The 49,248-nt window shown below is 41.9% G+C and carries 55 protein-coding genes, 9 tRNA genes, 1 rRNA gene and 1 other annotated feature (1 of these 66 cut by a window edge); of the genes, 9 read left to right on the plus strand and 56 right to left on the minus strand.

Annotation, left to right across the window (positions count from 1 at the left end):
* Positions 1-44 carry the start of a DUF3165 family protein gene (locus tag QM968_RS03765; RefSeq protein WP_009732392.1) on the minus strand. Its footprint begins 205 nt before the window's first position, so only the first 44 of its 249 coding nucleotides appear in the window; its start codon is at positions 42-44; the stop codon falls past the left edge of the window.
* Positions 45-67: 23 nt separating this feature from the next.
* On the minus strand, positions 68-1,915 hold the full coding sequence (gene typA / locus QM968_RS03770) for a translational GTPase TypA (protein ID WP_414382365.1): 1,848 nt from the start codon (positions 1,913-1,915) through the stop codon (positions 68-70).
* 178 nt (positions 1,916-2,093) lie between these two features.
* Between typA and QM968_RS03775 the strand changes: the two genes are divergently transcribed.
* Positions 2,094-2,819 carry a 16S rRNA pseudouridine(516) synthase gene (locus QM968_RS03775; RefSeq protein ID WP_414382368.1) on the plus strand — a complete coding sequence of 242 codons (726 nt, stop codon included), beginning with the start codon at positions 2,094-2,096 and terminating at the stop codon, positions 2,817-2,819.
* 182 nt (positions 2,820-3,001) lie between these two features.
* Here the strand turns inward: QM968_RS03775 and QM968_RS03780 are convergent, their stop codons facing one another.
* Together QM968_RS03780 and QM968_RS03785 are read right to left on the minus strand one after the other, a co-directional pair.
* A complete protein-coding gene (locus QM968_RS03780; protein ID WP_009732389.1) occupies positions 3,002-3,385 on the minus strand; it encodes a rhodanese-like domain-containing protein in 384 nt (127 codons plus the stop codon).
* Positions 3,385-3,603: a YqgQ family protein gene (locus QM968_RS03785; RefSeq protein WP_037614205.1), complete on the minus strand. Its 219-nt coding sequence runs from the start codon at positions 3,601-3,603 to the stop codon at positions 3,385-3,387. Before QM968_RS03785 ends, QM968_RS03780 begins: the two co-directional genes overlap by 1 nt.
* 87 nt (positions 3,604-3,690) lie before the next feature.
* On the opposite strand from QM968_RS03785, the gene QM968_RS03790 reads away from it, so the two are divergent.
* Positions 3,691-4,347: a prepilin peptidase gene (locus tag QM968_RS03790; RefSeq protein ID WP_414382374.1), complete on the plus strand. Its 657-nt coding sequence runs from the start codon at positions 3,691-3,693 to the stop codon at positions 4,345-4,347.
* A 10-nt stretch (positions 4,348-4,357) separates the two neighbouring features.
* On the opposite strand, the gene trpB is transcribed toward QM968_RS03790, so the two are convergent.
* The 14 genes from trpB to asnA all read right to left on the minus strand — a co-directional run bounded on the left by trpB (position 4,358) and on the right by asnA (position 16,952).
* Positions 4,358-5,545, minus strand: a complete 1,188-nt coding sequence (trpB, locus tag QM968_RS03795) for a tryptophan synthase subunit beta (protein WP_009732386.1) — start codon at positions 5,543-5,545, stop codon at positions 4,358-4,360.
* Positions 5,546-5,669: 124 nt separating this feature from the next.
* Positions 5,670-5,905, minus strand: a binding site (T-box leader).
* A 67-nt stretch (positions 5,906-5,972) separates the two neighbouring features.
* On the minus strand, positions 5,973-6,500 hold the full coding sequence (locus tag QM968_RS03800) for a VanZ family protein (protein WP_414382377.1): 528 nt from the start codon (positions 6,498-6,500) through the stop codon (positions 5,973-5,975).
* Positions 6,487-7,575: a 23S rRNA (adenine(2503)-C(2))-methyltransferase RlmN gene (rlmN, locus tag QM968_RS03805; RefSeq protein WP_009732384.1), complete on the minus strand. Its 1,089-nt coding sequence runs from the start codon at positions 7,573-7,575 to the stop codon at positions 6,487-6,489. Before rlmN ends, QM968_RS03800 begins: the two co-directional genes overlap by 14 nt.
* 6 nt (positions 7,576-7,581) lie before the next feature.
* Complete coding sequence (locus QM968_RS03810; protein WP_414382380.1) at positions 7,582-8,157, minus strand: YutD family protein; 576 nt, start codon at positions 8,155-8,157, stop codon at positions 7,582-7,584.
* A gap of 147 nt (positions 8,158-8,304) precedes the next feature.
* On the minus strand, positions 8,305-10,017 hold the full coding sequence (locus QM968_RS03815; protein WP_414382382.1) for a cache domain-containing sensor histidine kinase: 1,713 nt from the start codon (positions 10,015-10,017) through the stop codon (positions 8,305-8,307).
* Positions 10,014-10,748 (minus strand): response regulator transcription factor, encoded by a 735-nt coding sequence (locus QM968_RS03820; protein WP_414382385.1) that lies wholly within the window; start codon positions 10,746-10,748, stop codon positions 10,014-10,016. The genes QM968_RS03815 and QM968_RS03820 overlap by 4 nt, the downstream gene beginning before the upstream one ends.
* Before the next feature lie 58 nt (positions 10,749-10,806).
* Positions 10,807-11,928 carry a peptide-methionine (R)-S-oxide reductase MsrB gene (msrB, locus tag QM968_RS03825; protein WP_009732380.1) on the minus strand — a complete coding sequence of 374 codons (1,122 nt, stop codon included), beginning with the start codon at positions 11,926-11,928 and terminating at the stop codon, positions 10,807-10,809.
* An 11-nt stretch (positions 11,929-11,939) separates the two neighbouring features.
* Positions 11,940-12,500, minus strand: coding sequence for a redoxin family protein (locus QM968_RS03830; RefSeq protein ID WP_414382479.1), 561 nt, complete (start codon positions 12,498-12,500; stop codon positions 11,940-11,942).
* Between the two features lie 56 nt (positions 12,501-12,556).
* Positions 12,557-12,880: a hypothetical protein gene (locus tag QM968_RS03835; RefSeq protein WP_414382389.1), complete on the minus strand. Its 324-nt coding sequence runs from the start codon at positions 12,878-12,880 to the stop codon at positions 12,557-12,559.
* A gap of 26 nt (positions 12,881-12,906) precedes the next feature.
* On the minus strand, positions 12,907-13,617 hold the full coding sequence (gene ccdA2 / locus QM968_RS03840; protein ID WP_414382391.1) for a thiol-disulfide oxidoreductase-associated membrane protein CcdA2: 711 nt from the start codon (positions 13,615-13,617) through the stop codon (positions 12,907-12,909).
* A 162-nt stretch (positions 13,618-13,779) separates the two neighbouring features.
* Positions 13,780-14,862, minus strand: coding sequence for a SepM family pheromone-processing serine protease (locus QM968_RS03845; RefSeq protein WP_156671493.1), 1,083 nt, complete (start codon positions 14,860-14,862; stop codon positions 13,780-13,782).
* The gene (gene coaD / locus QM968_RS03850) at positions 14,846-15,334 is read right to left on the minus strand and encodes a pantetheine-phosphate adenylyltransferase (protein ID WP_414382394.1); all 489 of its coding nucleotides are present in this window, start codon (positions 15,332-15,334) and stop codon (positions 14,846-14,848) included. The genes QM968_RS03845 and coaD overlap by 17 nt, the downstream gene beginning before the upstream one ends.
* Entirely contained in the window at positions 15,324-15,863 is a 540-nt protein-coding gene (gene rsmD, locus QM968_RS03855) for a 16S rRNA (guanine(966)-N(2))-methyltransferase RsmD (RefSeq protein ID WP_414382396.1), read from the minus strand. The genes coaD and rsmD overlap by 11 nt, the downstream gene beginning before the upstream one ends.
* A gap of 96 nt (positions 15,864-15,959) precedes the next feature.
* A complete protein-coding gene (gene asnA, locus QM968_RS03860) occupies positions 15,960-16,952 on the minus strand; it encodes an aspartate--ammonia ligase (RefSeq protein ID WP_414382398.1) in 993 nt (330 codons plus the stop codon).
* Between the two features lie 160 nt (positions 16,953-17,112).
* On the opposite strand from asnA, the gene QM968_RS03865 reads away from it, so the two are divergent.
* The 4 genes from QM968_RS03865 to QM968_RS03880 are packed head-to-tail and all read left to right on the plus strand — an operon-like array spanning position 17,113 to position 19,856.
* Positions 17,113-17,790 (plus strand): helix-turn-helix domain-containing protein, encoded by a 678-nt coding sequence (locus QM968_RS03865; protein ID WP_414382401.1) that lies wholly within the window; start codon positions 17,113-17,115, stop codon positions 17,788-17,790.
* 2 nt (positions 17,791-17,792) lie between these two features.
* Positions 17,793-19,205 carry a Y-family DNA polymerase gene (locus QM968_RS03870; RefSeq protein ID WP_414382404.1) on the plus strand — a complete coding sequence of 471 codons (1,413 nt, stop codon included), beginning with the start codon at positions 17,793-17,795 and terminating at the stop codon, positions 19,203-19,205.
* Positions 19,202-19,573 carry a hypothetical protein gene (locus tag QM968_RS03875; RefSeq protein WP_414382406.1) on the plus strand — a complete coding sequence of 124 codons (372 nt, stop codon included), beginning with the start codon at positions 19,202-19,204 and terminating at the stop codon, positions 19,571-19,573. The genes QM968_RS03870 and QM968_RS03875 overlap by 4 nt, the downstream gene beginning before the upstream one ends.
* Complete coding sequence (locus QM968_RS03880; RefSeq protein ID WP_049514180.1) at positions 19,554-19,856, plus strand: DUF5960 family protein; 303 nt, start codon at positions 19,554-19,556, stop codon at positions 19,854-19,856. Before QM968_RS03875 ends, QM968_RS03880 begins: the two co-directional genes overlap by 20 nt.
* A gap of 51 nt (positions 19,857-19,907) precedes the next feature.
* On the opposite strand, the gene QM968_RS03885 is transcribed toward QM968_RS03880, so the two are convergent.
* The 18 genes from QM968_RS03885 to QM968_RS03970 all read right to left on the minus strand — a co-directional run bounded on the left by QM968_RS03885 (position 19,908) and on the right by QM968_RS03970 (position 37,156).
* Positions 19,908-20,624 (minus strand): YebC/PmpR family DNA-binding transcriptional regulator, encoded by a 717-nt coding sequence (locus QM968_RS03885; protein WP_049514178.1) that lies wholly within the window; start codon positions 20,622-20,624, stop codon positions 19,908-19,910.
* Positions 20,625-20,723: 99 nt separating this feature from the next.
* Positions 20,724-23,693: a type I restriction endonuclease subunit R gene (locus tag QM968_RS03890; protein WP_414382409.1), complete on the minus strand. Its 2,970-nt coding sequence runs from the start codon at positions 23,691-23,693 to the stop codon at positions 20,724-20,726.
* Between the two features lie 88 nt (positions 23,694-23,781).
* The gene (locus QM968_RS03895) at positions 23,782-24,336 is read right to left on the minus strand and encodes a hypothetical protein (protein ID WP_371611112.1); all 555 of its coding nucleotides are present in this window, start codon (positions 24,334-24,336) and stop codon (positions 23,782-23,784) included.
* A complete protein-coding gene (locus QM968_RS03900; RefSeq protein WP_414382411.1) occupies positions 24,333-25,301 on the minus strand; it encodes a DUF6731 family protein in 969 nt (322 codons plus the stop codon). Before QM968_RS03900 ends, QM968_RS03895 begins: the two co-directional genes overlap by 4 nt.
* Before the next feature lie 3 nt (positions 25,302-25,304).
* A complete protein-coding gene (locus QM968_RS03905; protein WP_371611110.1) occupies positions 25,305-26,591 on the minus strand; it encodes a restriction endonuclease subunit S in 1,287 nt (428 codons plus the stop codon).
* A complete protein-coding gene (locus tag QM968_RS03910) occupies positions 26,584-28,692 on the minus strand; it encodes a type I restriction-modification system subunit M (protein ID WP_414382415.1) in 2,109 nt (702 codons plus the stop codon). The genes QM968_RS03905 and QM968_RS03910 overlap by 8 nt, the downstream gene beginning before the upstream one ends.
* Before the next feature lie 120 nt (positions 28,693-28,812).
* The gene (locus tag QM968_RS03915) at positions 28,813-29,067 is read right to left on the minus strand and encodes a Txe/YoeB family addiction module toxin (protein WP_049486093.1); all 255 of its coding nucleotides are present in this window, start codon (positions 29,065-29,067) and stop codon (positions 28,813-28,815) included.
* Between the two features lie 3 nt (positions 29,068-29,070).
* On the minus strand, positions 29,071-29,325 hold the full coding sequence (locus QM968_RS03920; RefSeq protein ID WP_003014291.1) for a type II toxin-antitoxin system Phd/YefM family antitoxin: 255 nt from the start codon (positions 29,323-29,325) through the stop codon (positions 29,071-29,073).
* A gap of 379 nt (positions 29,326-29,704) precedes the next feature.
* Positions 29,705-30,799, minus strand: a complete 1,095-nt coding sequence (locus QM968_RS03925; RefSeq protein WP_414382418.1) for a nucleotidyltransferase — start codon at positions 30,797-30,799, stop codon at positions 29,705-29,707.
* Between the two features lie 6 nt (positions 30,800-30,805).
* On the minus strand, positions 30,806-31,546 hold the full coding sequence (locus QM968_RS03930; protein WP_414382421.1) for a class I SAM-dependent DNA methyltransferase: 741 nt from the start codon (positions 31,544-31,546) through the stop codon (positions 30,806-30,808).
* A gap of 445 nt (positions 31,547-31,991) precedes the next feature.
* A complete protein-coding gene (rsfS, locus tag QM968_RS03935) occupies positions 31,992-32,345 on the minus strand; it encodes a ribosome silencing factor (protein ID WP_414382424.1) in 354 nt (117 codons plus the stop codon).
* Positions 32,342-32,860, minus strand: a complete 519-nt coding sequence (locus QM968_RS03940) for a cysteine hydrolase family protein (RefSeq protein WP_414382427.1) — start codon at positions 32,858-32,860, stop codon at positions 32,342-32,344. The genes rsfS and QM968_RS03940 overlap by 4 nt, the downstream gene beginning before the upstream one ends.
* Positions 32,861-33,457 (minus strand): bis(5'-nucleosyl)-tetraphosphatase (symmetrical) YqeK, encoded by a 597-nt coding sequence (gene yqeK / locus QM968_RS03945; protein ID WP_414382430.1) that lies wholly within the window; start codon positions 33,455-33,457, stop codon positions 32,861-32,863.
* On the minus strand, positions 33,457-34,086 hold the full coding sequence (locus QM968_RS03950; RefSeq protein WP_049491277.1) for a nicotinate-nucleotide adenylyltransferase: 630 nt from the start codon (positions 34,084-34,086) through the stop codon (positions 33,457-33,459). The genes yqeK and QM968_RS03950 overlap by 1 nt, the downstream gene beginning before the upstream one ends.
* A 21-nt stretch (positions 34,087-34,107) precedes the next feature.
* On the minus strand, positions 34,108-34,419 hold the full coding sequence (gene yhbY, locus QM968_RS03955) for a ribosome assembly RNA-binding protein YhbY (protein WP_006595720.1): 312 nt from the start codon (positions 34,417-34,419) through the stop codon (positions 34,108-34,110).
* Positions 34,420-34,644: 225 nt separating this feature from the next.
* The gene (yqeH, locus tag QM968_RS03960) at positions 34,645-35,751 is read right to left on the minus strand and encodes a ribosome biogenesis GTPase YqeH (RefSeq protein ID WP_414325018.1); all 1,107 of its coding nucleotides are present in this window, start codon (positions 35,749-35,751) and stop codon (positions 34,645-34,647) included.
* A 2-nt stretch (positions 35,752-35,753) separates the two neighbouring features.
* Positions 35,754-36,281: a YqeG family HAD IIIA-type phosphatase gene (locus QM968_RS03965; protein ID WP_118095844.1), complete on the minus strand. Its 528-nt coding sequence runs from the start codon at positions 36,279-36,281 to the stop codon at positions 35,754-35,756.
* A 197-nt stretch (positions 36,282-36,478) separates the two neighbouring features.
* The gene (locus tag QM968_RS03970) at positions 36,479-37,156 is read right to left on the minus strand and encodes a hypothetical protein (protein ID WP_414382433.1); all 678 of its coding nucleotides are present in this window, start codon (positions 37,154-37,156) and stop codon (positions 36,479-36,481) included.
* A 139-nt stretch (positions 37,157-37,295) separates the two neighbouring features.
* On the opposite strand from QM968_RS03970, the gene QM968_RS03975 reads away from it, so the two are divergent.
* Positions 37,296-37,910, plus strand: a complete 615-nt coding sequence (locus tag QM968_RS03975; RefSeq protein WP_414382436.1) for a TVP38/TMEM64 family protein — start codon at positions 37,296-37,298, stop codon at positions 37,908-37,910.
* 152 nt (positions 37,911-38,062) lie between these two features.
* Here QM968_RS03975 and QM968_RS03980 read toward each other — a convergent pair whose 3' ends face one another.
* The 10 genes from QM968_RS03980 to rlmD form a co-directional block, all read right to left on the minus strand.
* Positions 38,063-38,818, minus strand: coding sequence for a DUF3883 domain-containing protein (locus QM968_RS03980; protein ID WP_414382439.1), 756 nt, complete (start codon positions 38,816-38,818; stop codon positions 38,063-38,065).
* Between the two features lie 70 nt (positions 38,819-38,888).
* A complete protein-coding gene (locus tag QM968_RS03985; RefSeq protein WP_414382441.1) occupies positions 38,889-41,540 on the minus strand; it encodes a valine--tRNA ligase in 2,652 nt (883 codons plus the stop codon).
* Between the two features lie 13 nt (positions 41,541-41,553).
* Positions 41,554-41,733, minus strand: coding sequence for a hypothetical protein (locus tag QM968_RS03990; protein WP_061563651.1), 180 nt, complete (start codon positions 41,731-41,733; stop codon positions 41,554-41,556).
* A gap of 1 nt (position 41,734) precedes the next feature.
* Positions 41,735-42,100, minus strand: a complete 366-nt coding sequence (locus tag QM968_RS03995; protein WP_061563650.1) for a hypothetical protein — start codon at positions 42,098-42,100, stop codon at positions 41,735-41,737.
* A 63-nt stretch (positions 42,101-42,163) separates the two neighbouring features.
* A complete protein-coding gene (locus tag QM968_RS04000) occupies positions 42,164-42,724 on the minus strand; it encodes a GNAT family N-acetyltransferase (RefSeq protein ID WP_414382443.1) in 561 nt (186 codons plus the stop codon).
* Positions 42,725-42,981: 257 nt separating this feature from the next.
* A complete protein-coding gene (locus tag QM968_RS04005) occupies positions 42,982-43,329 on the minus strand; it encodes a helix-hairpin-helix domain-containing protein (protein ID WP_414382446.1) in 348 nt (115 codons plus the stop codon).
* Between the two features lie 180 nt (positions 43,330-43,509).
* Entirely contained in the window at positions 43,510-43,764 is a 255-nt protein-coding gene (locus tag QM968_RS04010; RefSeq protein WP_013903179.1) for a DUF1912 family protein, read from the minus strand.
* Positions 43,765-43,766: 2 nt separating this feature from the next.
* Positions 43,767-45,113, minus strand: coding sequence for a DUF438 domain-containing protein (locus QM968_RS04015; RefSeq protein ID WP_414382448.1), 1,347 nt, complete (start codon positions 45,111-45,113; stop codon positions 43,767-43,769).
* Entirely contained in the window at positions 45,113-45,346 is a 234-nt protein-coding gene (locus tag QM968_RS04020) for a DUF1858 domain-containing protein (RefSeq protein WP_003005810.1), read from the minus strand. Before QM968_RS04020 ends, QM968_RS04015 begins: the two co-directional genes overlap by 1 nt.
* Before the next feature lie 32 nt (positions 45,347-45,378).
* Positions 45,379-46,731 (minus strand): 23S rRNA (uracil(1939)-C(5))-methyltransferase RlmD, encoded by a 1,353-nt coding sequence (gene rlmD, locus QM968_RS04025; RefSeq protein ID WP_414382450.1) that lies wholly within the window; start codon positions 46,729-46,731, stop codon positions 45,379-45,381.
* A 37-nt stretch (positions 46,732-46,768) separates the two neighbouring features.
* Here rlmD and recX point away from each other — a divergent pair, with 37 nt between their 5' ends.
* Both recX and QM968_RS04035 read left to right on the plus strand, forming a co-directional pair.
* On the plus strand, positions 46,769-47,551 hold the full coding sequence (gene recX / locus QM968_RS04030; protein ID WP_414382452.1) for a recombination regulator RecX: 783 nt from the start codon (positions 46,769-46,771) through the stop codon (positions 47,549-47,551).
* 109 nt (positions 47,552-47,660) lie between these two features.
* Complete coding sequence (locus QM968_RS04035; RefSeq protein ID WP_009732351.1) at positions 47,661-48,194, plus strand: DUF402 domain-containing protein; 534 nt, start codon at positions 47,661-47,663, stop codon at positions 48,192-48,194.
* Between the two features lie 94 nt (positions 48,195-48,288).
* Here the strand turns inward: QM968_RS04035 and QM968_RS04040 are convergent.
* From QM968_RS04040 to rrf, 10 genes are all read right to left on the minus strand, one after another.
* A tRNA-Pro gene (locus tag QM968_RS04040) sits at positions 48,289-48,362 on the minus strand.
* Between the two features lie 19 nt (positions 48,363-48,381).
* Positions 48,382-48,455 (minus strand) — tRNA-Arg (locus QM968_RS04045).
* Positions 48,456-48,476: 21 nt separating this feature from the next.
* A tRNA-Leu gene (locus QM968_RS04050) sits at positions 48,477-48,562 on the minus strand.
* Positions 48,563-48,569: 7 nt separating this feature from the next.
* A tRNA-Gly gene (locus tag QM968_RS04055) sits at positions 48,570-48,641 on the minus strand.
* 23 nt (positions 48,642-48,664) lie between these two features.
* Positions 48,665-48,737: transfer RNA gene (locus QM968_RS04060), tRNA-Thr, on the minus strand.
* Between the two features lie 17 nt (positions 48,738-48,754).
* A tRNA-Leu gene (locus QM968_RS04065) sits at positions 48,755-48,836 on the minus strand.
* A 6-nt stretch (positions 48,837-48,842) separates the two neighbouring features.
* Positions 48,843-48,915, minus strand: a tRNA-Lys gene (locus tag QM968_RS04070).
* A gap of 24 nt (positions 48,916-48,939) precedes the next feature.
* Positions 48,940-49,012: transfer RNA gene (locus tag QM968_RS04075), tRNA-Asp, on the minus strand.
* A 2-nt stretch (positions 49,013-49,014) separates the two neighbouring features.
* Positions 49,015-49,087 (minus strand) — tRNA-Val (locus tag QM968_RS04080).
* A 34-nt stretch (positions 49,088-49,121) separates the two neighbouring features.
* Positions 49,122-49,237: ribosomal RNA gene (gene rrf, locus QM968_RS04085) — 5S ribosomal RNA — on the minus strand.
* Positions 49,238-49,248: the final 11 nt, after the last annotated feature.

Raw genomic sequence — 49,248 nt, forward strand, 5'->3', positions numbered from 1 at the left:
AGGTAAAAAAGGAGAATCAAAATCCCTAAGATAAAATAGACCATTTTGTTTCTCCTTTCTTTTCGTATTATTCAGCTGCAGCTGATTTTTTCTTTTTATTTGCTTTTTCGCGTTCTGCTTTATTCAAAATTTGTTTACGCAAACGGATGGATTCTGGTGTTACTTCCATATACTCATCGTCGTTCAAGAACTCAAGAGATTCTTCCAAAGTCAAGATACGAGGAGTCTTGATAACCGCTGTTTGGTCTTTGGTCGCTGAACGAACGTTGGTCATTTGTTTCGCTTTCGTGATGTTCACCGTCAAGTCATTCTCACGAGAGTTTTCCCCAATGATCATTCCTTCGTAAACTTCTGTACCTGGGTTGACAAAGATGGTACCACGTTCTTCGATGGACATGATAGAGTATGTGGTTGCTTTCCCGTTATCGATCGAAACAAGAGCACCACGGTGACGACCACCGATTTCACCTGGAATCACTGGCAAGTATTGGTCGAAGGTGTGGTTCATGATTCCGTAACCACGTGTCATTGACAAGAACTCTGTTGAGTAGCCAATCAAACCACGCGCTGGAACAAGGAAGACTAAACGAGTTTGACCATTTCCAGTAGCTACCATATCCAACATTTCACCTTTACGTTCAGAAAGGCTTTGGATAACAGATCCTTGGTATTCTTCTGGTGTATCGATTTGCACGCGCTCAAATGGTTCACATTTGACACCATCGATTTCCTTGATGATAACTTCTGGACGAGATACTTGCAATTCGTACCCTTCACGACGCATAGTTTCGATTAGGATAGACAAGTGCAATTCCCCACGTCCTGAAACCGTCCATTTATCTGGTGAATCTGTTGGGTCAACACGAAGAGATACGTCTGTTTGCAATTCCGCTTGCAAGCGTTCTTCAACTTTACGAGAGGTCACCCATTTTCCTTCGCGACCAGCAAATGGTGAGTTGTTGACCAAGAAGGTCATTTGAAGCGTTGGTTCATCGATGTGAAGGATTGGAAGAGCTTCAACTGCATCTGTCGGTGTGATCGTTTCTCCAACGAAGATATCTTCCATACCAGAAATAGCGATCAAGTCACCCGCTTTAGCTTCTTGAATTTCACGTCGTTCCAAGCCAAAGAAACCAAAGAGTTTGGTAACACGGAAGTTCTTAGTCGTTCCATCCAATTTAGAAAGGGTTACTTGGTCCCCGACTTTTACAGTACCACGGAAGATACGTCCGATACCAATACGACCTACAAAGTCATTGTAGTCAAGAAGAGACACTTGGAATTGAAGGGGTTCATCTGAGTTATCAACTGGAGCAGGAATGTGGTCGATAATGGTATCAAAGATCGGTGCCATGGTTTTTTCTTGATCTGCTGGATCATCTGAAAGTGAAGAGGTTCCATTGATCGCAGATGCATAAACAACCGGGAAATCAAGCTGGTCATCATCCGCACCAAGCTCGATAAAGAGTTCCAAGACTTCATCCACTACTTCTGCTGGACGAGCAGATGGCTTGTCGATTTTATTCACCACAACGATTGGAACCAAATCTTGTTCCAAGGCTTTTTTCAATACGAAACGAGTCTGTGGCATGGTTCCTTCGTAGGCATCTACGACTAAAACAACACCATCGACCATTTTCATGATCCGTTCCACTTCTCCACCGAAGTCCGCGTGTCCTGGAGTATCCATGATATTGATGCGAGTTCCGTCATAAGCAACGGCGGTATTCTTCGCAAGGATCGTAATTCCGCGCTCTTTTTCAATATCGTTTGAGTCCATTGCACGTTCTTGCAATTCTTTGCGTTCATCCAAGGTATGCGATTGTTTCAACAATTCGTCTACCAAGGTTGTTTTTCCGTGGTCAACGTGGGCAATGATCGCAACGTTACGAATATCTTCTCTTAATTTTGTCATGATTTCCTCTATATAATTTTAAATAATATTTCTAACTGAACAATTATACCACAGTCCCGTTTAAAAAACACAGTTCAGCTAGTTGTAAATGTTTTCATCCTCATTTCTTTTCTCCGACTCGATTTCCTTTTCTTTTCATGATACACTGATGATAAGAATTTCAGAAAAAGAGGCTCCCATGAGATTAGATCAATTGATGGCAGACCATCAGTACGCTCGCAAAGACATCAAACAACTTCTGGCCCGAAGGCAAATCTTGGTCGATCACCTACCAGCTAAAAAACTGTCACAAAACATCGACCCTGGACTCCAAGAGATTCAAATAGGGGAACGGCTCATTCAGGAACCGCGTCACCACTACTACATGCTCCATAAACCAATCGGGGCAGTGACTGCCAAAAGAGATGCCCACCATCCAACGGTGATCGAACTAGTAGATCCCCAACAAGAGTACCCAGATCTTTATCCGCTTGGTCGCCTCGATCGCGATACCAGTGGCTTGCTCCTGATCACAGATAATGGTCCTTTAGGTTTTCAACTGCTCCATCCTCAATACCATGTGGAGAAAGTCTATGAGGTAGAAGTCAACGGTCCACTCCTTACAACTCACATTGAGCAATTTCAGGACGGCATTACCTTCACAGACGGCCCCATCTGCAAACCTGCTTCCTTAACTATCCTAGAGAGTCGTTCCAACTACAGCAAGGCCCAAGTCCAAATCTCAGAAGGAAAATACCACCAAGTGAAAAAAATGTTCTTAGCCATCGGGGTCAAAGTGATGACCTTAAAACGCTTGTCTTTTGGTCCTTTCACCTTGGATCCTCAGTTAGCTCCTGGTGAAAGTCGACTTCTTAATGACATTGAACTTGCTTGGATCAAAGACTACCTTGAAAAAACGAGATAAAAGAGGCTAGGACAAAAGTCCTAGCCTCTTAATTGTTTTTGGATTGTCGAATAAGACGCAGTGGTTGAGTGGGCTCTACTACGCTGGTTTCATCAGCTTTTATAGCCCTACTCAACTTTTCGGAGGTGGGACGACGAAATCGAATTCTAACGAATTACCGATTTCTGTTCCACTCTCTTTTATTAAGCGTCTTTTTTCACTTTTCCGTTCCAAGAGTCAAGACCATAAGACAAGACATAGATGTCTGTATAGCCCTGTTTCTTAAGATAGAGAGCTGCGTTGGTCACACGAGAACTCCGACTATTCTCATAAAGCAAAATCGGTTTGTCCTTGCGCAAGGCAGCAAGACTCAACTTCAACTGAGTAGAAGGAATGTTGCGCGCTCCTAAAATATGCTTAGCATGAAACTCAGCTGGCTCTCGCAGGTCAATCAACTGCCCTTGACGAATGAGCTCTTCAAACTCTGCATTGTCCACAAATTTGGCAGCTTTACGGATGCGGAAATAATTAAAGGCCATCCATCCAAACAATCCTAAAACAACCAACCAAAAAATGATATTTCCCATTACTCTACCTCACTCTTTTTCAAAAATTCTAATTCTTGCTTGTGCTCTCTTCTTAAAACAGTTTCAGCTTCTATATAATCGAGCCGTTCCATCAGGCCAGCATCATAAAGACGTTGAAGCTCAATTTTCATCAATTCGATGTCATAGAGGCGCTTCCCCACATAAATGATGATTCCAAAACGTTTTAAAAATTGTTGAACATCATACAGGTTTTTCATGTTCATTATTGTATCAAATTTAGAAAGGCTTTACAAGATTTTCAAGTAAATGAGGAAATTTTTCGATTGGTTTACGAATAAATAAGTATGATCAACTTTTATTTTTTTACCATTGGTACTTGCATCGCCTCTTTTTTGGGACTAGTTGTCGATCGCTTTCCCAACCAATCCATCCTCGCCCCTCGCAGTCATTGCGACCATTGTCAGCATGTCCTTGGAATTTGGGACCTCATCCCTATCATCTCACAACTCATCCACCGTTTTCGTTGTCGCTATTGTCATCAGACCTATCCTGTTTGGTACTGCATTTTTGAGGTCTGGAGCGGTCTTCTCTTTTTAGCCTGTGCCAACAGCCACCTTTCTCTGTCTCAACTTCTAACACTACTGGGGGCTGCTATCTTAGGCATATACGACCTTCGTTTTCTGGAATACCCCGTGGTCATCTGGTGCTGCCTCCATGCCCTGGTTCTCCTTTTCTCAGGTGGCAATCTCCTCATGCTAGTCTTTTTACTCCTTGCGCTAGGGGCTCACTTTTTCTTTATCGGAATGGGGGCAGGGGATTTTCTCTTACTAGCCACCTTTTCGCTGACCTTTTCCCCAAGCAAGATCCTCTTTCTCATTCAGATCGCATCTATCTTAGGGATCCTCGTTTTTGCCCTCAAAAAAGAAAGAGACCGGATTCCCTTTGTTCCCTGTCTCTTTCTCAGTTATCATGCTTTACTGCTTTATACAATGTTTTGCTGATAGGTTCTTCTTATTTTGCAGCTTTCGCTTCTAGATAATCTGCAATAGCAGCTACGTCCTTATCCCCACGTCCTGAAACATTAATGATGATGATCTTGTCTTTATCCAGTTTTGGAGCACGTTTAACCGCTTCTGCAATCGCGTGTGAGCTTTCGATAGCTGGGAGGATCCCTTCTGTCTTACTGAGAAGAAGAAGGGCTTGAACTGCTTCATCATCTGTCGCTGCTACGTATTCAACACGACCAGAGTCTTTAAAGAAGGCATGCTCTGGACCAACCCCTGGGTAGTCCAAACCAGCAGAGATTGAGTACACTGGCGCTACTTTTCCATCTTCTCCAAAGACAGCATAGGTCTTCATGCCATCGACAACTCCAACTGTCCCCTTGGTCATGGTCGCTGCGTGCTGATCAGTATCCAAACCATGACCTGCCGCTTCAACACCGACCAATTTGACTTCTTCATCACCTACATATTGGGAGAAGGCACCGATGGCATTGGATCCCCCACCGACACAGGCAATGACATAGTCTGGCAAACGACCTTCTTTTTCCAAGATTTGACGTTTAGACTCTTCACTAATCACCTTTTGGAATTCATGCACAATGGTTGGGTAAGGGTGAGGGCCAACAGCAGAACCCAAAACGTAAAAGGCATCGAGATCCGCCATCCATGCTCCAAAAGCAGCATCAACAGCGTCTTTCAAGGTCCTAGTACCTGTTTCAACCGCATGGACGGTTGCCCCCATCATTTCCATACGGAAGACATTGAGACGTTGGCGTTCCACATCTTCTGCTCCCATGTAAACATCACAGGCCATACCAAATTTAGCTGCTGCAGCTGCTGTAGCCACACCGTGTTGACCGGCTCCTGTTTCAGCAATCACGCGCGTTTTGCCCATACGTTTGGCCAAGAGGATTTGCCCCAAGACGTTATTCAATTTATGAGAACCTAGGTGATTCAAGTCTTCGCGCTTCAAATAAATTTTCGCCCCACCTAAATGATCTGTCAAACTTTCCGCAAAGTAGAGCGGTGTTTCCCGTCCAGAATAATCTTTCAGATAATGTTTGTATTCTGTGATAAATTCTGGGTCATTTTTATACTGTTCAAAGGTTGCCTCTAATTGATCAAGCAAGTTTTGAATAGGTTCTGGTACGAAAGATCCACCAAATTGTCCGAAATATCCTTTTGTGTCTGTCATGATTGTGTCCTCTTTTCTATCTCTTCAATTCTGTTTATGATCTTTTTTCTCTCTCGCTGGTCCTTGGAGCTGCAGTCTCACTGGATTCCTTTGAGATACAAAAAAACTCACACAGAAAAATCTGTGTGAGGACGATTCGATACCGCGGTGCCACCTCCATTGTAGGAAGATAGTCTTTCTCCTACATCTCTGACCTGTCTAACAACAGGGTGCACGATAAGGTGTGCTCACCGAATTTTTATTGTTTCAAATTCATCATCATAAACGCATCAGCCCATTTCAAGATTCACCACTGCTTGTTCACAATCACCACAAGCTCCCTGGAAGTGAGAAAAATCCCTACTTTTCTGATGTCTTGAAGCTATTATAGCTCCCGCTTCTGACTTTGTCAACAAAAATTTCAAAAAGACACTAAAATGTTCGGATTTTATATTTTTCCATCTTCTGCTAGTAATCGTGCTCGGAGATACTGAAAGACTAGATAAGCCAGGTAAGCCCCTAAGGTATTGGTCCACAAATCATCTAGCTCGAAGACACGATTGGCATCAAACAAGAGGTCTAACAGAACTTGGCTGCATTCAATCCATAGACTTAGACCAAAGCCAAAGAGTAAAACCCGGTTGCGACTCCTCAACCTGGGCCATAACCAGAGGAGTTGAAAGACCAGCGGGCTTAACAAAAAGATATTGGCTACGTTTTGGAGAATGACCTTAATGAGTTGGATGAGACTGGTAATCTGGCCAAGATTCATCACCGAATTAAGAGGAACCAGCAAGACGACGATGCGACCGAAATGTTGAATCCCCGGTGTTTCCATACCTGGCTCTGGCTGTTGGGGCAAAAAACACATCAGACACAAGAGGATAAAATAGAAGAAGCTGCTACTCCGTAACAGCTTTCTTCCTCTTTTTGTTAGTTCTGTATGATCCATCAGCCCTTGTTTAAGGTTGCGCATGTTGAACAATTGCTTTCTCCCGATCCCGTTTCATGGTATTTGAACGCAATTGGCCACAGGCAGCATCAATATCTGTACCGTGCTCTTGACGGACTACACAATTGACACCATGCTTTTTCAAGGTATCATAGAATGCCATGACCCGTTCTTTTGGACTCCGGCTGTATTGGTCATGCTCACTGACAGGATTGTAAGGAATCAAGTTAACATAAGACAATTTCTTGATATTCTTGAGCAATTCTGCCAACTCTAAGGCTTGCTCAACCCCATCATTGACTTCATTCAACATGATGTACTCAAAGGTCACCCGACGGTTCGTAGTCTCGATATAGTATTCAATCGCTGCAAACAATTTTTCAATTGGGAAAGCCCGGTTGATCTTCATGATGCTAGAGCGCAAGTCATTGTTTGGTGCATGAAGAGACACTGCCAAATTGACCTGCACACCTTCATTTGCAAAGTCACGAATTTTATGAGCCAAACCAGAAGTTGATACGGTAATATGACGAGCACCAATCGCTAATCCCTTGTCATCGTTGACCGTCCGGATAAATTTCAAGACATTGTTATAGTTGTCAAATGGTTCTCCGATCCCCATGACAACGATATGGCTGACCCGCTCATCTTGGCCTCGTTCATCAAAGTATTTTTGAACCAACATGATTTGAGACACAATTTCACCATTATTCAAATCGCGTTGTTTCTTGATCAAACCAGAAGCACAGAAGGTACAACCGATATTGCATCCTACTTGAGTCGTTACACAGACAGATAAACCATAGTGCTGACGCATCAAGACAGTCTCAATCAACATCCCGTCTGGCAATTCAAAGAGGTATTTGACTGTTCCGTCTGCTGACTCTTGCACGATTCGTTGCTTAAGTGGGTTGACGACGAACTGATCATTTAACTTCGCAATTAAGTCTTTGGATAGGTTGGTCATTTCTTCAAAGGACTGGACGCGTTTGCGATAGAGCCATTCCCAGATTTGTGTTGCACGGAATTTCTTTTCGCCATTTTCTTCCGCCCAATCAATCATATCTTGGCGTGTTAAACTATAAATGGATGGTTTCATTCTTTTTTACTCCTCTTTTTGTCGAATCACAAAATGACGTTTGTTGTCCGCCTTCGTTGCCTTTTTAGTCTCAGCAGATGATCTTGTTTTTTTCGAGTTTTTCGCCGGCTGTCCCTTTTCGCGTTCTCGTTTTTGGAAACGATCTTTTTGTTTGCGATTGCGTGAACGCTTTTTAGGTTCCCTTGCCTCTGATTGAGCCTTTTTGACCGGTGATTTCTTATCAAAAGAAGCACGATGAGGCTCCTTATTTTCAAGGACAAAATAAGCACACCCATAGCTACAATACTCTAACAAATAATCGTCTAAGCGACTTAATTTGTCCATCGTTGCAACATCGCGATCTTCCTTATAGAAGCCACGCAAGCGCAACTGCTCATTGCTCCAATCACCAACAATGTAATCAAACTTGGTTAAAATTTCAGAAAATCGCTGACCAAAAACAGTCGCATCAAAAGCTTCCTTCTCATTTTTCAAGAGCTCAAAGGAGAGGTTTTCTGAACGGATTTGGTCTCCTACCTGATGAAAGACAGGTCCAGGAAATTTATTGTAATTATATAATTCAGGGGCAATCTCTTTTCGCATAGTGTTCCTTCATCAAAATCTATTTACTGTAACACTTTATTTTATCATAAATTTGATGACTTGCGTTAGATTTGACTAGAAAAGAGTTGAAATTCAACATTGAGAGTTTCCAAAAGGAAAAAGAGACAAAGAAAGCAATCTTTGTCTCTATACATGTTCATCAGATGATGAAAGGGGCAAAAAAAGAGTAATTTTGGTATAGCTATTGGCCTTAGAATCAATCTCCATATGATAGGCTTCGCCAAATTGAAGATGCAATCGTTGGTCCACATTGTTCAAGCCAACACCTCCTAAACAAAGAAGGGTTTGGTCTGTTGAATCTGATCGGTCAAACCCTCGTCCATTGTCAAAAATCGATACGCAGGCGTAGTCTCCACTGACTTCAGTCGTCACTCGAATGAGACCTGGCCGATCGATCTCTTTAATGCCATGGTAAATCGCATTTTCCACTAAGGGCTGGAGCACCAATTTGGGGAGCTGATAGTCGCCCAACCGTTCATCTTCTAGAATTTCATAGTTGAGCTTTTCACCATAACGTTGCTTCTGAATGAAAAGATACTGGCGGACATGGTCAATTTCATCTCTCAGTAGGATTTGTTCCTGGCCTTGGTTGAGAGCCAGTCGAAAATATTGAGCCAGAGACTTAGTGATGTCGACCACGCGCCGACTATCATTAAACTCCGCCATCCAGACAATCGTATCCAAGGTATTATAGAGGAAGTGCGGATTAATCTGAGCCGAAAGTGCCCGTAACTCATAACGCCGCGCGTTTTGCTCCTCTTCCTTAACCTGTTGCATGAGGTTATCGATTTGGTCCAACATGGCATTAAAAGCTTGAGCGAGGTCCACCAATTCTGGAGATCCTTTGGCCGCAGCTCTCACGTGAGCATCTCCTGCTCCAATCCTCAAAATGATAGTCTGAAGGTCTCGTAAGGGTTTGATCCACAAACGCAGAACAAAGCCGATCCCTATTAAACACATGATCAAAGCTAGTAATCCTAGGCCAATAAAAGAGTACAGGAGCTGCGACTGAAGCATCTGAAGTCCTTCAAGTGAAGCCACTCCAATCAAGGTCCAATCACTATTTGGAATCGGAACTTGATAGATAAAATTCTGCCCTCCTTTTGCATAGCCATCTGTCACAGCAATATAGGGCTGCATGGCCTGCATCTCTTGGCTGGAGGAATAGACCGCTTTTTTAGGATGGTAGACAAACTCGTGCTTTTGATTAATGATAAAACTAAAGCCTTGTTTCCCTAGCTGCAGGTGATCCAAATAAGCCTGTAAGCTATCGTAGCCAATATCCAAGCGTACTACTCCGAGATTTTGACCAGTCTGATCGACTACTTCTTGGGTAATAGAAACCACCCATTTTTCTTTTTCCGAGGTCAAGGATTCCTTTCGAGCTGGCGTCAAAACTGGCATGGCTCTTTCCTTAATCGCCTCTTGATACCAGCTTTCATTCATCATGTCTGATGAAGTCTGCATGCTGATTTTGGAATCTGTCGCTACCAGACGTCCATCCTTGGTCACCAAGACCGCAGAGACCAAGTCCGGATCCGTTTCAATCATCGTTCGCATCAAGTGCTGAACCGTTTCTTGATCCGCACTCTTATCTTGGGCAAATTGTTGAACAGCCTGTTCCTTGCTAAGCACTGTTGTGGTCTGCTTTAATTTTTTTAGATAAGACGTAATAAACTGACTACTTTGGTCGATACTATTTCTTGTCGTCCGCTCCGTTAGCTGGCGGATCGTCCCTGAACTCGTTTGATAGTAAAGGCTACCGATGAGACCAAAAAGTAAGAGAATGAAGAGAAAAAAATAGAGGACCAGCTGAATCAGCAAGGGATATCGTTTCATTCATGCTCTCCTTTTTTGTACTGCCTTGGCGTCACCCCAACAACCTGCTTAAAGCGTTGAGAAAAATAGTTCATATCTTCAAAACCAACCTGATCGGCGATCTCATAAATCTTTAAATCTGTCGTGAGAAGCAAGAGGCGAGCCTTCTTCATTCGCTCTTGGATGAGGTATTCTTGGAAGGGGAGTCCCAATTTTTTCTTGATCAATACACTTAGATAAGAGGGACTGAAACCAAGTTGATAGGCCAAATCCTTCAGGGTTAACTGGGAATCTGCTAAACGAGCATGAATAGCTTCTTCTAAGTCTGTCGAATAACCATGACTGACCAAATCTTCGACTTGTGCCTTTTTTCGCTCTTGATCGAGTTTTCCTTTCACCTTTGCTAACATCTCTTCAATATCATCTTTTGAAAAAGGCTTCAGCAAATAATCATCTGCACCTAACTTGATGGCTTTTCTCGCAAACTCAAAGTCATCATAACCTGTCAAAAAAATGATATGACAAGACGGAGACTGCTCTTTGACGAGATGGGCTAAATCCAAGCCATTCATTTGTGGCATATTGATATCGGTTAGAAGGATATCGGCTGGTCGATCTTGAAACTTCTCCCAGGCCTCACGGCCATTTTCTGCCTGGTTGATGACGGTCATCCCAAACTGTTCATAATTCACTAGAGAAGTAAGTCCCTGCCGAACTAGCTCTTCGTCTTCTACAATCATGATTGAATACATGTGTTTCACCTACTTACCTTTATTATGCTCATTATATCAAAGTAGGTCGCAAAAAGTCTCAGACATAGTCCAACAAATAGCCGTAGCCCTTTTCCACCATCTCTGCTTTAGGGATGAATTTGATTGACAAGCTATTGATGCAGTAACGAAGGCCACCTTTTTCCTTAGGTCCATCAGTAAAGACGTGGCCTAGATGGGAATTTCCTACTCGACTCCGAACCTCTGTCCGAGTCATATTGAAACTCTTATCTTCCTTGTAGGTTGCCACATCCGGACTGATCGGTCGGCTAAAGCTTGGCCAACCACAACCAGAATCAAATTTATCTTTTGAGGAGAAGAGAGGCTCTCCTGTTACGACATCCACATAGATGCCCGCTTCAAACTTATCCCAATAGCGGTTAGAAAAAGCACGCTCTGTATCATTCTCTTGCGTCACTGCATATTCTTCGGGCGATAACTTCTTCTTGATCTCTTCATCGCTCGGTTTTGGATAGCGACTAGCGTCAATAACCGGATAAGAAGCTTGATTCACATCAATGTGACAATAGCCATTCGGATGTTTCTGTAGATAGTCCTGATGGTAGTCTTCAGCCTTGATGAAATTGGTCAGTGGCTCTTTTTCCACTGCTAACGGTTTGTCGTATTTTTTTGATACCTCTTCAAAGACTTGGTTAATAGTTGGAAGATCCCCTTGAGAGACATAATAGACACCTGTTCGGTATTGAGTCCCTTGATCGTTTCCTTGACGATTCTTCGACGTTGGGTCGATAATCCGGAAATAATGCAGGAGCAATTCTTTCAGAGATACCTGCTTGACATTGTAAGTGATGTGAACTGTTTCAGCATGGCCTGTTTGAGGGACTAATTCATACTTGGTCGTTTCTCCCTTTCCATTGGCATAGCCTGATACGGCATCAATCACACCTGGGACACGGGAGAAATATTCCTCTACGCCCCAGAAGCAACCACCAGCCAAATAAATTTCACGCTGATCCTTTGGATCAACCTTTTCATTTGTTTCCTTTTTGGCTACTGGAGTCTGACTCATCGATGCTTTTTTAATCATCTCAGTGCTTATTTCTGATTGATCCATTCCGTTTGCTCCCTTACTATAGAAAAAGAAACCAATAGATAATAAGCCAATGAGAAGGATAGCAAACACTTTCCATTTTGTTTCCATTGTCTATCTCCTTACTGCATGTTTTCTAGGGTCTTGAGGATATCCTCTTTATTCATATAGCCAATATGACTCTTCGATAACGTCCCATCACTATTGATAAAGAGTGCCGATGGATAAGACCGAATCCCATACTCTTTTAACAGCTCCCCTTTACTATCCAGCAAGACTGGGAAATCCTTGTAATCCAAAGACTGGTACCAGTTTTTGAAATCTGCTTCCGATTTTTCACCATTAAAAGTTGGAGCTACAACGGATAAGACCACATAATCCTTACCCTCCTCTGCCTTTGCTAAATCATTTGTGTCGCCTAATGTTGAAAGACAGATTGAGCACCAGGAAGCCCAAAATTTGAGGTAAACTTTCTTCCCTTTGTAATCGGATAATCGGTAGGTCTTACCATCCACTCCTTGCAGGCTAACATCCTTCACTTTCTTGCCAGATGGTTGCCTAGCCCCAGCCTTGGCTGTTTGTTGGCTCATGTCTTTATTGGAAGTGGCCATTCCTTGGCTTGAACAAGCGCCTAAAAGTCCAGTACACAAGAATCCTGCAGCTACTAAAGCTAATTTTTTCATCATTATCACCTCTTTAAACAAGGAGAAAGTCATCCTCAGATGACCTCTCCCTTCTTTCATTCCTTGTCTGACTTCATATCAGATGATCCACTCTTTTCATCTTTCATTTCTGAATCGCTGGATTTCATCTCATCTTTTTTCATATCGTCCTTCATTTCAGAACTACTGTCAGACACCATAGATGAATCTTTCATGTCTTCTTTTTTCATTTTATCATCGGACATGGATGAATCCTTCATGTCATCCTTCTTCATATCGTCCTTCTTCATCATACTACTATCGTCCGTTTTTTTCATGTCTGAATCTGATTTCTGTCCAGAACAAGCTGCTAAAGTGACGATGCTAAGTGTAGCAATGGTAAGTGTAAGAATTTTTTTCATGATTTTTCTCCTTTAATCCCTTAAGATTAGTGAAACAAAGATGCGAGGCTATTAAGATTTCCTAGCATCAGCAAGATACCCATCAAGATGATGAGGGCACCACCAATTTTTTTCAAGGTTCCCATATGGGGCTTGAGTTTAGCAAAATGTTGTAGAACCCAGCTAGAAGCTAGAGCCAAGACTAAGAAGGGTAGCGCCAAGCCTAATGTATAGACCAGCATCAGGAGAGCGCCTTGTAAAGCCCCATCTCCTCCAGAAGCTGCAATGGCTAAAACAGAGCTCAAAACTGGTCCGACACAAGGGGTCCAACCAAAACTGAAGGTGACCCCTATCAGAAAAGCATTGAAGAATTCATTGCGTTTTTCGTCCTTCTTCAGTTGGATACTCTTTTGTTTTTGGAGTTGCTGAAGATTGATGAGGCCCATCTGATGGATTCCCAATAAGATGACAATCCCTCCTAGCAGATAGCGAAACCATGGAGCATAAAGTACCTGGCCAAGGGCCCCTGCACCATAACCTAGGATGAGAAATACGGTTGATAGACCAGCAATAAAACAGAGGGTCTTGACCAAACCATACCAAGAAATATCTCTTCCAAAAATACGCACCGTTTTTTCATGCTCAGAATCTAATAAGATCCCTACATAGACTGGCATCAGTGGCAAAATACACGGGGAGAAAAAGGATAGAACTCCCGCTAAAAATACTGAAATGGAAAACAAACTGTTTTGAATCATTTCACTACCTCCCTTTCTTTCTGATACCAGTATAAAGAAAAAATCCCTCTAAAAATAGAGAGATTGATAAGCAAAAACTTGAATTTGATTAGAAGGTGAATCTTCCTATCTGCCAACTCTACCTCGTACTTTCAAGTACGAGACTGATCTAACAAGATACTTCTACTTCTTTTTCAAATAATCTATGGCATCTTGAAGGGTTTTGACAGGCACAATTTTCATCTTCGAATGAATTTGTTTCGCTGCTTCTTTAGCGGTTTCATAGTTTGATTTAGCCTTGGGATTGGCTTTCTTTTCTTCTTTGGAAACAGGGTTATTAGGGGCAAAGAAAATTTCTGCTCCTTCTTTATCGGCTGCGACGACTTTCTTGTCAATCCCACCGATATCGCCAACCGTTCCATCTTGGTTAATGGTTCCTGTCCCTGCAATATGGCGTCCCTGACGAAGATCTGGATCAGCCACTTGAGTGTAGATGGCTAGGCTAAACATCATGCCGGCACTTGGTCCACCAATCCCTTGGGTCGCAAATTGGACAGGAACATCGCCTTTGGCTTCAGTCCGGTCGATCAGGCTAATTCCGATTCCGTTTTTCCCATTGGACAATTTGATGATCTTTCCGTCTGCGGTCTTGGTTTGTCCATCCTCTATATAGGTCACCGAAACAGGGTCGCCAATTTTTTGAGAACCAACATAATCAATCAATTCTTTGGAACTCTTAAAGGTCTTGCCATTCACACCAGTTACGGTATCCGCAATGTTCAAGACTCCTTTAAAGGTCGAATCATCTGCCACCTGCATGACATAAACACCAAGAAAATCCATCTGGGTTTCTTTGCCAGCTGTCTTCAATCCTTGGTAAATGGCCATATTTTGCGAGGTTTCCATATAGAATTGGTTGATTCGCGTAAATTCTTGGCTCGAACTACCACCTGTCATATCCTTGGCAGAGTAGATATCTGTAAAAGGTGTCGCCCAAGCATAGATCAAATCAGCTGGGGTCGCCTCTTTCACTGCTACGGTTACAAAATCATAGGATCCTGACTTGGTATCCATTTTTCCATCCACTGTCATGACGGATCGAATATCTTCTGCCGTTCCCGGCATCTCAATATAATAGGGAAGGCGGATCACAAAAGCAGCTAGCAAGAGAAGCAAGAAAAGAACTCCTGCAATCGGCCATCGGTATTCTTTCAACCGTCCTTTTTTCTTTTTAGGGGTCAAGCTTGGTTTATTCGCTTGTGTCATCTTTAATTTCCTCCATTACACTCTCTGGGACATACGGTGAGATATCCTGCTGAAAAGCCAGCAACTCTCGAATACGCGTCGAACTAATGGCCTGGTAAGGAGGCTGAGCGTAGAGATAAACCGTCTCCAATTCAGGCGCTAACTGGTGATTAAAATAATCCATATTAGCTTCGTATACCAGATCCTGCGCATTGCGCAAGCCCCGGATCAAGGTGATAACCCCAAGATTGCGCGCCACTGTCACAGCCAACTCTTGGGTCGACGTCACAATTTCAACATTTTCCAAATGAGCCAAGGCCCCTTCCACCATGCGCACGCGCTGCTCAATGGAAAAGAGTCCGACTTTTTCCGGATTATAAAAAATTCCGACATAGACACGGTCAAACAAGCGACTAGCTCGCTCGATCAATTGCACATGCCCAATGGTAATCGGATCAAACGATCCTGTAAACAATCCAGTTCTATCTGACATATACTGTTACCTTACTAATTCCATAGATTTTTTCTTTCCAGATTCCCACTTGTCCGATTTCCTCAGGAAGTTCTACATATTTATCGGTTTCGCACACAATTAGGATATCCTCTGACAAGAGTTGACGCTCGCACAAGGTTTCGATATCGCGGACAATCTCTTCCTTGGCATAAGGAGGGTCCAAGAAAACTAAGTCAAAGGTGCCCGTTAGAAGCCCCAAGGCTTGCTTGGCCTCCATTTTTAGTAGTTGAAACCGTTCCTTTTCCTTGGTCATGGCAATATTGGCTGCTATAATCTCCTGCGCTCTGCGATCTCTTTCCACTAGAACGGCCTCTGACATGCCTCGAGAAACTGCTTCGATAGAGAGACCACCGCTTCCAGCATAGAGATCCAGCACTCTTCCACCGTCAAAGTAAGGACCAATCATATTGAACATGGCCCCTCTGACCTTATCAGAAGTCGGCCTGGTTGTTTTTCCTTCAAGTGTTTTGAGGGGACGTCCCCCATAGGTTCCAGATACTATTTTCATAGGGACCATTATACCAAAAAAACTCAGAAAATTGCGATTTGATATGGTCAAGCGACAATTAAAAGAGCCGAGCACTCTGCTCGACTCTTTCCTTCCTTATAGGATATTTTCATATTCATCGCGGACAGATTGAGGCCAGACACTGGTTTGGACTTCACCGATATGTTTCTTACGAAGTAAGAACATGGCCAAACGAGATTGCCCGATCCCTCCACCAATTGTGAGTGGGAAAAGACCGTTTAACAAGGCCTTGTGCCACTCTAATTGGAGACGATCTTGGTCCCCTGTAATCGCAATTTGACGGCGAAGCGTTTCCTCATCGACACGGATTCCCATTGAAGACAACTCAAAGGCTGAACCTAGGACATCATTCCATACAAGGATATCACCATTCAATCCCTTGTAGCCATTTTCAGATTCTGTTGTCCAGTCATCATAGTCAGGTGCACGTCCATCGTGTGGTTTGCCATCTGCCAGCTCTCCACCAATCCCGATCAAGAAAACAGCTCCGAATTCTTTGGCAATGGCATTTTCGCGCTCTTTTGAAGTTAAGTCTGGATAGCGTTCCACCAATTCTTCAGTGTGAATGAAGGTGATTTGTTTTGGAAGGACAGACTCAATATCATAACGCGCTTCTACTGCTAGTTCTGTTAACCGAATCGCCTTGTAAATTTTTTCAACTGTTTCTTTGAGGTAGGCGATATTGCGTTGACCATTTGGAATGACTTTTTCCCAATCCCATTGGTCTACATAAACAGAGTGGATGGCGTCTAGCGAATCTTCATCTGGACGAAGAGCCTTCATATGGACGAAGAGGCCTTCGCCTTCGCCAAACCCAAAACGTGCCAAGGTATGGCGTTTCCATTTCGCAAGTGAATGCACGACTTCATAAGTCTCATCAGGAATTTGAAGGACCTTTACAGATACCGGATGTTCAATCCCAGAAAGGTTATCTTGCATCCCGTCTCCGACCTTGCTCAAAATTGGCCCTTGGACTTCAATGATGTCCAATTTATCTTTTAAATATTGTGTAAAAGTCGTTTTAACAAACGAAATTTCTTTTTGTTGGTGTATAAAACTTTTTTTCATATAATCCCTCGTTGATAGAAGTTGTAAAACTGATTATACTCTTTTTTCACTTAAAATCCAAGTCTTTCCATCCCCTTATAACGGAATTTTTCTCTTGCAAAAGGATTTTATTTTTGATAAACTATATGTAACTTTTAAAACGTTACGTAGGAGAAGCGACATGTTTGATGCAAAAAAACTAAAAGAAAGACGCCTGGAAAAAGGCTTGACCCAAGCAGATGTCTACGAGGATCTCAAAATTTCTCGCAAGACTTACTCCAGTTGGGAGAATGGCTTAGCGGAGCCACACGAAAAAAATCTCAGGAGGTTGGCCAAGCGCCTCTCCGTTAAAGAGGACTACTTTATTAACAAAGAGTCTGCACTCTACACCTACCCTTTATTAACCCCACCTCATCAAAAGAAAGTCGACCAATTGGCCAGCCAGTTATTAGAGCAGCAGCAAAAAGTTGTTTCCTTGACGGCTTATAAGGTTCTTTCAATTGAGCTGGCAGCTGGTTTAGGACATACCTTTTATGATAACGAAACAGACTATGAAACCGTCTATTTTGACAAAGAGATCCAGCATGACTTCGCATCTTGGGTATCCGGAAATTCCATGGAACCTCTCTACCCCAATGGCTCTGTTGCCCTCATGAAGCAGACCGGATTTGACTATGATGGAGCTGTCTACGCCCTCATCTGGAATGGAAAAACTTACATCAAGAAAGTCTATCGGGAAGCGGAAGGCTTGCTCTTAGAATCCATCAACCCTGATTATGACGATTTATTTGCTCCTTATGAAGACGAGCCCAAAATCGTCGGTATTGTAGTCGGGCATTTTCTTCCACTTGAGGTGTAAGTATGCTATTTGATTATTCACGTGAGCCTCATTCTGATATTGCTTTTGTGGATATGAAAAGTTTTTATGCTAGCTGTGAGTGTGTCCGTCTGGGGCTCAATCCCTTGACCACTTCCCTTTGTGTCATGAGCCGAAGCGACAATTCTGCTGGCCTGATTTTGGCCAGCTCTCCCGTTTTCAAACAAGTCTTTGGCAAGAAAAATGTCAGCCGGAGCTACGACCTACCTTTTGATCTCAAAACCAGAAAATTTAATAGCTACGTCGCCGAAAAGCAAGGATTGCCAACAGATCCAGCCTTTATTGCATCCATTGAATCCTGGGCCAAGAGGACTCTGATTGTGCCTCCACGGATGAATGCCTACATTCAGGTCAATATGGAGATTCAGAAGGTCTTTCAGGAATTTGCGGCACCAGATGATATTTTCCCTTACTCGATTGACGAAGGCTTTATCGATCTGACTTCTTCCTTAAATTATTTTATTCCAGATTCCTCCCTCTCTCGAAAGGAAAAACTGGATCTCCTTTCTGCCAGAATCCAAAAAAGGATCTGGCAGGAAACTGGAATCTACTCTACCATCGGCCTCAGCAACGCCAATCCCCTTCTTGCCAAGCTAGCCTTGGACAATGAAGCCAAGCATTGTCGAAATATGCGCTCCAATTGGTCTTATGAAGATGTAGAAAGGAAGGTCTGGAAACTGCCCCAGCTCACTGATTTTTGGGGTATTGGACGTCGCACTGAAAAACGATTGCAAGGGATCGGGATCACGTCGATTGCTGAACTAGCCCAGGCTCACCCAGATCTCTTAAAGAAAGAATTCGGAGTCATGGGTCTTCAACTGTGGTTCCATGCTCATGGCATTGATGAAAGCAATGTCCACAAGCCTTATCGTCCGAAATCACGAGGCATTGGTAACTCTCAAATCTTGCCCTATGACTACTATCTACAAGCCGACATTGAACTGGTATTTCGGGAGATGGCTGAACAGGTGGCTATTCGCTTGCGACGGAAAAAAAAGAAGACCCAACTGGTCTCCATTCATGCCTCCTACTCCAAAATCGAGGGGCTTCCGTCCATTCACTGCCAGCAAAAGATTGAGCCCACCCAATCCACCAAGGTTTTATCCGATACGGTTCTGCGGCTCTTTCGCTCCAAGTACGAAGGAGGCGCCATTCGGCAGATTGGTGTTTTTTATGGAGAACTTGTCGAGGAGTCTCTTCAACTCTTTTCTCTCTTCGATGATCCAGTAGCCTTGGAAAAAGAGGAGAAACTCCAGCAGACGATTGACCGCATTCGGGACCAATTTGGCTTTACCTCTCTTCAGAAAGGCTCCTCATTACTAGAAAACTCACGCGCCATTGCACGCAGTAAACTAACAGGCGGACATTCCGCAGGAGGCTTAGATGGATTAACATGATCGACCGTTCTTATCTCCCTTATCAATCCGCACGCGAATTTCAAGACCGTGGCATGGCCAAATGGGCCGGCTTCTTTTTATCTGAGCACACAACTGCCCTTCACACCAAAGAAATCAACCGCAGTCAGCTCACGGTTCTTCCATTTGCTGAACAGATTCAGCTCCTCGAGCAGGCCTTCCAACAACAAACGACGATCTCGATCACGACTCTAGAGGGGAATCAATTTGCAACCTACACAGGTTCGATTCACACCTTATCTGCTTCTGAGCTTCTTCTCAAAAGCGATGGCCACTACCACCGGCTCCTTCTGACCTCTATCATTTTTATTGAAGCTGAGGAAACACCGTATGAAACCGATTCAGACTAAACACGAATTACAATTTGATTATTTTTCAGAGAATTACCACCAATTTGAGACAGACTTTTACAAGTGGGCGGCTACTTCTACGCCGCTCGTCTTTTTAGAAGACGATATTCTCCACTCTATGGCAGCAGGCCAGCGAAATTATTTTCGTCTCCACCATACTAAAAGTCGAGATCATCGAGACCATTATTTCTATTTTAAGGTTTCCACACTCTCCCAATCACCCCTGACTCGTATTTACGCTTATACAGGACATTTCTTACAAAAAAAGGATAGCTTTATCTGAGAAGCTATCCTTTTTTTTAATTTTTAATTTCACTACAGTCCGTACGAGTGATTAGAATCCATCTACGTTGGTGTAGATTTTTTGTACGTCTTCATCGTCTTCAAGAACGCTATAAAGTTTTTCAAAGGTTTCCAAATCTTCACCTGACAACTCAACTTCTGATTGAGGAATCATTTCCAATTCAGTTACTTGGAATTCTTCAACACCTGATTCACGTAAAGCAACGATCGCTTTGTGAAGATCAGTTGGAGCAGTGTAAACAGTGATGCTTCCTTCTTCTGCTTCAACATCATCTACATCCACATCTGCTTCAAGCAAGAGTTCAAAGATAGCATCCGCATCGTCACCAGCAAAGACGATGACACCCTTGTTGTCAAAGAGGTAAGATACAGAACCAGAAGCTCCCATGTTACCGCCGTTTTTACCAAAAGCCGCACGGACATTGGCAGCTGTACGGTTAACGTTTGACGTCAAGGTATCAACGATCAACATCGAACCATTTGGTCCGAACCCTTCGTAACGCCCTTCTGTAAAGGTTTCGTCAGTATTTCCTTTTGCCTTATCGATCGCTTTATCAATCACGTGTTTTGGCACTTGCGCTTGTTTAGCACGGTCGATAACGAATTTCAAAGCAGTATTCAATTCTGGATCTGGTTCACCCTTTTTAGCGGCTACATAGATCTCAACACCAAATTTGGCATATACTTTTGAGTTAGCACCATCTTTGGCAGTTTTTTTGGCTACAATATTGGCCCATTTACGTCCCATGAGGATTCTCCTTAATTTTTTTCAAATTATTTTCAATCTTTAACATTATATCACAAATCATTGAAGTTAGACTAGATTTTTCTAATTTTAGAAAGGATACTATTCGGCTTTCAAATGTCGATAGACATCATCAATGAAGATATTGGCAATCCGTTTTTTAAAGGCTTCATTGTTGAGAAGTGCTCCATACAAATCTTGGCTTTGAGAATACCCTTCTGTTAATGCATTGTCTATTTCCTCTTCAAAAGCAAACTTAAAATCTTCACGAGAGTTCACATGTGCTGATTGTTTAAGCCTTGGATTCTTCTTCAATAACTCTCGAATAGAGACTGCACCGCTCATTCCAACTTCAGGTTCAATATTCAAATCAAACTGTTCATTTATTTCTTCCAAGATTTCTGATAAGCGCTTTTCTTGGTCTTCTGTCACTGATGTTAAACTTGGTTTAGGTAAGTTCACTTCATACTTTTGATCTAATTCAGAAACTCCCACAAATGAACCCGTCTTTTTATGTTTCATATAATCAACGACTATCTTATCGGCAATCGTAAAGTCATCACTACCAATCCGAACATCAATCATCTTCACTAAGCGTTGAAGATAATTGTATCTCTCGTGTAAGACTTCATTTTGATAAGCAGTTGCTTGAATCAAGAAGGTATACATGCGTAAGAAACCTCGAATCACCTTACGAATAGATAACTGTTCTTTATCAGTGTAGCGTCTGACTCTCTCATAGCCTTGATTCAGAAGAGCCACCATCTTTTGTTTATCTCGACTAGAGCGTTTCTCTTGATACAAATATTGATTGAACTCATGTACAATCTCTGTATCTAAAATGCCATATTCGTCTAATTTCCGATCCAAATCTAAGACATCCCGAGGCGAAACTGTTTCTGATAAAATCGTTGTTCGATAATAAGGAGCAAAAGCAGATTGAATGTCTTCATAAGTGTTTTTAAAATCAAGAATAAAGGTTTTCTTGTTGTAACCTCTGAAGATTCGATTCAGACGGGATAATGTCTGAACAGCCGCAACACTCCGTAATTTCTTATCTACATACATGGCCACCAACTTTGGTTGATCAAATCCTGTTTGGTATTTGTTGGCCACAATCAAGACCTGATAGTCAGCTGTATTAAACTGATCTTTTAGGGCATCTTCTTTACAGTGATTCATCTGTGATTCAGAGTACTCCTTACCACGATAATTTACCTTACCTGAAAAAGCAATCAAGGTCCCAATACTAGTAATACTATGTTCTTCAAAATATTTCTGAAAGGCTAGTTGGTACTTCACCGCAGCTTCACGTCCAGATGTCACAATCATTGCCTTCCCATGTCCACCTAACTCAGCCATAATATCATGGCTGATAAAATGATCCATAATGATCTCAACTTTTTGATTGATATTTTCATCAGACAATTCAATAAACTTAGCAATCTTACGTTTTGCAATTGTGGTTTTCAGTTCAGGATCTTCTTCTACAGCTTTATTTAACTTGCAGTATCTCTTATAAGTCGTATAGTTGTTCAGGACATCCAAGATAAAGCCTTCATTGATTGCTTGTTTCATACTATAGACGTCAAATGGAGCTTTCGAGCCGTCTGACTGTGTCGTACCAAACAACTGTAGGGTGGTTGCCTTAGGAGTGGCTGTAAAGGCAATGATTGAAACGTTATCTTGCTTACCTGTACGCGCAATCTCCTGCTCAATCGCATCTGCAACGGTTACTTCCTGAACCTCATCGATGGTTCTATCTTCTGTATCCGTTTCAGTCAAGACCTGACTAACTGAACTCATATAAGAGCCCGTCGTAGAGCTATGCGCCTCATCGATCAAAATAGCAAACTTCTTGTTGGCAGTGTTGCCTACAGACATCCAATCCGACTGATTAATCTGTGCGAATTTATGGATTGTGGTAGCAATGATCTTTGTATTCCCTGCGATGGCATCAGCTAAATCACTTGATGTCTCACGATCACCCATCACTTTCACGACACCGTTCTTATGATTAATCTGTCTAACAGCGTCTTGTAACTGACGGTCTACTACAATACGGTCTGTGACAATTAAAACTGTATCAACGATATTTCTATTTTGATCATCATGAAGAGACACTAAACTGTGGGCAAGCCAAGCAATGGTATTTGTTTTCCCTGAACCAGCTGAGTGTTGAATCAAATAATTGTTATCCGTATGATTGATCTTCATATCTTCCAGAAGACGACTGACCGCTCTACGTTGATGATATCTTGGGAAGATAAGAGTTTTCTTTTTAGAGTTAGTCTTATCGACTTCATAAAAGATGAAACTCTCAACCAGTTGGAGAATACTATCCATGGTCAGGACATCTAGCCATAAATACTCTGTGTCCACTCCGTCTGGATTATGGGGGTTTCCACTTCCTGTGTCAATCCCTTCTCCTTTTCCCATATTAAAGGGTAGGAAGTAGGTTTCTTGACCTTTTAACTGGGTAGTCATGTAAACTTCCAAGATATCTACAGCAAAGGAAGCCAAAACTCCCTGCTCAAAACGAAAGAGGCGATTCTTGGGATTACGACCCTTGAGCTGCTTAATAGCATCCTGGACCGATTGTCCATTTGGGTTGAACTTAAGCTCAATAGCAAAAAGAGCCAATCCATTGATGAAGATAACAAGGTCGATGCGATCATCCTCTTCATAAACCACCTCCTCAATCACAGACAGGCGATTGGCTTGGTATTGCTGAAGGGCCTTTTCATTAAAACTAGTCGCAGGTTTGCGATAGAGAAGACACAGTTGCTTGTTTTCAATAAAGACACCCTCTTTTAAGGCGAACAAAAACCCACCCTTGACGATTTCTGTATTGATGAGATTGATGATCGTCTCCTTACTCAGTTTTTTAAGAAGATAATCCATGGTCTCCTCCTGGGTTTCCATCAGAAAATCCCAGAGGAGTTCCACATCCATGGCTAATCGAGGGTCGTACTGGGCAGCATCCCGCTGGATATAACCATTTTTTTCTTTTAAGTCTTTGATAATCCACTGCTGGAAATCATAGCGCTCCTTCAAGCCCAAATTTGCCATAGTTTCTCACTTTCTTTTTCTCTAATTCCAGTATTTACCAACTTACAGAAAATTCATTTTACTATCTATACCAGACAATCTTCAATATTTAGTATTTTTCTCCGTTAATTCGGGAGTATCTTTCTGATTTTTCTTCTTCTGTTTCTGCGTCTGTGTTTGATTTCAATTTTACACCATTCTCAGGTTTGTAGAACAACATTTTTAAAAGCAGTCTTATTGAACGATATGACATACCTAAAAATACACCTGCACTAAATATCCAAATATAAAAACCGGCATAATTAATTTTTATCTGATTCTCACCTAATAAAAACAATACATTTTCATGATGGCGCAGTTCTTGCATAATAACAGAAAAAATATATATAGCAAAAGCTGATATTAAGGATTGAATTAGATTATTCTTGAATACTTTCTCAACTCTATTTTCTTCAAACTTAGTAAGTAGTAAATTTCCTGCAACTAAAACAATCCCATACATAGATGTATAAAATCCAATAATTAGTCCCGAAAACTGAATAAGAGATTCTAGAATATTTTCGTACCCTAACATGTCAGGTCCTATAGACAAACATAGACTTAAAAATAAAACAAATAATCCCAGAAACCAAGGATAAGTCATATTTAGAATAGAATTTTTCATTGTATTGTCCTATTTATTTCATGCTTGCGCGCCGTTGTATATTCATCACCCAGATATAATCTCTTCATTTCAAAAAGAACACTTTCAGGATTTAATCTTTGTTTGGGTGGTAAAGTAAATTCATAAGTGTCAAAAATAAGCGCATTTAATAAGTTCAAAGGTTCAATTTTATTATACTCATTCAATATAGACATATGGGCCTTTGAAAATGAATGAGGATTTTCTTCGATTTGCTTCATAATTTCATCAACTTCTTCAATGTCTAGTATTTCCTCTTTAGTCCTAGGCGCTGCGACAAAAGAAACTTCTATATTTAGGCCATTTAACGGTGAAGCATCATTTATTATTTTTTCTAAAACACCGTTAAGACTATCCGAAACCTTTCTTGCAACATTATCCTCCTTGTCAAACGTGTTCGCTGTTTTTATTGTTAGTTTTTTAACCCCATTGCATCTTCGTACTCTCTGAAATATTTCTTTAGATACTATTGGTAAAAAATCTATTTTCTGTTTATCTGTTCTTTCTAAATTCCAGAAATAATTTATATATTCAATAATTCCATGAATAGACAGACCTTGAATATTTCTTTGTACCATAGCAACACAGTTTTCAGGATCAAATAATATCATTGTATCTTGAGCAGGATACTCATTTTCTTCCAATATAAAATCTGATTCCATATCTGAAGTCTTACGAGCTACATATGATGTTTGGATTTCACTTAACCTCGTAAAACGTAGTTCCAATAGCCCATCATGATTCACATGCATGTTTTGCAAACGAATTGTGTCTCCACCAAATTCATAATTCTTATCTGAAATAGATAAACTAGCCATCACATCTGAACACCACGTAGTTAAGTCATACATCTCATGAACAATATTATTATTTTGTCTATACTCAACACGAGTTTGAAAATAGAGGAATTTGACCTTTTTTCGATTATCATCACCATATGCAACCATTTATTATACTCTCCTCTTCCCTGTTACATAATCATAAATAAGCGTTTGTCGTTGTTTATTAATATTTTCAATTTGCTTGAACTTGATTTTAATTAGTTCATCAATTCTGCTTGTTTCATTATCAAGAAAATCAACAATTTGGTCTTGTTCTTCACTTTTAGGCTGAGGAATACTCCAATTTTTAATTAAATTTTGACTGATGTTTGGTTGAGTTCCACCTTGTGCAGAAAAAATTAAATTACTTTTACTTGCTTCTATGGCATATTTCCCAAAACCAACTTTTTCAGAGGATCCCGACATTACGACAACTGCCTGATTAACACAAGCATCAATATAACTCACAGCCACATTGCCAACTGAAGCACCATACATTGCTAAAGCAACAAAAGGTGGTTGATATATTTTTAATGCCGAAGTAGATCTAAAACCTTGATAACTAATAGTTTTACTTACACTCGTCACTGTATCAGTTTGATATAAATCTCCAGATTGAATCCAATTTATATCACCATCATAGAATATTTCATTATCGCTTTTAGGCGTAGAACCACTACCAATTTCATCAAAGATATATTTGATAGCTTTCACTCCCCATCCTTCAGGCACCTGTCCAATCCAGTCGATTCCTGAATCTTTCATTGGGACTGTTTTATCCAGTCCTTTTGTGACGGTCTCATAAATCAAGCTAGAGCGGTAGTCTTTGAGCTTTTGAATTTGCTCCTCCAGTAGTGCTTTAGCTTTATCTAACTGGGTGGTTTTCTTGTCTAGAAAATCAGCAATTTTTTGTTGTTCTTTGATATCAAATAAAGGAACAGTAATATTTGAAACTAACTGTAAGTTTAGTCCATCCCTATCCTCGCCTTTTAACCCTCTTATATAAGAGTATCCAGCTTTAAAAAAGTAATATAAATACTGATTATTTAGCCTGTTTCCATCGACTATAAATGACGCTAATGATTGATTTGATGCCGTCTCAATAGCTAAAATTGCTACAGTACCTTTTGTTTTTCCTTGCCCATTCATAGCAAGCATTACCGTACCAATGGGCAACAGTTTTGTCGAAGAGTTCTTCAATGCTAAATTTGTTATAGTTTCAGCAGTATATTTTACAATTTCTTGATTAACTTCACCAGATGACATCCAATTTATATCCCCGTTCCAAAACAACAAATTATTTCTATCGGGAGTCGCACCTGCAGATATTTTTGAAAAATACTTAACTTTCCCACTCTCCCACTCTTCCGGAATCTGTCCAATCCAGTCGATACCACTCTCTTTCATCCTAGTCATGTTTTAGTTCCTCCAAGAGAGTCTGTAGTTCTGCTTCCAAGTCATAAAACTCTGCCAAGAGCTTGTCTGCACTTTCTGGTTCTTGGTATTGATAGAAATAGCGGGTAAAAGGAATCTCGGCTCCATAGCCCTTCTCCTCATCAAACCAGTAGTGAGTGTCAGGTACATGGGGATAGACCTCACGCGCAAAGTAGTCTTCCACATCCTCTGTCAGCTTGACGATTTCACTATCCTTGGTTGTCTTATCATAGACAATCCCTCCAGCAATCTCATTTGGCTTGTCTTTCTTCTTAGTGCGGATAACTTCTGCCGTCTTATCCATCTCACTCATAGCTAGGGCTAAAGCATTGATATTAGCGGGCGTTACCTTGATATCCCCCAATAAATCCTTAACGACTTGGACAAAGCTTTCAAAGTTAGGATAACTGTCATCCGTGATTCCTTCATGAAGAGCATCTAAGATAGCTTCTTGCTTAGTCTTTCCAGCTTCGAAGTCTTGTAATTTTTTCTCCTCTTTTGCTGAGCGTGGCTCCTTCTCTAGTAATTCTTGATACTGGTATTCGTCAAATAGTTTAGCTAGGAAAGAAACACTCTTGGACTTCTCAATAGTTTCTTTAGTAATCCAGCCACGTCGTTGCAAAGGTTGCATGACTGTATACTCTCGGTATAGAAACTCATTCTTATCAAAGATCTTCACATGGTCATTTTCTTTAAAATCATCATACCATTTGAGGATCTGGCGGATATTGTCTTGAGACAACTCACGACGTTTTTGTCCCAGAGATTTACGCAAAGGAACAAACTCTTCCGTCGCATCGATGAACTGGACCTTGTTTTGACGCTCAGGAGATTTATTTTTATTGTAAATCCAGATATAAATCCCAATCCCTGTATTGTAGAAAAACTGTCCTGGAAGGGCAATAATAGCTTCTAGTAAATCATTCTCAAGGATGTAACGGCGGATCTGACTTTCCCCAGATGAAGTGCCCCCAGAGAAGAGAGGTGAACCGTTTGAAATGATAGCCGCTCGTCCGTTTTCCTCTAGTTTAGCTAAACCATGAAGATGGAAAAGCAGCTGTGCATCGCCAGTTCCCGGAGTCGCTACAAAACGTCCTTGTCGACCTTCTGTAGTAACAAAGAGGTTATGATCTGCCTTAACAGCTTCCTCGACGCCATCTTCCGCATCTTTCCCGCCCCAAGATTGACCAAAAGGAGGATTGGCAATGACAAAACTCATCTTCGTATCTGGGAATGGATCGGGATCTTTTAGGGTATCCGCCTTCACAAAATAATCCGAGTCTTCCTGACGAATCAACATATCAGCTCGACCAATCCCGAAAGTTTCATCTAAAACTTCCTGACCAAAAAGACGGACAGTCGCTCCTGTATCTAGTTGACGGATGTAACTTTTGGCTGTCGTTAGCATACCACCTGTCCCAGCAGCCATATCTAAGATTTTCAACTCTTTTTTATCGACAAATAATTCTTCATCGGCTTCGATCAGGAGCAGATTGACCATTAGAGCAATGACTTCACGAGGTGTATAGTGAGATCCAGCTTCCTCATTTTCAGAAAAACGACGGATGATATCCTCGAACATATAGCCCATCACCATAGAGTCCACAGAACTTGGTGATAGGTCGATCTGAGAGAACTTTTTGATGACAGTAAAAAGACGCCCAGACTTTGCAAGCGTGTGGACCTGTTCTTTAAACTTCAGATTTTCAATAATATCCTTCACACGACAAGAGTAGCCATCTAGATAGGCAATAAAATTTTCTTCGATCGCATTGGGATCATTTTGAAGGTTTTCAAGTGTGAAAGGACTAGTATTATAGTATTTGTAACCAGATTTGTTCTCAAGAACCTTCTCTGGTGTATTGGGATTTGACTGATAAAGGGCCACTACTTCGTCTTTGGTTGGCAATAAGGCAGCTTCTAGACGAGTTAAGACAAACATCGGAATGATGACATCTCGATACTTATCTGCACGATAAGCCCCACGTAAGGTGTTGGCAATCGACCAAACTGCATTGACCACATTTGAAATCTGAACGTCGTTCGATTGAAATAATGGTAGTTTTTCTTTAAAATTAGACATTTGCTTCCCCTGTTTTTATATTAACATTCGCTTTTATTATACCATAAAAGCCCACTTATAAAGCGGGCTCAAATAATATTTTAAGTAAAACGATTATACAAGATCTTTAAGTACAAAGACTTAATAATGATCTTTAAAAGAGAGGAAAGCGACACCTGACTCATCTATCATATAAATCAGGCGATTCTCTGCATCAATCCGCCTTGACCATGCTCCTTGAAAGTCATATTTCAAGGGCTCAGGCTTACCAATCCCAGCAAATGGATCCCTTTGGATCTCTTTGATAAGGGTATTGATTCGCTTCAGTGTTTTTTTGTCCTGACTTTGCCAGTAACAATAATCCTTCCAGGCATCTTCTGTAAACTTGAGTAACATCCGTTACCCCTCAATCTCATGGAGTTGAACCTGGCCAGCTCGGACTTCTGCCATGCCCCGTAGGACCTTATCCGACAATTCCTTGTTCTGAGCTAGTCTCAGAGTTTCTTGTAGGCTGTCCCACTCGCTCTTAGAGATGACCACAATATCTTCATCAGGATTCTTATTTACAACCGTCAAAGGCTCAAACTCATCGTTCACCTTCTTCATATAATCCTTCAAATGATTGCGGAATGTTGAATAAACGACTGCTTCCATGACCATACCTCATTCTACCTCTTTTCTTTTATTATACATGAAAAAGAAAAACTTGTCAGGAACTTGTACAAGTATTTTCATCTCTACCTAATTATTCGTAAAAAGTTTCTAAATTTGGTAAAAAAAAAGATAAGTCTGGGACAAAAGTCCTAGCCTCTCAATTATTTTTGGATTGTCGAGCAAGACGCCGTGGTTGAGTGGGCTCTACTACGCTGATTTCATCAGCTTTTACAGCCCTACTCAACTGTGCGGAGGTGGGACGACGAAATCGAATTCTATCGAATTACCGATTTCTGTCCCACTCTCAAACACTGTTTCTGTGCATCATCACTTTCTTGCCTTACGTGAATGTGAGCAGAGAAAATTTACGTCAGACTGTTTATTCTTCCACTCTCACTGGCACCCGACCCCAGATCTGTTCTGGCAATTGGGGATGGCCTAGCTGATAAACCTGATCCGCTTGTTGGGTCAAACTGTCCCAAGGTTCCTTACCAATCCGCGTCACCAAGTCCACTTGACCTTTTAGTGACTTGAGGTGGGCCTGTCCCTTTGCGGAAAATCCTAAGACATGAATGGCATCTGGAAGAGCTTGATCCATCGCCCCTACCAAGATGTAGGTCAAGATGCGACGGACACGAGCCTTGGTATAGCGCTTGGTTGCCACTTTATCCACCAGATCTTCCACAGAGCTAGCACCTCGAATGGCATCCTTTATCCGATTGGCCAGTTCTTCATTGACTTGGAAAATCTGTGTCAGCTCCGGATGGGTTAGGATTTGATAACGGAGCAGTTGGTCATAATCCTCCCAAGACACCTGTGGAGCCGACTGAAAGAGTTGGCTATTGGGCATGAATCTAGCGACAAAGTCCTGATCTTCCTTGTGTAGGCGTAGACTAGTCGCAGAAGCATAAGCTACCTCTTTTTCCTCCGAATGGTAGCCCGCACCCTGACGTTGGATAGCCTTGAGCGCAATCCCTTTCCCAGCACAAGCCTTGGCATAAGACAAGCCCAAGATATGATTGGGAGTATCCCCTGTAAACTCCACACCAGCAAAGGTTTCCCACATTTTTTGGGTCTTCTGTGGATAGGATAAATCGTCCGGAAGGCTTCGCAAGAAAGCTTCCATTTCCACTTCTTTCTCAGAGTAAACAGTTGCAATCGCTTGGTAATCTAAGACCTCTTCTGTCCCAAAGGTCAATTGGTCGATTCCCAGACGGGACAAGATCTCCACCGCTCCCTTAGCAAAATGATCCGCCGATTGAACAGCCACGAGAAAGGGGAGCTCGACCACCAGATCCGCTCCATTTTCCAAAGCCATCTGAACCCGTGTCCACTTGTCTACAATGGCAGGCTCGCCACGTTGAACAAAATTCCCAGACATGACCACAATCTTCAGCCCTTCCGCTTGTTCCAGCAGGTACTTGTGACCATTGTGAAAGGGATTAAATTCTGCAATAATACCTGTAACTGTCATGTTTTCCTACTTCTGTGCTACGAAGAACCAACGTTTGCTAGTCTTTGTTGGCTCTTTGTCCTCAAAGTCTGCATACAATTTGAAAGATTTAAAGCCAGCCTGCTCCAATAAGATATCATAGGTTAAAACTTCATAGGTGCGCTCCTCATGGACTTCATCGTGCCGACTAAAGCTGCCATCCTCTTCTTGGACAAAGAAGGTCAGCTCATGGACGATCGAGTGAGGGGCCGCATCCTCATAGGTATCCCAGAGCATGGCAAAGTCTTCTGCATTTTCATGATAAGAATAGCCCGGAAAAACCTCATCCGTCTGGTAGGTCGAATGGACATCAAAAATAAAGACTCCGTCTTCATTAAGGACATTGTAGACTTCTTTGAAGACATCTCCCACTTCTACCTCGTCCTGCATATAGCAGATAGAATCCGAGTAGCAGGTCACGAAATCATAAGTGCCTGCTTGCGACAGGTCCAGCATATTGCCCTCGATAAAATCAATCTTCTGCTTAGCTGAAGCAGCTCTTTTTTCAGCAATCTTCAGCATATCAGCACTCAAGTCTAATCCTGTTACGTCAAAGCCAGCTTGGGAGAAACGGACAGACTGAATCCCTGTCCCACAAGCCAATTCCAGTAATTTTTTCTTATCTTTTGTCTTTGGGAGATGGCGGAGGGAAAAATCCGTCCACAAATCATACAGACTGTCATCCATGACCGCATCATAGACCGCTGCAAACGTTTCATAAGTCGCCATATTCATGATACCAAGTCCGCCCGTAATCCGATAGAAAATTAGGGGAGTGAGACAGAACGAGTTTTCTTAGAAAATTCGTTCGTTGTCTCACCCCCGCAAGGCTGATTAGGTACTCTTCCGAGCTTAAAAAGCGAATGAAGAGTCCAATCAGCTACTGCGTCAAACAATAAATTTTTTAGTTAATAATTTGACATAGCCCTATCTATTTTCCGAGAATTACAGGACGGGTTCAAATCCTTTCTAAGATACAAAGAGCGTTAAAAGCAAAGAGAAAATAGGAAACTTTCTGCCGTATCGTCAGATACAAAGGAAGTTACTCTTTTTCTCACAGCTTTTAGCTCGTGTTCCGTTACCAAACTAACTTAACACGAGGCCCCATCCTTTCTTTCCATAGAATTTCAATTTAACCAACAAAACTCAGTTGCTACCAACTGAGTTTAGCTGCTTATGCTAGGGTTGCTGAAAGATCGACAGCATTTGCTTCGTGCCATAGTTTTTCTAGGTTATAGTGAGCACGCATTTCTTCTGAGAAGACATGGACCACTACACCACCTAAGTCAAGAAGGACCCAACCTCCTGCTGAGTCACCTTCGACGTGGCTGGCATTGCCACCAGTTTCAACGACTTTCTCGCGAATATTTTCTGCGATCGCTTCCAACTGACGGCTGTTCATAGAGCTTGCGATAACAAAGTAATCCGTCACGCTGGTCAAGCTTTGAACATCCAAAGCTACAATATCTTCTGCACGTTTTTCATCAGCCGCTTTAACAACAAGTTCAAGTAATTCTTTTTCTTTCATTTAGTCCTCTTTCTTTTAAAAATTGTTTTATAGTCTAAGACATCCGCAAAACGTTCTTCCCAAATATTTTCATAAAATTCATTGAGCGTTTCTGCTGGGATGTCCTCTCCATCAAAGGTTGTGACAGCTCCTTCTGGAACGACCAGCTTATAGCCGTATTCAAATCCCACTTTGACGGATGTATCGACACAATATTCTGTCTGCATGCCACACAGGACCAGTTGTTCAATCCCTTGTTGATCCAGGTATTCTTTTAATCCTGTCTCTTTAAACATGCTATTGTATCGCTTCTGAAATACCTTTTCATTTGCCTGTCTCTTCAACTGAGGCGATAATTGCCAATGTTTCGAGGTGAAAGCCTCTGGAGTTTCAATATGCTGCATGTAGATGATTTCAATCTGCTGTTTTCTAGCCCGATCTTGCAAATAAGCAATCTTCTCCAGAAGCTTTTCTGTCTCAAAACCTGTTTCCACGAGGATATTTTGTACATCAATAATGATTAAAGCTGTTTTCACTCACTGCTCCTCTTTCAAATACTTCACAAAGGCATTGTAGGTTTCAAGGGTTTGGGGATAAATCGGTAATCCTTGGTGAGCCAGATGTTCGACTGTGCGAGCCGTCTCATAGGCCACGGCACGATCCAAGGAGACTTGGGCGATTTTACGAGCTTGATCTACCCCTGGGAAATCCCGATTGTGTTCAATATAATCTGCCACATAGACAATCTTGTCTAAGGTTGACATCCGCCCACTTCCGACCGTGTGAATCTCAATACTGCGAAGAATGGCTGGATCTGTCAGTCCGAGATCTTCTTGGATCTTATAAATCCCAACCATCCCATGCCAGACATTGTTGCCCCAGTTTTTTAAAGCTGGATCTAGCTCATAGCGATCAATCAAGTCCAAAAATTCCTGATCTGATAATTTCTTGGCATAGTCATGTAACAAACCTGCTAGGCCAACCTGCTCTTCATCAGCCCCATAGCGTTTGGCCAAGTCACGCGCAGCCTTCTCAACCCCTAAACAGTGGGTTAGTCGCTTTTCTGGCAGGATTTGACGCATTTTTTCAAGTAAGACATCACGAGAAAAGCCAAGGTAGTTTTCATAGGTCATTAATACAAACCTTCTTTCTTGATGTAGTCCAAGACTGGTTTTGGCAACATAAAATTCGGCGTCCGGCCTTTAGCAAGAAAATCGCGCACCATACTAGAGGAGATATCCATTAGGGGAACATCCACCCATATCACCGGATAAGAAGTCCCTGCCTTATAGCGTGGTCGCTGTACTCCGACAAATTGCACAATCTCCACCAATTCATCGATGCGGTGCCATTTGGGTAAATAATCCACCATATCTGCACCAATAATGAAGTAATAGTCTGTGTCTGGATCGCGTTCATTGAGCAAGATCATGGTATCGTAGGTATAGGAAATCCCTTTGCGCTCGAGCTCAATCGTCTCGATTTCAAGACCTTCAATGCCTTCAATGGCTAATTCCAGCATCTTGAGGCGATGGTGCTCTGCAATCGTCCCCTTAGCATCGACATGCGGTGGCTCATACTCAGGCATCAAGAGCACCTTATCTAACCCTAATTGTTGGCGCACTTGATCCGCAACGACCAAATGGGCATTATGGACCGGATTGAAATTCCCACCCAAAATACCAACTTGTTTGCGTTTCTTGTCTTTGATCTCTGGCTCTAACTCTACCTTGGTAAAGGGAGTCAATAGTTCAATTGCCATAGGTTTGCTCTCCTGTGTCTCTTAGATTTCTTTTACTTTGACTGAAATCTTCCGGTTTTCTTTTTTGCTTGATTGTTTATACAAGATGAGGATGCGTCCAATTTTTTGAACCGTATCCACACCGATTTCTTCTTCCAAGATTTCCGCTACTTCATGGATATTCTCGTCCGTATTTTGAAGGAGGGTGACCTTAATCAGTTCGCGCGCGTCTAACGCTTGGCGAACACTGGTTTTAATTTGATCGTTAAGGCCGTTTTTCCCAATTTGGATAATCGGTTTGAGACTGTGGGCTTGGCTATTGAGGAAAGCCCGTTGTTTGGATGTTAATGTCATGTTTTTACTTCCTTTTTTCTTGATCGTTATTTTAAGTGGTGGGGACGGCCGGAACTAATTTTTCAAAGATCTCATCTTTGAAAAATGGATTTCCTCACCTCAAAATGGAGCCTGGGTCTCCATTTTGCCCTTGCCAATCTCACGATTGGCAACTACACCACGGCAATAACGATCGCTTTATGAGCTCACTTTGTTCGCTCTTCAGATATATTTTTTCCTGTTTTTTTAAATAATAGCTTTGCGGGTGACGACGGCGACGCCTTCTGGTGCCCACACAGCTACTTTGGCTTCCCCATTGACGCGGATCCAGCCGAGTCCAGAGATGACGAGGTCTGTCTTGTCCTTGATGGTAAACTCATGGGAAATCAAGGGTGGGAATTCTTCTTTTTCCTTGCTATTAGGGGGAGTTAATAAGCTACCGACATGCTTATCATAAAAGGCCGTCGCTCCTTCGAGCTTGGTCCGATGAAGCTTGAGTTCGTTATCAAAGAAGGCGGTGAAACCTTGCTTTTCTCCCTTGATAAAGTCAAAGCGTCCCAGACCACCCAAGAAGAGGGTTTGCTCTGGGTTGAGCTGGTAGGTCTTGGGCTTGATTTCCTTTTTAGGGCTGACATACTTGAGGTTTTTAGCCGTCAAGTAGTGAGCCATCTGGTGGCGATGGATAATCCCTGGTGTATCGTAGATGTAGGATCCATCATCCAATGGGATTTCGATCTTGTCCAGTGTTGTCCCGGGGAAGCGAGAAGTTGTAATAATATCCTTATCGCCTGTGATTTCTTGAATAATCGCATTGATGAGGGTCGACTTCCCTACGTTGGTCACACCCACCACGTAGACATCACGTCCTTTGCGGTGCTGCTCAATCTTTTCCATCAAGTCCTTGATAGCACTCTTGTTTTGGGCAGAGGTGAGGACCACATCGACAGGACGCATGCCTTCTTCGTGGGCTCGCTCCATCAACCAATGGGTCACCTTGCTATCCTTGACAGACTTGGGCAAGATATCCTTTTTATTACCGACCAAAAGCACATCATTTCCTGCTACAAAACGGGGTAAGCCAGGGATAACGGATCCATTAAAGTCAAAAATATCGACTACATTAACCACGAGTGCGTCACTATCCCCTACTTCGTGAAGGAGTTTTAGGAAATCATCATCTGTCAGATGCACATCTGTGATTTCATTATAGTGACGTAGACGGAAACAGCGTTGGCAATAAACTTCGCCTGTTTCCAAGCCCTTTTCAAGAGCTGATTGGGGAGTATAGCCTAGCCCCTCTTTGTTTTCTGTCTGAATGGGGGCTCCACAGCCAATACAGAATAATTCTTCCATTCTTAAATTCCTTTTTTGTATACAATCGGACCATATTTTTCGGCCATTTGCTTCATCACACGGCGTTCACGCGCCCGGTTGATCTGGGTCTTGATGGAGTCATGCTCGACCAAAGGCTTGACCAAAATCGAACGAATGCCCGCCCGATGAGCTGCTCGAATGTCGGTCATCAATTGATCCCCTACCATGACCACTTCATTTTTTTCATAGTGGAAACGTTTGAGAGCACGATCAATCCCAAAGGTAAAGGGCTTAAGTGACCAAGCTTCATAGTCAATATCAAATTTCTCAACCGCACGTTTGACCCGTTTAGGACTATTATTGGACACCACGATGACCCGAATCCCGCCATCACGAAGGTCATGCAACCACTGGCGCATCTCAGGAGTGCCGTCCGGATTGTTCCAAGCAATCAAGGTGTTATCCAAATCCACGAGGACCGCCTTGATGCCCTGTTTTTTCAAGTCTGTAACGGTGAGATCATAGGCTGCTTCCACCGCAAAATCTGGTTTGTAATTTTCGATTGACACGTTTTTCTCCAAACATTCGTATTCTCCCCATTATAGCATAAAATAGGCTTTTTAGCACGGATGACTTGATTCCAAGGCAGAGATCGACGTACTCGTAAATGAATGCGAAATCTCTTCGTTTCCTTTTCTAACAAAAAAACTTTCCAAAATGGAAAGTTCTATGGTAGATCGAAAAGCAATTTTAGATACAGGCTAAACTATTCTCCATTTTTTTCTTTTCGTAATGTTGATTCATGAAGTGTTTGAAGGTTCAGTATTATTCCCTCAGCACCTTCTTTTTCTCCTCTTTCGATATGAAGTACTTTCGAGAATTTCTGAAAATCACTTTTTTCAACACCTGGTGCAATACGAATGTCTACAGATTGCCATTCGCCTTTATTCTCTTTAAAACCCACTAAAGCGACAACAAAATCAGTCCCCACCGTCTGCCCACCTGCCAGATGGTTCGCTACGTTTCCAAACAATCCATCATAAAATGTTGGATTAGGTACCGCAAACAAGATAATATCTTTTCTCTTTAGATCTCCATCAACACTAGCGATAGAAATTTCATCTACATTTTCCAATACCGGCAAAACTTTCTCAGATTTTAAGACAGAAATACGTAAAGAATCGTTGTAAGGTGAATTTGGGTTCATAATTTTATCGTAACTGTAAACATACTCTGTACCCATACAAAGAAAGAACAATAAAAAAGGCATACATACAAGTAGCAAAACAAGTTTTTTCCTTCTTACCAAGTTGTGAAATGAGATATAAACAGGGTAGATTGATAAAACGAGCCAAATTATAAAAAAGATACCAAATACCTTCTCTACATTAGCAAAAGCTATTTCCCATAATTTCTGATGGTATAAGTTTATATATTCTTCCACTACATCCTCCCCTAATACCTAGGATATTTATTCTAGCTTCCAATTACATCATTATACCATCTTTTCAGACTTTCATCACCAGAGCTTACAAATAGACTAAAAAATGGTATAGTAGAAGAAAAAGAACTCGGAATTTTTTATGAAACAAACAAGCTTAAAAGAGGTCTCTCCTCTTCTCCAGCGTATCATTAATTGGTCTTCCATCATTGGAGCTCTTGGGACCTTAGCCTTTTGTATCTGGGCCTACTTTTCTGGAATCCTTCAATCCAAAGAAACCCTGTCGGCCTTTATTTTGCAAGCCGGAATCTTCGGGCCTCCTCTTTTTATCTTGCTCCAAATTCTCCAGACGGTGGTACCTATTATTCCCGGCGCCCTGACATCTGTAGCTGGTGTTTTCATATACGGCCATATTATCGGGACCATTTATAACTACATCGGCATCGTGATCGGTTGTGCCATTATCTTCCATCTCGCCAGAATGTACGGACCTAAGTTCGTCCAATCTATGGTCAGCCAGAAGACTTATGACAAATACATTGGCTGGCTCAATGAAGGCAAGCGGTTCGATCGCTTCTTTATCTTCATGATGATCTGGCCAGTTAGTCCTGCCGACTTCATCTGTATGCTGGCAGGTCTGACCAATATGACCTTCAAACGCTATATGACCATCATCATCCTCTGCAAACCCATCACCCTGGTCATCTACACCTACGGCCTAACCTACATCATCGATTATTTCTGGAAAATTGTCTAAAGCATAACACCACCTCTAAAGACTAGGAGGTGGTGTTTTTGTAAAAAAGAGAAACTTAACCAGTTTTTTTAAATTACTCTATATATGGTTATCCCATTCCATCTATGAGCTCATATCAGTATGTGTAATAAGCACCGCTACGTTTATATTTATTAATATAAATCTTCCAAGCTTCTATATTCAACGACTTCATTTTTAATAACATTTTTTTCAAATTCAAAATGGTTAAGTGGGTTATCAATCAATACCAACCTTGGAATATCGTCGAGATTAGTGACTAGAGATAGAATAAAATCTGATTGATATTCCTTAGCTTTCTCAAATTCTTTGGCGGTCAAACGAATACGTCCTTTAGGTTTTCGGATACCTTTAACCTCAGCAAGGTATGAATGTTCTTGAACATCTACTTGGAAATCATATCCATCACCATAAAGACGGGCATCAGTCAATTGGCCACCTTGAAATTTTTCTTCCTTATCAAAATGGTGTATGAAATAATTCTCTGCTTCCATTCCAGTTTCTTGTAGGCGTTTGAATTTCGTTCGAATGATTGGTTTTTCAACGATGGTCATGCCTGTTTTCTTCCCTTCACTCGCAAGCAGCATTTTGACTATTTCTGCAAAACTGTGAACATCCTCATTTCCAAACATCATGTCAATTAAATCTTTTCGAAAACGGTAGACTTTAGCTTTTTGCCACCAACCTTTTCGATTGTTATCAAAATAGGGGTCGAATAAATCCATTCTATTTTTGACGACACCCGTTGTTTCTACAACGCCTAAAGAAACTATGTAACGATAAAACTCGGATTTACTAGAGCATTGAAATTCCTTTATAAAAGTGTCATCAAACTTAGCAAGACCATAGCCAATCAAGTTTAACAATTCATAGTGAGGGTGTTTAGACATAACTTTCTCCATCAATAGATATTGATTTCATTATACCAAAAAAACACGGCATTCCGCCGTGTTTCTATGTTTATTTCACCAACTTCTTCATCTCATCAATACGTGCAACTGTCGCGTCGTATTTAGCTTGGTAGTCGGCTTGTTTGTCGCGTTCTTTTTGGACGACTTCTGGTTTGGCATTGGCTACGAAGCGTTCGTTAGAGAGCTTCTTACCGACCATGTCCAGTTCTTTTTGCCATTTAGCCAGTTCCTTGTCGAGACGAGCGAGCTCTTCTTCGACATTGAGGAGGTCTGCGAGTGGCAGGTAGATTTCTGCTCCTGTGATGACGCTTGACATAGCGAGTTCAGGCGCAGGGATGGTTGATGCGATTTCCAAGTGTTCTGGATTTGTGAAGCGTTTGATGTAGTTAACATTGCTGTTAAAGAAGGCTTCCAAGTCGCTATCGCTTGTCTTAACAAGGATGGTGATCGGCTTGCTTGGAGCTACGTTTACTTCCGCACGCGCATTACGAACAGCACGGATCAAGTCTTTGAGACTTTCCACGCCAGTGTGAGCCGCGAGATCTTCAAAGGCTGGATTGACAGTTGGGTATTCTGCTGTGACGATAGAACCTTCTGAGATTTGTCCAAAGATTTCCTCTGTCACAAATGGCATGATTGGGTGAAGGAGACGAAGGATCTTGTCCAAAGTATAAAGGAGTACAGAACGTGTGATGACTTTCTCTTCTTCGTTATCGCTATAAAGGACTTCCTTGGTCAACTCAACGTACCAGTCCGCAAACTCGTCCCAGATGAAGTTGTAGAGGATATGTCCAGCGACACCAAACTCAAACTTGTCAAAGTTAGCAGTTGCTTTTCCGATGGTTTCATTGAGGTTGTGGAGAATCCAGCGATCTGTGACATTTCCAGCTTCCTTGTTGACCACTTTTTCGACATTGGCAGTTGCTTGCTCAAGGGTCAAACCTTCATTGTTCATGAGGATGTAGCGAGAGATGTTCCAGATCTTGTTAATGAAGTTCCATGAAGCATCCATTTTCTCGTAAGAAAAGCGCACGTCTTGACCTGGTGCAGAACCGTTTGAAAGGAACCAGCGAAGGGCATCGGCACCATATTTCTCGATAACATCCATTGGGTCAATCCCGTTTCCGAGAGATTTAGACATCTTGCGACCTTGCTCGTCACGAATGAGACCGTGGATCAGAACGTTTTGGAATGGCTGACGACCAGTGAATTCCAATGATTGGAAGATCATACGAGACACCCAGAAGAAGATGATGTCGTATCCTGTTACCAAGGTTGAAGTTGGGAAGTAACGTTTGAAGTCTTCTGAGTCGACATCAGGCCAGCCCATAGTTGAGAATGGCCAAAGGGCAGAACTGAACCAAGTGTCCAAGACGTCTTCGTCCTGAGTCCATCCGTCACCCTCAGGAGCTTCTTCACCGACGTACATTTCACCCTCGGCATTGTACCAAGCAGGGATTTGGTGACCCCACCAGAGCTGACGTGAGATAACCCAGTCATGGACATTTTCCATCCATTGAAGGAAGGTATCGTTGAAACGAGGTGGGTAGAATTCTACCTTGTCGTCTGTGTCTTGGTTGGCAATAGCATTTTTTGCCAATTGGTCCATCTTCACGAACCATTGAGTTGACAAGCGTGGCTCAACCACGACACCTGTACGCTCTGAGTGACCAACACTGTGGACACGTTTTTCGATTTTAACAAGGGCACCGATTTCTTCCAACTTAGCAACGACTGCCTTACGAGCTTCAAAACGGTCCATACCTGCAAATTCAAAGGCCAAGTCATTCATGGTTCCATCGTCGTTCATGACGTTGACTTGTGGCAAATTGTGGCGTTGACCAACCAAGAAGTCGTTTGGATCGTGGGCAGGTGTGATTTTCACAACACCAGTACCAAACTCAGGATCAGCGTGCTCGTCTCCAACGATTGGAATCAATTTATTAGCGATAGGAAGAACTACGTTTTGTCCAATCAAGTCCTTGTAGCGTGGATCTTCTGGATTGACCGCAACCGCAACGTCCCCAAACATGGTCTCCGGACGGGTTGTCGCAACCTCAAGGGCGCGTGAACCGTCTTCCAGCATATAGTTCATGTGATAGAAGGCACCTTCGACGTCCTTATGAATCACCTCAATATCAGAAAGGGCTGTGCGAGCTGCTGGGTCCCAGTTGATGATAAACTCACCACGGTAGATCCATCCTTTCTTGTAAAGGTCCACAAAGACTTTGCGAACGGCTTTTGACAAACCTTCATCAAGGGTGAAACGCTCGCGAGAGTAGTCTACAGAGAGACCCATCTTGCCCCATTGTTCCTTGATAGTAGTGGCATATTCGTCTTTCCATTCCCAAACCTTGTCAAGGAATTTTTCACGACCTAGGTCGTAACGACTGATGCCCTCACCACGCAAGCGCTCCTCAACCTTAGCTTGAGTGGCAATACCAGCATGGTCCATACCAGGAAGCCAAAGGGTATCAAAACCTTGCATGCGTTTTTGACGGATAATGATATCCTGTAAAGTCGTATCCCAAGCGTGACCAAGGTGAAGTTTCCCAGTCACGTTTGGTGGTGGAATCACGATTGAGTAAGGCTTAGCCTTTTTATCGCCAGAAGGCTTGAAAACATCTTCATCAAGCCATTTTTGGTAACGACCAGCCTCAACCTCGGCTGGATTGTATTTAGGTGAAAGTTCTTTAGACATGTGTGTGTCCTTTCTAGTTATTTCTTTTCTTTTCTTCTATAACTTTATCAACTACCTTAGTAACTAAAGTTTCGACCATGAATTTCATTTGTTTTTTAAATTCTTCACTTTTCAGAAATTCTGTTATCAATTCTAGCATAAATTTAATAACAGCTTTTCCACCTTTAACAGCTAAATCCCCAACATTTGCCATTTTATACTCCTTTTTTTAGCTCACGAATAATCTTTTTTAAATATTTGTTTTTTGTTGTTTTTTCCAAGAAATCATAAGCACTTTGTTTCAAATCATCTCTTTCAATTTCAGGATTAAGTTCAGCCTCAACTTTTAAAGCATGGTATAATGCTTTCGGTTTCAAATCAATACTTTTTTGAAATTCAACTAATTGTAATTTTACTTCGTTGTCAATTTTTTCCTGTAGTTGGGGTGTTATTAGATCAGCTGGTAATACTTCTTTGTACTTATTTATTCCTTCAGATAAGTTAGATTCAAAACGAACTAACTCCTTCTCCTGTTGATTTTCTACTTCCTTAATAATTAAATCCAAGCTTTCGTTTTCCATTTTGTACCTCAATAATTTATATGTTATTTAAACTTTACAAATTTTTTTAATGTCTATACTTAGTTATTTCTCATCCCACTCGCTCTTCAGCAAGCCATATCTCAAATCATCACAGCGGTTGCCTTGAGCATCTTTGCGGTCTCTTATGCGAGCTTCGAGGGTAAATCCAAGTTTCTCAGCAACTCTTTGACTTTGGGCATTGGAACCAAAGCAAGACAATTCTATCTTGTGAAGTCCCAATTCTTTAAAAGTTAAGTCAATCAAGGCACGCGCCGCTTCAGGAACATAGCCTCGCCCCCAATAGTCTGGGTGCAAGGTATAGCCAATCTCCAGCACATCGTCTTCGTGGCGATGGTTGAAGTCAACAGAGCCAATAAATTTATCAGTTCCTTTGACAACAATTCCATAACCATCTGGGAGATTTTCCTTTTGATTGCGCTCAGGCAGGATATGCTCTAGGTAATAAATCTCATCTTCCAAGGTTTTGACGGGTGGGAAGCCTGCTGGGTAAGAAACCTCTGGACGACTAGCATAGTCAAAGATAACCTCAGCATCCGCCACTGTACGGACTCGCAAGACAAGTCGCTCCGTTTCGATTCGTTCTGGTAACTCTGCTCTTGTCATCTTCCTCCCTCGCTTTCTACAAAAAATCGCCCCTGTCATCAATCTGACAGGGACGAATGTGTTTATCCGCGGTACCACCCAATTTCGGGCAGAGCCCGCAACTTTGTATATTTTATTTTCATCCATTAGCTACCAGTTTTGACACATTTGTGGACTTCTCAGCACCGCCACTTTCTGTAAAATGTGGGATTCAAAACACCTCTAACAGGTTCATTTTATCAAGTTTTCCTGGAAATAGCAAGAAATCACAAAAGCGATTATTTAAACTTGACACCAAGTTCTTGCAATTTTTTGATCGTAGCTGGGCCGATTCCTTTAAGGGCCAACAACTCTTTCTCTGTCCAGTTTGCGAAGTCCGCAACAGAGCGAATACCTTCATCATAGAATGTTTGCGCACGATCAAGTGCCACACCTTCCAAACTTGAAGCAAACTCTTCCACTGAAGAAGCCACTTGTTTCACTTCTTTCGCTACTGCTTTTGTAGCTTTCTCAACTTTTTTAGGTGCTTCTTTAACAGCGGCAGTTACAGTTGCGACAGCTTTTTTCAAAAGATGTCTATTTTGATGTTTGTATTGTTTCGCACGGTTTACGTTCTTCTTTGCCATTTTTCCTCCTAAATTCAGTGATCAATTCCTAAGGCAACAAGGTTTCATCACCATAATTCCATTCAATAATCCGTTGATGTCATTTCAACTTTTTTATTGTATCACAATCCCTTAAAAAATCAAGTCATTGCTCAATTTTCAGGTAAATCTAGCTAGTAAAACGCCTTCAATAAGGCCTTTTTAATATTTTCTTTCACCAAAGAGGCCATCAGGTAAATCATGAAATCCTTTTCCAGCATGGAAATTTTCAAACTTCCCTTGTAAGAACTGATAGGCATCCAAACGGCTTTCATAGCGAATCATCGCGATTTTAGCTCGTTCATCCTGGTCTTCATCAAAAACCTTCTTACTCTCTTCTAGAGCCATTTCATTGATCATGACCTGGGTCTTGATCCACTCCTCAAACTCCTTCATAAACTCTGTTTCGTAACTCATCTTTACTCCATTCCTCTATAAAGATCCGTATCGATCTCTCGATAAGGTTGAATGTCCTGAACATATTCCAAGACCCCTTGAAAGTCTCCAGCTTCATCACGCACTGCTGCATAGGTGACATGGACAAATTTCCCACGCGATTCGGATTTGAACCACATTTCATACTTGTCTTTTTTCCCTTCTCGAAGCCCCTGCATAATCGCTTTGACCTTCTCCAAGTATTTTGGCGGGTGACACAGCTCGACATTGCGTCCTACCTGCGACGGCGTCCTCTTGAAAATCATTTCCTCAAAAGGCGCAGCATCGTTATAATATTGGAAAATATCATCCTTATTGACAAAGGTGATCTCCATCGGCAGATGGTTCAAAATCAAATTTGCTTGCTCCACAGATAAGAATCCATGTCCAAAAGCTTGTGGTTGCTGGCGATCGAAACTCTCTTCCTTTTTCTTAGGCCTGAAGGTAATGGTCAGTTGTCCCTCAGGAGTCTCAATGACCTGACATTGCTCGCTTCCATTTGAAGAAAGAGGGGCTTCACCTGAACCTTCTGTCTCTATTGGTCCTTCTTCCTTGAAGTCCACACGTTTCGGTACCCATTTCTCACTCGGAAGGATAATGGCATAACCATAAGCCTCACTTTCTTCCGCGATAGAGAGCCAATCGTCCTGGCTAAAGGCCTCTAATAAAATCATCAAGAGGATCGATTCTTCCTTGAAGATCATGGCCTCAAACTCCTGCGCAAAGGCTTCAAAGCGCTCTTTGACTTCAGAAATACCAGAATCCGGTAGTTCCTTGGCCACCTCCAAAGATTTCGCAAAGAGGTCTCGAATCTGGTCATCCACTCCCCACATCACTTTAGGAGGGGAATCATGCCCATATCGCTCCATAATCGGAAACATCAGCTCTTCCTTGCGACGGTAATGCCGATCAAATTGACCCACCAAGCCCAGCTGACGCAAGAGGCCTTTGTGAATCTCCTGGATCATCTCAGGATCCTCTGTCGTCTCATAATTATCCAGCAAGCGACGGACCCGCATCATAGCGGCCCGAAGAGCCAGGTTCTCCTGTTTAAAGATCTGAACCGGATGACCTGGATGGTCAGTATCTGCCACTTCGACCCCTTGAACAGCATTCTTAAAGAGATTAGCATGGACATCACAAAGCTCCATAACATCTTCAAAAGTAACACCTGCATCTGAATTCATCAGCTCGTGCTCCATGAGGGAAATCTCAATCGCAGAAACCCCTGCAAAAGTCGCATCAAAGCGCTCTTGAACCGACTCAGGGGAAGCTCCATGATGAAGCTCTAATAAGATATCTCTTAAGACGTGAATTCGTTCATCACTCATTAGTCTAGCCCCACTACTTCATAGCCGTTGGCTTCTAGCGTTCGCACAATCTTCTCCATCGGAGTGCCTTCTAATTTTGATCCTTGTTTCAAGGAAACCTTGCGCCCAACTGTATTGCGCATGATGGGGTTGGCTAAAGGTTTAAAGCCCAACTCCACCAACAAGTCCAATACTTCCGGATGTTGATCGATGACTTGAGCCACTGGAATCGATACATCAATAACATTGTCCATTTATTTATTTCCTCTACTCATTCACTTTATTTTCACTTCTTCACTAACTTCACGACAGCCTCTGTCCTTGCCGTATGTGGAAACATGTCCACTGATTGAATGTATTCAACCTGATAAACCTTTGTCAAAGCTACCAAATCCCGTGCCAAAGTCGAGACATTACAAGAGACATAGACCATCTTTTCAGGTGCATAGCGCAACAAGGTCTCAATCAATTTCGCTCCTAATCCTGTACGGGGTGGATCCACAATGACTGCATCTGCCCGATAGCCTTCTTGGTACCAGCGAGGAATGATCTCTTCTGCTGTTCCAGCCTCATAGTGGGTATTCTCAAATCCCATCTGTTTGGCATTGTATTTAGCATCTTCAATCGCCTCAGGAATAATATCCATCCCCCGAACACTTTTCACTCTATTCGCAAAAGCAAATCCAATTGTTCCAACACCACAGTAGGCATCAATTAGATGATCCTCCGGAGAAACATCCAAAGCTTTAACCGCTTCACTATACAATACTTCAGTCTGTTCCGGATTCAGTTGATAAAAGGCACGAGGAGACAGGGAAAATTCATAATCCAAAACACCTTCAAGTATAGCCTTTTCACCCCAAATAATCTGAGTTTGTTCGCCATAGATCTCGCTTGATCGAGACGTATTTTTATTAACAGCAACGGTAACAATCTCAGGGTGTTTCTTGACCAAGTCCTCTACTAAATTGTTTACATTAATCTGGCGACTAGTAACCACAATAAGCTGTACCTGACCAGTCTTCCGAGCCCGTCGAACCATCATGGTTCTAACACCCAGTTCTTTTCGCTCATCAGCAATCGGAATCTGATAGTAGGTCAATAAATCTGCAAGATCATTGGCAATAGCTTGAATAACCGGATCTTGAACCAAACAATCTTTTAATTCCACCAAATAATGCGAATTTTGAGCATAAAGACCCGCCTTGACCTGGCCCTTGAATTTCCTTGTTTGAAATTGCAATTTTGCCCGATAGTAAAGAGGCTCCTGCATTCCGATTGTCGGCCGAATAGCATACTGTTCAAAGCCTTCAGGAGAGTATTTCTTCAAGGCCTGTTGCAATAAATCTTTCTTAAACTCCAGCTGCTTGTCATACTTCAAATGCATGATTTGACAACCACCACAGGTCTCATAGATATCACACATGGGCGTCACCCGATACTTAGATGCCTTATTCACAGATAGGAGTTTGGCTTCCGCAAAATTTTTCTTGACACTTGTAATTTGACAGAAAATATCTTCGCCCTTTAAAGCCCCAGGCACAAAGACAAGTGTTTTTTTATAAAAGCCAATCCCTTCTCCGTTAATTCCCATTCGTTTAATTTTCAAAGGAATTTTTTGTTTTACTTTAACGTTCATATCCCTATCTTAACACATTTTTCGGTATAATAAAAACATGAAAATTACAAAACTAGAAAAGAAAAAAAGACTCTACCTCCTTGAGTTAGACAACGATCAAAAACTATATATTACGGAAGACACCATCGTCAAATATTTCCTTTCCAAAGAGAAAGAAATCAGTGAAGAAGAGCTAAAAGAAATCCAAGAGTTTGCACAATACTCCTATGGTAAAAACCTGGCCCTTTACCATCTTTCTTTTAAAGCTCGGACAACAAAAGAAGTCCGAGACTACCTTACAAAATATGAGATTGATGCTGCCATTATTGATAAAGTTGTCCAACACCTCACAGAAGAAAAGTGGTTAGAGGATCGTCAGTATGCCAGAAACCTGATAGAGGCCAACCTCCTCAGTGGCGATAAAGGCCCTGTCTTATTACAACAAAAAATTCAACAAAAAGGAATCCCAAAATCTATCCTTCAAGAAATTTTTGCTGACTATGATTTTACAGAAGTTATCAGCCGTACCGCAATAAAACTCCAAAAGAAATACCAAGGAAAATACCCCTTAAAAGCCATTGAAACGAAAATCATCCAAGGACTCATTTCAAAAGGTTTTGCATACAACCAAGCAAAGATTGCATTCCAAAATCTTGAACTTGAAGCAGATGAAGAAACAACCAATGAGCTCATCCTAAAAGAGTTAGAAAAACAATACCGTAAATACAGTAAAAAATATGAAGGCTATGACTTAAAACAACGTTTAACCCAAGCATTAGCCAGAAAAGGGTACGACTATTGTGATATAACATCAGCCATTAGAGAATTTTTAGATTCATAAATTCCCATTCAAAAATCAAATTTAAAATAAAATGGAAAAATAAGAAAAAAATTAAAAAAATATGTTATAATATAGACGATGTACTTAGATTGTAGAAAGTTGGTAAGTTATGAAACTACCTAAAGAAGGCGACTTTATTACAATTCAAAGTTATAAACATGATGGCAGTTTACACCGAACATGGCGTGACACCATGGTATTAAAGATAACCGAAAATGCAATTATTGGAGTAAATGATCATACACTTGTAACTGAAAGTGATGGCAGACGTTGGATTACACGTGAACCAGCAATTGTTTATTTCCATAAAAAATATTGGTTTAACATCATCGCCATGATCCGTGACAATGGTGTGTCCTACTACTGTAATTTAGCAAGTCCATTTCTTATCGACCAGGAAGCCTTAAAATACATCGACTACGATCTCGATGTCAAGGTCTTTACCAATGGTGAAAAAAAATTATTAGATGTTGAAGAATATGAGCAACATAAAGAAAAAATGGGCTATTCAGATGACATTGACTACATTTTAAAGGAAAATGTTAAAGTACTAGTTGATTGGATAAACCAAAACAAAGGTCCTTTTTCTGAGGAATACATCAAAATTTGGTATAACCGTTATGTTGAACTGCGAAACAAATAAAGTTGGAAAGAGCGAAAGCTCTTTTTTTCATATCATTCATTTAACAAACTACAAAAAAAGCCTAATGATAACATTAGACTTTTTTAAAAAACTATCGGGAAGACAGGATTCGAACCTGCGACACCTTGGTCCCAAACCAAGTACTCTACCAAGCTGAGCTACTTCCCGAACTAAAGCTTACGCTTTATGCACCCTAGAGGAGTCGAACCTCTAACCGCCTGATTCGTAGTCAGGTACTCTATCCAGTTGAGCTAAGGGTGCTTCTTCTCTAACCTAAGTCTATGCCGAGGACCGGAATCGAACCGGTACGATCGTTACCAATCGCAGGATTTTAAGTCCTGTGCGTCTGCCAGTTCCGCCACCCCGGCTGCCTCAAGCGAACGACGGGATTCGAACCCGCGACCCCCACCTTGGCAAGGTGGTGTTCTACCACTGAACTACGTTCGCATCTGTTTCTTTATATAAAAAAATGCCGGCTACATGACTTGAACACGCGACCCTCTGATTACAAATCAGATGCTCTACCAACTGAGCTAAGCCGGCTCATTATTATTCTTCTATGCGGGTTAAGGGACTTGAACCCCCACGCCGTAAAGCGCCAGATCCTAAATCTGGTGCGTCTGCCAATTCCGCCAAACCCGCAAAATATGACCCGTACTGGGCTCGAACCAGTGACCCATTGATTAAAAGTCAATTGCTCTACCAACTGAGCTAACGAGTCTTAAAATAATTTTCATTATCTTAACGGTCCCGACGGGAATCGAACCCGCGATCTTCGCCGTGACAGGGCGACGTGATAACCGCTACACTACGGGACCTATGGGAGTTAACGGGATCGAACCGCTGACCCTCTGCTTGTAAGGCAGATGCTCTCCCAGCTGAGCTAAACTCCCAAATGAGCCTAGATCTCTCTAGACTCAATCTCTTGCTAAGCGACTACCTTATCTCACAGGGGGCAACCCCCAACTACTTCCGGCGTTCTAGGGCTTAACTTCTGTGTTCGGCATGGGTACAGGTGTATCTCCTAGGCTATCGTCACTTAACTCTGAATGCT

It is taken from the genome of Streptococcus sp. OMI870, from assembly GCF_047460295.1.
In the GTDB taxonomy this organism is placed as follows: domain Bacteria; phylum Bacillota; class Bacilli; order Lactobacillales; family Streptococcaceae; genus Streptococcus.

Excerpts from the sequence above, each read along its gene's own strand:
- QM968_RS03870 (WP_414382404.1), top strand. The coding sequence starts at position 17,793 with ATGCTATTTGATTATTCACGTGAGCCTCATTCTGATATTGCTTTTGTG.
- QM968_RS03920 (WP_003014291.1), bottom strand. The coding sequence starts at position 29,325 with ATGGAAGCAGTCGTTTATTCAACATTCCGCAATCATTTGAAGGATTAT.
- QM968_RS03950 (WP_049491277.1), bottom strand. The coding sequence starts at position 34,086 with ATGGCAATTGAACTATTGACTCCCTTTACCAAGGTAGAGTTAGAGCCA.
- QM968_RS04005 (WP_414382446.1), bottom strand. The coding sequence starts at position 43,329 with ATGGCAAAGAAGAACGTAAACCGTGCGAAACAATACAAACATCAAAAT.
- QM968_RS03780 (WP_009732389.1), bottom strand. The coding sequence starts at position 3,385 with ATGGGAAATATCATTTTTTGGTTGGTTGTTTTAGGATTGTTTGGATGG.
- asnA (WP_414382398.1), bottom strand. The coding sequence starts at position 16,952 with ATGAAAAAAAGTTTTATACACCAACAAAAAGAAATTTCGTTTGTTAAA.
- QM968_RS03845 (WP_156671493.1), bottom strand. The coding sequence starts at position 14,862 with ATGACACAAGCGAATAAACCAAGCTTGACCCCTAAAAAGAAAAAAGGA.
- recX (WP_414382452.1), top strand. The coding sequence starts at position 46,769 with ATGAAAATTACAAAACTAGAAAAGAAAAAAAGACTCTACCTCCTTGAG.
- QM968_RS03980 (WP_414382439.1), bottom strand. The coding sequence starts at position 38,818 with ATGTCTAAACACCCTCACTATGAATTGTTAAACTTGATTGGCTATGGT.
- QM968_RS03835 (WP_414382389.1), bottom strand. The coding sequence starts at position 12,880 with ATGAAAAAAATTCTTACACTTACCATTGCTACACTTAGCATCGTCACT.
- QM968_RS04000 (WP_414382443.1), bottom strand. The coding sequence starts at position 42,724 with ATGACAAGAGCAGAGTTACCAGAACGAATCGAAACGGAGCGACTTGTC.
- coaD (WP_414382394.1), bottom strand. The coding sequence starts at position 15,334 with ATGTCAGATAGAACTGGATTGTTTACAGGATCGTTTGATCCGATTACC.
- QM968_RS04020 (WP_003005810.1), bottom strand. The coding sequence starts at position 45,346 with ATGGACAATGTTATTGATGTATCGATTCCAGTGGCTCAAGTCATCGAT.
- QM968_RS03975 (WP_414382436.1), top strand. The coding sequence starts at position 37,296 with ATGAAACAAACAAGCTTAAAAGAGGTCTCTCCTCTTCTCCAGCGTATC.
- QM968_RS03900 (WP_414382411.1), bottom strand. The coding sequence starts at position 25,301 with ATGGTTGCATATGGTGATGATAATCGAAAAAAGGTCAAATTCCTCTAT.
- QM968_RS03790 (WP_414382374.1), top strand. The coding sequence starts at position 3,691 with ATGATCAACTTTTATTTTTTTACCATTGGTACTTGCATCGCCTCTTTT.
- yhbY (WP_006595720.1), bottom strand. The coding sequence starts at position 34,419 with ATGACATTAACATCCAAACAACGGGCTTTCCTCAATAGCCAAGCCCAC.
- QM968_RS03865 (WP_414382401.1), top strand. The coding sequence starts at position 17,113 with ATGTTTGATGCAAAAAAACTAAAAGAAAGACGCCTGGAAAAAGGCTTG.
- QM968_RS03905 (WP_371611110.1), bottom strand. The coding sequence starts at position 26,591 with ATGACTAGGATGAAAGAGAGTGGTATCGACTGGATTGGACAGATTCCG.
- QM968_RS03775 (WP_414382368.1), top strand. The coding sequence starts at position 2,094 with ATGAGATTAGATCAATTGATGGCAGACCATCAGTACGCTCGCAAAGAC.
- yqeH (WP_414325018.1), bottom strand. The coding sequence starts at position 35,751 with ATGGAAGAATTATTCTGTATTGGCTGTGGAGCCCCCATTCAGACAGAA.
- QM968_RS03930 (WP_414382421.1), bottom strand. The coding sequence starts at position 31,546 with ATGGCGACTTATGAAACGTTTGCAGCGGTCTATGATGCGGTCATGGAT.
- QM968_RS03785 (WP_037614205.1), bottom strand. The coding sequence starts at position 3,603 with ATGAAAAACCTGTATGATGTTCAACAATTTTTAAAACGTTTTGGAATC.
- QM968_RS04035 (WP_009732351.1), top strand. The coding sequence starts at position 47,661 with ATGAAACTACCTAAAGAAGGCGACTTTATTACAATTCAAAGTTATAAA.
- trpB (WP_009732386.1), bottom strand. The coding sequence starts at position 5,545 with ATGACAGACACAAAAGGATATTTCGGACAATTTGGTGGATCTTTCGTA.
- rsfS (WP_414382424.1), bottom strand. The coding sequence starts at position 32,345 with ATGAAAGAAAAAGAATTACTTGAACTTGTTGTTAAAGCGGCTGATGAA.
- rlmD (WP_414382450.1), bottom strand. The coding sequence starts at position 46,731 with ATGAACGTTAAAGTAAAACAAAAAATTCCTTTGAAAATTAAACGAATG.
- QM968_RS03830 (WP_414382479.1), bottom strand. The coding sequence starts at position 12,500 with ATGAAAAAATTAGCTTTAGTAGCTGCAGGATTCTTGTGTACTGGACTT.
- QM968_RS03815 (WP_414382382.1), bottom strand. The coding sequence starts at position 10,017 with ATGAAACGATATCCCTTGCTGATTCAGCTGGTCCTCTATTTTTTTCTC.
- ccdA2 (WP_414382391.1), bottom strand. The coding sequence starts at position 13,617 with ATGATTCAAAACAGTTTGTTTTCCATTTCAGTATTTTTAGCGGGAGTT.
- typA (WP_414382365.1), bottom strand. The coding sequence starts at position 1,915 with ATGACAAAATTAAGAGAAGATATTCGTAACGTTGCGATCATTGCCCAC.
- QM968_RS03810 (WP_414382380.1), bottom strand. The coding sequence starts at position 8,157 with ATGCGAAAAGAGATTGCCCCTGAATTATATAATTACAATAAATTTCCT.
- msrB (WP_009732380.1), bottom strand. The coding sequence starts at position 11,928 with ATGGAAACAAAATGGAAAGTGTTTGCTATCCTTCTCATTGGCTTATTA.
- QM968_RS03995 (WP_061563650.1), bottom strand. The coding sequence starts at position 42,100 with ATGGAAAACGAAAGCTTGGATTTAATTATTAAGGAAGTAGAAAATCAA.
- QM968_RS03915 (WP_049486093.1), bottom strand. The coding sequence starts at position 29,067 with ATGTTACTCAAGTTTACAGAAGATGCCTGGAAGGATTATTGTTACTGG.
- QM968_RS03895 (WP_371611112.1), bottom strand. The coding sequence starts at position 24,336 with ATGAAAAATTCTATTCTAAATATGACTTATCCTTGGTTTCTGGGATTA.
- QM968_RS03910 (WP_414382415.1), bottom strand. The coding sequence starts at position 28,692 with ATGTCTAATTTTAAAGAAAAACTACCATTATTTCAATCGAACGACGTT.
- QM968_RS03875 (WP_414382406.1), top strand. The coding sequence starts at position 19,202 with ATGATCGACCGTTCTTATCTCCCTTATCAATCCGCACGCGAATTTCAA.
- yqeK (WP_414382430.1), bottom strand. The coding sequence starts at position 33,457 with ATGACCTATGAAAACTACCTTGGCTTTTCTCGTGATGTCTTACTTGAA.
- rlmN (WP_009732384.1), bottom strand. The coding sequence starts at position 7,575 with ATGAAACCATCCATTTATAGTTTAACACGCCAAGATATGATTGATTGG.
- QM968_RS03990 (WP_061563651.1), bottom strand. The coding sequence starts at position 41,733 with ATGGCAAATGTTGGGGATTTAGCTGTTAAAGGTGGAAAAGCTGTTATT.
- QM968_RS03885 (WP_049514178.1), bottom strand. The coding sequence starts at position 20,624 with ATGGGACGTAAATGGGCCAATATTGTAGCCAAAAAAACTGCCAAAGAT.
- QM968_RS03800 (WP_414382377.1), bottom strand. The coding sequence starts at position 6,500 with ATGCGCAACCTTAAACAAGGGCTGATGGATCATACAGAACTAACAAAA.
- QM968_RS03880 (WP_049514180.1), top strand. The coding sequence starts at position 19,554 with ATGAAACCGATTCAGACTAAACACGAATTACAATTTGATTATTTTTCA.
- QM968_RS03985 (WP_414382441.1), bottom strand. The coding sequence starts at position 41,540 with ATGTCTAAAGAACTTTCACCTAAATACAATCCAGCCGAGGTTGAGGCT.
- QM968_RS04010 (WP_013903179.1), bottom strand. The coding sequence starts at position 43,764 with ATGAGTTACGAAACAGAGTTTATGAAGGAGTTTGAGGAGTGGATCAAG.
- QM968_RS04015 (WP_414382448.1), bottom strand. The coding sequence starts at position 45,113 with ATGAGTGATGAACGAATTCACGTCTTAAGAGATATCTTATTAGAGCTT.
- QM968_RS03890 (WP_414382409.1), bottom strand. The coding sequence starts at position 23,693 with ATGGCAAATTTGGGCTTGAAGGAGCGCTATGATTTCCAGCAGTGGATT.
- QM968_RS03820 (WP_414382385.1), bottom strand. The coding sequence starts at position 10,748 with ATGTATTCAATCATGATTGTAGAAGACGAAGAGCTAGTTCGGCAGGGA.
- rsmD (WP_414382396.1), bottom strand. The coding sequence starts at position 15,863 with ATGAAAATAGTATCTGGAACCTATGGGGGACGTCCCCTCAAAACACTT.
- QM968_RS03925 (WP_414382418.1), bottom strand. The coding sequence starts at position 30,799 with ATGACAGTTACAGGTATTATTGCAGAATTTAATCCCTTTCACAATGGT.